Origin of the sequence: Aquimarina latercula DSM 2041 (genome assembly GCF_000430645.1) — a bacterium.
In the GTDB taxonomy this organism is placed as follows: domain Bacteria; phylum Bacteroidota; class Bacteroidia; order Flavobacteriales; family Flavobacteriaceae; genus Aquimarina; species Aquimarina latercula.
Genome location: NZ_AUMK01000011.1, coordinates 1 through 57,671, shown reverse-complemented (window position 1 = coordinate 57,671; position 57,671 = coordinate 1). Strand labels below are relative to the sequence as shown.

Genomic DNA, 57,671 nt, shown 5'->3' with positions numbered 1-57,671 from the left:
TAAGAGGAACCTCTGATAATGTAAACGCCTGGTATATAACCGCTCCAAAAATTGAGCCCGTTACTGATGGAGATTGGATTGGTAAAGTTTCTGAAGGTGCTTCTACAAATTTTAATAATATCCATTTTAACCCACACGGACACGGAACGCACACCGAATGTGTTGGCCATATAACAACAGAGTTCTATAGTATCAATGACACCTTAAAACAATTCTTTTTTACCGCAGAACTTATTAGTATAAATCCAGAAAAAAAAGGTGAAGATTCTGTGATTACGAAAAGTCTGCTGCAAGAATTAATTCATTATAATACGGAAGCTCTAGTTATCAGAACGCTTCCTAATTCGGATGAAAAAATTAGCAAACAACATTCTCATACTAATTGGCCCTATTTATCAGAAGATGCAGCAATATATATCCGAGAACTAGGAATAAAACACCTTTTAATCGATGTACCGTCTGTGGATAAAGAAAAAGATGATGGCAAATTATTAGCTCATAAAGCTTTTTGGAACTATCCAAAAGGAACAATATTTGATGCTACCATTACCGAAATGGTATTTGTGAAAAATGTTATTAAAGATGGAGATTATATGTTAAACCTTCAGATTGCCTCTTTTGAAAACGATGCTTCTCCTAGTAAACCAATTTTGTATAAAATATTAGAATCCTCATGAAATCGACTTTACAGTTAGAAGAGCTAGCTATGCTTGGGCTAGGAATTTATCTATTTAGCCTATTATCCTTTTCTTGGTGGTTATTCTTGGCTTTATTTTTGATTCCAGATATTGGAATGCTAGGATATGCGATTAATAATAAAATAGGCGCCTTTTCATATAATCTATTTCATCACAAGGGCCTCGCTATTTTGATTTACCTCGTTGGAATATACTATTCAAACGAATTTGTACAACTCTGTGGAATTATTTTATTTTCGCATGCTTGTTTCGACAGAATTCTAGGATATGGTCTTAAATATGAAAAAGGTTTTAAATTTACACACCTTGGTGAGATAGGTAAAAAGAATTAGTATGGAATTATTATTTATTGGATTGTTAATAGGTTCTGTTTTGGCATATTTTATTTTTGCCAGATTTAATATCGTAAAAAAAAGAGCCGGCATACAAACACAATCTACTATCTTAATGGAAAAAATCAGAAGTGTTTGTAAGCTTGTTACTGTAGAAGGTGATTTTGCAGAAATCTATCACTACGAAAGTGTAAAAGAAAAATTCTTTAAAACCATTAGAGGAAAGAAAAAAGCTTTAATTCTAATTGATGCAAAAGCACATGTGGGTTTTGACCTTTCTAAAATAAAAATGGAGAGTGATACTAAAAACAAACAGATCATACTAACACAGTTCCCTAAACCAAAACTTCTTACGATAGAAACTGATTTTAAGTATTATGACAAAAAAGAAGGTTGGTTAAATCCTATGACATCTAATGACCTAACAGATATAAATCAAGAAGCTAAACAGTTTATTATTGATAAAATCCCAGAAAGTGGATTAATAGAATCTGCAGGAAAAGAACTACTTACCGTTATCTCACTTATGGAAACTGTTGCAGAATCTATAGGATGGACATTAGACTACTCTGCCTTAGAACTCAATAATGATGCTGATCAAAAACTCCTAAACTAAAAAAGATGGAGCTTATTATCTCTACAGAAAAATCAAAATTAGACATTGATTTTATTCATCAATTTCTTACCAATACTTATTGGGCAAAAGGAAGAACAAAACAAGAAGTAATAACTAGTATAGAACATTGTCTTAATTTTGGCGTTTATATAAACGACGAGCAAATTGGTTTTGCAAGAGTGCTCACTGATTATACCGTATTTGGATATCTAATGGATGTTTTTATAATCGAAAAACATAGAGGAAATGGGTATTCGAAAATACTAATCAAAACAATTATGGAATATCCTGACTTACAAAAAGTTCATCGCTGGATGCTAGCTACAGCAGATGCTCACGGATTATATAAGCAATTTGGGTTTGATTCATTACCCAATCCAGATCTGGTTATGGGTAAAATGATAGATAACAATATTACACGATGAATATAGAAGGGTTTAGAGATTATTGTTTGTCAAAGAAGGGAGTAACCGAAGAGTTTCCATTTGATAAAACTACTTTAGTTTTTAAGGTAATGGGAAAAATGTTTGCGCTAACTGGATTAGAAAGACATCCTTTTAGTGTAAATCTAAAATGTGATCCTGATAAAGCTATTGAACTAAGAGAATATCACTCAGAAATCGAACCGGGATACCATATGAGTAAAAAACATTGGAATACTGTTAACTTTTCTGGCAGTTTAGCTACTAATATGTTATGCGAATTAATAGATCACTCTTATGCGTTAGTAGTAAGTGGTTTAACAAAAAAAGTAAAGCAAGAATTAGAAAATCTTTAATATTAAAACTAAAATAGAGTACGATAAAAAACACTCATTTTTTTATCAATATCTCTATTTCTATAACATACAATGAATAATCCTCAACAATTCTATAACACACAAATAAACACTTATAGCCTATCTCTAAAAAAGGTAAAAAAACAACTAACTCTTTCTAGTACAATTAGACTTTTTGTCTTCTTAGGTATCATAGCCGGTATCTATTTTGGGTACCCAAATACGCAGATTATTGTTGGAAGTATCGTAATAGGAATTGCTCTTTTTATTGTAATGGTTAATCGCCATACCAATTTATCTTACACAAAAAATAAACTACAGAAGTTAATCGATCTTAACACATTAGAAATTGATGTTTTTGGTGGAGATTACAGTAAATTATCTAAAGGAAAAGAATTCATAGACCCTTCTCATAAATATAGCCATGATATTGATTTATTTGGAGATAGATCTTTCTTTCAATATACAAATAGAACAGCCACTGCAGCAGGAAAGAACAAATTAGCACATTTATTAAGAAGTAATAACATAAATAACATCAATGACAAACAAGAAGCTATAAAAAACTTGGGGAATCTAGCAACTTGGCGACAGGAATTTAGTGCTATTGCCTCACTTGTTGATGTTTCTGCTTCAGTATCTACAATTCGACAGTGGTTACAAAACTATGTCCCATTTGTTCCTAAAATAATGAAGGTTCTTCCTACTATTATTTCATCTATTTCTGTAGTGTTACTGGTATTATTATTCTTGGAAATTATTACTTTCCAAATGTTCTTAATTTGGTTTTTTATTGGTTTAGGAATAACAGGATCTCAACTAAAAAAAATCAATAGCTTATACAATGAAGCAAATAAAGTAAAAGATACTTTCGAACAATATTATAAACTAGTAGATAAAATTGAAAGTAGCAGTTTTGATTCAACCTTGCTTCAGGAAAGACAGCAGAACGTAATTAACGAAAAAGAAAAGGCATCACTCATACTAAAACAATTTGCAAGTATTCTTAATGCTTTAGACCAAAGAAACAATATGATGTTTGGTGTTTTTGCTAATGGTCTTCTTCTCTGGGATATTATGCAATGCTATCGTATAGAAAAATGGATTGCCACGCATCATCACAAAGTAGATCAATGGTTTGAGGTTATTGCCTTTTTTGACGCCTATAACTCATTAGGGAATTTTGCTTTTAACAATCCTAGTTATACATATCCAGAATTAATTAAAGAAGGTACCATCATTAACGCTAAAGAACTTGGACACCCAATGCTAAAAACAGCAAAACGGGTTGATAATGATATTATAATCAACAAAGAGGAATTTTTTATCATAACCGGAGCTAATATGGCAGGTAAGAGTACATTTCTTAGAACTGTAGCGTTACAAATTGTAATGTCTAATATTGGATTACCTGTTTGTGCTCAATCCTGTGTATATCGACCTATTAAGTTAATCACTAGTATGAGAACCTCGGATTCTCTAAGTGATGATGCTTCTTATTTCTTTTCTGAGTTAACACAACTTAAAAAAATTGTGGATGCACTACAAGACGATGAGTACTTTATTATTTTAGATGAAATTCTGAAAGGAACAAATAGTAAAGATAAAGCAGCTGGATCTCGAAAATTTGTAGAAAAACTAGTCAATGCTCAAGCTACCGGAATAATAGCAACACACGATTTAAGTCTATGCGAAATCGCGACAGAATTAGATAAGGTGAAAAACAGATTTTTTGATGCGCAAATCATAAATGATGAGTTATATTTTGATTATAAATTCAAAGATGGTGTTTGTCAAAATATGAATGCTTCTTTTTTACTAAACAAAATGGGAATCGTGTAATCTCTTTTTGTATGTAGACGGAGTAACTCCCTTTATTTCTTTAAACTTTCTATTAAAATTAGATAGATTCTTAAAACCACTATTATACGATGCTTCCGATATCGTAATTTCAGTTCCTTTGGATAAAAGTCTACAGACATTTTCAATTCGAACCTCTATCAAAAATTGAAAAAATGTTTTATTTGTGCGTTGTTTAAAATATCGGCAAAAAGCATTTGGTGTCATATTAGCAAGGCTTGCCACTTCTTTTAATGAAAAATCTCTGTTAAACTCATTCATTACAACTTGAAAAACAGTAGCCATTCTTTTTCCTTCATTATCTGTATATGCTCTTTTAGAAATAAATGAAGATATTGTTTCTACTTTAACCGTTTTTAAAAGTTTTAATATTTTCAGAAAAACCATAAAACGATCTAGTCTATCTTCTTTTCCTAAAATTTTGAGAAACTGTTTTTTTAGCTTTTGTTTTTGTGAAAGCACTTTAATCCCATATACAGAGCTTTTAAAAAAGTGATTTAAACCCTCAAACTCTGGCAAGCCAAAAAACATTTTACCAAAGGATTCTTTAGTAAAAAAGAGAGAAATCATATAAGATTTCTCAACAGATTCTGAACTTTGTAATACATGCGGAACATTACTCCCAAAAACCAAAATATCATTTGGTTTGTAATCAGTAATGGTATCACCAACAATTAAGTTACCTTCTCCAGAAATAATAATAGAAATTTGTATTTCTTCGTGCTGATGAAATTTATCATATAAGACAATTTCCTTATCTTCTTGAACAATTAAAGTATCCGTGGAAGATTTGGGTATTTTAAAGGGTAAGACTTTCATTTATAGCAGTATCTACATCAATATTAATCATAATTAAGCAAATTATTACAATATGCGATAATATAGTATCATAATGAGATAATTTCGAAATATACACTTGATGAAATTGACAATATATTTGAACCAAAATTATAAGCAATGACTATAGATTGGAAAGGCGTTATGCCAGCAGTTACTACAAAGTTTACAGACGAAGACACTTTGGATTTATCAATGTTTACTACTAATATCGAAGCACAATTAAATGCTGGTGTTCATGGAATTATTTTGGGCGGAACATTGGGAGAAGCAAGTACATTAAACAATATGGAAAAAAGTACTCTCGTAAAAACTACTGTAGAAATTGTTAAAGACAAAGTCCCTGTTATTATCAATATTGCAGAACAAAGCACAAAAGGTGCTATTGAAGCTGCTCAAAAAGCAGAAGAAGATGGCGCTAATGGTCTTATGATGCTCCCTCCGATGCGATATAAAGCTGGAGATAGAGAAACAGTTGTTTATTTTAAAGAAGTAGCTAAAAACACTGATTTACCCATTATGATCTATAATAATCCTGTAGATTATAAAATTGAAGTTACGTTAGATATGTTCGAAGAACTTATCAAATTTGACAACATACAAGCAGTAAAAGAATCCACCAGAGATATTTCTAATGTTACACGTATAAAAAATAGATTTGGAGATCGATTAAAAATCCTAAGTGGTGTAGATACTCTGGCTCTAGAAAGCTTACTAATGGGCGCAGATGGATGGGTTGCTGGATTAGTTTGTGCATTTCCAAAAGAAACAGTAGCGATCTACGAACTACAAAAAGCAGGACGAATTAAAGAAGCAGTAGAAATTTATCGTTGGTTTTTACCATTGCTAGAGTTAGATATAAATCCTAAATTAGTACAAAACATTAAGCTAGCAGAGGTTGCTACCGGAATTGGAACAGAAAACGTAAGAGCTCCAAGACTTCCATTAATTGGAGAAGAACGTCAAAATGTTTTACAGGTCATTGAAAATGGATTAAAAACAAGACCAGTACTACCAAATTACAAATCTTTGGTTTCTTAACAGAACACAAACAATTCTAGGAGAATAAAATCCTCCTATTATAGATTAAATTATTATAACACTAACTCACTAATTTGTCATTAATGATAAGCGGTAAAAACTACATTGGTAATCAACTTTCAGCAGAAAGTACCAAAACATATAAAACTTTTAATCCTAAACTAAATCTAGAAAATGAAACTATTTTTCATGAAGCTTCTTCAGAGGAAATAGAAAAATCAATATCTCTAGCTGCAGATGCGTTTGAATCATTTAAAAAAGTGTCTGGTCTAAAAAAATCGGAGTTTCTTAATACTATCGCAGACGAAATCTTGAAACTAGACCAAACACTTATTAACACATATATGTCCGAAACTGGACTGCCAGAAGGAAGAGCAAAAGGAGAACGCGGCAGAACAATCGGTCAGTTAAGAATGTTTGCGGAGTTAGTTGCTAATGGTTCTTGGGTAGAAGCTACAATTGATACAGCAAATCTAGAACGCAAACCGATCCCCAAACAAGATATTCGTAAAATGCTAGTTCCTCTGGGGCCAGTAGTTGTTTTTGGAGCTAGTAATTTTCCTTTAGCTTATTCTACAGCTGGTGGAGATACTGCTGCTGCATTAGCAGCTGGATGTCCGGTCATTGTAAAATCGCACCCTATGCATGCGGGAACTGGAGAACTAGTAGCTTCGGCTATTATAAACGCCGCTAAAAAAACAGGTATGCCTAATGGAGTATTCTCTAATCTTAATAGCTCTGGAATCGAGGTTGGTACTAAACTGGTTAAGCATCCAAAAGTAAAAGCTGTAGGATTTACTGGAAGTATAAAAGGAGGAAGAGCTCTTTTTGACTTAGCATCACAACGGTCAGAACCAATACCTGTATTTGCAGAAATGGGAAGTGTAAACCCTGTTATTCTTTTACCAAAAGCAACAACTTCTAAAGGAGCAGACCTTGCGAAAACCTATGCACAATCAATTACACTAGGAACTGGACAGTTTTGTACAAACCCAGGTTTACTCCTAGGAATAAAAGGTGAATCACTTGATAATTTTATAAATACTTTATCTGATGAAATTATAAAAATTGAACCATCTTGTATGCTACATCCAAATATCATTGGTAACTATGAAAAAAACAAAACTAATGCGATACAACAAAAAGGCCTAATTATAACTGCTAATTACGAAAGTGACGTAGCCGTTAATCACGCAAAACAAACTATAACTACCGTAGAAGGAAAAACATTTTTAGAAAACACTACATTACATCAAGAAGTATTTGGTCCATTTTCTATGGTTGTACAATGTGAGGATATAAAAGAATTAGAAACTGTAATTACTAATCTAGAAGGGCAACTTACAGGAACTATCCTTGGTGAGGATGATGAAATTGAAATGTATTCTCCCATAATAAACGCATTACAAAATCGTGTGGGAAGAATAATTTTTAATGGCGTGCCTACAGGTGTAGAAGTGTGTCCTTCTATGCTCCATGGTGGTCCATATCCAGCTTCCACGGATAGTAGATTTACAGCAGTTGGTATTCATTCTATTAAACGTTGGGTGCGACCATTTAGTTATCAAAGCTGGCCAAATAACTTACTGCCAAATGAACTTAAAAACGAGAACCCTTTACATATTTCTCGATTAGTAGATGGAAAACAAACTCATGATCAGATTTAATCATGTCTAAAACTGTTTATAAATGTATAGATGCTCATACCTGCGGAAATCCAGTTAGGGTAGTTACTACAGGACATCCAAATCTTAAAGGAAATTCAATGAGCGAAAAACGCCAACATTTCCTAAAAGAATATGATTGGATAAGAACAGGGTTAATGTTTGAACCCCGTGGGCACGATATGATGAGCGGTAGTTTTTTATTTAAACCCAGCGATTCTTCAAATGATTTTGCAATATTATTTATTGAAACATCTGGTTGTTTACCTATGTGCGGTCATGGAACCATTGGTACTATTACCATTGCTATCGAAGAAGGGTTAATACAACCCAGAACCCCAGGAAAAATACGAATGGAAGCCCCTGCAGGTTTAGTTGAGATTACCTATAAGCAGTCTGGAAAAAAAGTAGAATGGGTTCGCCTGAAAAATGTAAAATCCTATCTTGCTAATCAGGATTTAACTATAGATTGTCCAGAACTTGGAGAAATTATTTTTGATGTGGCTTACGGAGGTAATTACTATGCAATTGTAGACCCTCAGAAAAACTTTGGTGGAATACATAATTTTACAGCTTCTAAGTTGATTCAATATTCACAGGTTTTGCGTGGTCGAATTAATAAAAAATACCCAAACTATTTTGTTCATCCAGAGAACGAAACCATTAGAAATGTAAGTCATATTCTTTGGACGGGAGATCCTTTAGACCCTAACTCTTCAGGGAGAAATGCTGTTTTTTATGGTGACAAGGCCATAGATCGCTCTCCTTGTGGCACAGGAACCTCAGCAAGAATGGCCCAATTATATGCAAAAGGAAAACTAAAAAAGGGAGATGATTTTATACACGAAAGTTATATCGGTTCTAAATTTATTGGAAGAATAGAAGAAGAAACTGAGCTTGCTAATCAAAAAGCTATTATTCCTAGTATACAAGGATGGGCAAAAATTTATGGATACAACACCATCATTATCGATGATCAAGATGACCCATATGCTCACGGTTTTCAAGTAATTTAAATTTATGATTCAAAAATGAAGGAAGTAATTGTTATAGGAGGAGGAATAATCGGTCTTTGTTCTGCATATTATCTGCATAAGGAAGGTCATAAAGTAACAGTGATAGATCAGTCATCTATGGATTTTGGAGCTTCTTATGTAAATGCTGGATATCTAACTCCTAGCCATATCATACCTTTGGCAGCTCCTGGAGTAATGAAGAAAGGAATTAAGTGGATGTTTAATCCAGCCAGTCCTTTATACATAAAACCTCGACTTAATAAAGAATTTTTAAAATGGTCTTGGGCTTTTAATAAATCTTGTTCTTCAAAAAATGTAGCTCGTAGCATTTCTGCCATTAAAGATATAAATCTACTAAGCAGAGATCTTTATTCTGAAATAAGAGAACAAGAACAGTTTAAATTCCATTTAGAACGAAAAGGGTTATTAATGCTTTGTCAGACAGATTCTATGCTAGAAGAAGAGATCCGTGTAGGAGAACTTGCGCAAAAAGAAGGATTACCCGTTAAAAACCTCTCATTTTCCGAATTAAAGCAAATTGAACCTAATGTACAATTCAAGGCTAAAGGTGCTATTTTGTATGAATGTGATGGACATACAACACCTCATCTATTTATGGAAGAAATAAAAGAATACCTTTTAAAACAAGGTGTGATCTTTTCGAAAAATGAAAAAATTTCTGACCTAATAATAGAAAATGGAAAAATTACTGCCATTAAAAGCACAACTACGGCATATTCTGCTGATGAATTTGTATTAGCAGCCGGTTCTTGGTCGAAAATACTAAGTAAAAAACTTGGAATTAAATTATTGTTAGAAGCTGGTAAAGGATATCGGATCAATTCTAATAGAAATTTAGGTATTACTATGCCGACAATCTTAGCAGAGGCTAAAGTTGCTATTACTCCAATGAAAGGATTTACTCGATTCGCAGGAACTATGGAAATTGCTGGAATTAATCATAATATTAACAAAGTAAGGGTTGAGGCTATTGCCAAAGCTGCTCATACATACTATCCTGATATTGTTCTTACTGATAACGAAAAGAACGACGCTGCCAGTGGTTTACGACCTGTATCTCCAGATGGCATGGCTTATATTGGCAAATCCAACAAATGTAGAAATCTAACCATTGCCACCGGACATGCAATGATGGGTTGGAGTATGGGCCCAGCAACAGGAAAACTAGTTTCTGAAATTATTTCGGATAAAAAACCATCGTTAAATCTAAACGTATTTCATCCAGATCGACGGTTTTAAAAATCAAGTATTCGACCTGAAAGGTATAACCTACCCCTCAGGTCTTTGATTTATACTATTTTATAATATATCAGTTTGCTTTTTATAGAAGGCATCTTGTTGTTTCTGCATCAACTCTCTTGCAATTTTCTTTTTATATTGATACAATTCGTCCTCTTCGGCAATATCGCCATAGACTCTATCATTAACTGTATGATCCGTTGCTAATAAAATTTTACGCTGATCTGCTTTTTGCGCTGTCCAGGTTTTTACTTCGCCTTCTACATCTTCAATTTTAAAATCATATTCGCCTCTAGGAGAAAGTAACTTTGCAAAAATTGGAGAAGTTTCGATAGCTAAAAACAATAAAAATATAAAAAATGAAGGTAGCCAAGGCAATTCATTAAGTGCATTTACTCGAGCCATTAATCCATCAAAATTATCAATTATTGGTTGAGAGTCTTGTACTTGCTTTTCATACTCCAATGCTAACTCCGTTTTTTGCAATTCTAAATTTGCAATTTTATCTGTATTCGTTTTCTTAAGTGTTACCAATTCCGCTAATTGCGCATCGTGTTTTTCTCTTTTTTCTTTGTAAACAGGGCCTTTGCCAACTAGCTCTGTTCCTTTTCGACCTTCTGCTTCTGCAATATAAGTTTCGTACAAGCTATTTACCTTTGTTTCCTTGTCAATAATATCTTGTTTCAGTTCTGCAATTTCAGTATCTAAACCTTCTAATATCGGAGTGTACTGTGTCGCTATTTGTTCTTGATTTGCTAAGGTTAAATCATTCTTTTGCTCTAACAGAACTTGATCAATTTCCTTTTCAAAAATCTTTAATTCTAAAGGTTTTGAAATCACTACCGCAATAATCACCGCTAAAATAATTCTAGGAGATGCCTGTAGAAATTCATCTAGAAAACTATCTTTTTTCTTAATAGTAGATACTATAAATCGATCAAGATTAAAAATTAATAAACCCCATACCAATCCAAAGAAAACAGCAGTGAAATAATTATCAAATACTGTATATAATGCATAACTGGCCGCTAAAAATGCCATCAGCGCTGTAAAAAATACCGTTGCACCAATACCTGCGTATTTGTTTTGTTCTCCATTAGAGCTATCCGCCAATATATTAGCATCTGCACCGGAGCACATAATAAAAAATCTTTTTAACATAATCTAAGGGTGTATTTTGATTGACAATAGACTTATAACGCTGATTTCTAACCAAATGTTGCACAAAAACCTCACCAAGGTGAGGTTTTAATTAATTTATTATGATTTCTAATAACTAAAGTTTATGATCAATCTTTAAGTTTAACTTTTGATTTACCATTTTTTGTAGATGCATCAATTGAAATCTTGTTATTAGAACCCTCTACTAGTTTAAGAGCTTCTTTAGCAGAAATTTGTTTCCCGTTATAATAGAAATCAGCATCATTTTTCGCCATTCTTTCTATAAGTTTATCAGGCGTATTGTTCTCTGCCATCCTCGCTGCTCTCTGCTCTGCTCTCATAGCGTTCATTTCTGCCCTACGCATTTTTTTTTCTGCTTCCATTTCTGCTTTGCGAGCATTCATTTCTGCTTTACGAATTACTTTTCGCGCTTCCAGTTCTGCTTTTTGAGCATTTTTTCGTGCTTTCATTTCTTCCATCCGTATTTCCTTCTCAGCTTTTCGAGCTTGTACTTCAGCCTTTCGCATTGATTTTTCTGATCGCTCTCTTGATTCTTCTGCAGCTTCTCTAGCCATAGCTCTTGCTTTCTCAGCAGCTTCTCTACTTATCATAGCATTCTCGCGAGCATTTTCTGCTGCTTGTCTAGCTTCTTCTTGACTAAGCATTGCTATTTCTTGTCCCATTCTAGACTCCTCTACTCTTACCATTGCTTCTTCTCTTCTAATTTCCGCTTTTTCTCTTGCAAGTTCCGCTCGCTCTCTAGCCAATTCTCTTTGTACTTCTGCCTTTAAAACCGATTTTTTGGATTTGTTATTGTCATATTCTTTCCCCTTAGGAGCAGGAGGAGGTGGTGGAGGTATATCACTCTTCTCCCCTTTCTTTACTTCTGGAGCTGGCGGAGGTGGTGGAGGTATATCACTCTTCTCCCCTTTCTTTACTTCTGGAGCTGGCGGAGGTGGTGGTGGCGGAATATTGCTTTTTTCTCCCTTCATTACTTTTGGTGATTCTGGAACTGGAGGTGGCGGTGGAATATCTGGAAACTGTTCCACTCCTTTTCGCTGCTCAGCAGTCATTTTCCTATAAATATCTATCATACGATAAATCTCACTCTGCTTGATGTTAATCGGTTTGTTACCTTTGATTTTAGCATTTATATTTTTTGCCCACACATCATATTCTTTTACCATTTCCTTAGTAACTCCGTCCTGAACGTCTTTCTTTTCCCAATTTTTAGAAATGGTCATAGTTCTTTTTTCAGAGGTATCTGTAGTCGTTGATGGCTCGAAAGATTGAGGTTCCTCAACAAAATTTTCATTTTTAAACTTAATATCATCCATACCAAGATCTTTAAGCTCATTTAATAATGGAAGTATAAATAAATCCTTATTAGCTTCTTGATGAAAAGTTATACTAGCATTCGTAGTTTTTTTTGTAGCATTAAGCTTTACATATTCTTTTGCTAAGTTTCTTACTTCATCAATGTTAATTTTCTTTTCTTCATGATAAAGATTGTTACTGGCATCAATTGTTAATTCAAAATCATCTTCAATTAACCGCTCTGGCACTTCTTTGATAATTTCCTTGGCTACAATATCATTATTAAATGATAGTAGACCAATTGCCAGCAACGGTAACACGGCTAGCATCTTTAAGATTGTCTTCTTACGGGAAAAATTTTTAGTCATCATCTGTAATCGTTTTTTTGTTAATGAATAATTAATAGGACTCGATAATCCAGCTTGATTAGAGCTGTTTTTGTAATTAAGAAGTAAGTCAACATAACTCTGTATGGAAAATTGTTGTTTCAATACATTCTGATCGGCTAAGAATTCATGATTTAATCTAATTGATTTTTTAATGAAAATAAATACCGGATTAAACCAAAAAATTACTTGTAATAATTCTACAAACAGTATATCTAAGGTATGCTTCTGAAGCACATGCGTTTTCTCATGAACAAGGATTTCTTTAGGAATAGCCTTTTCCTGAAATTCCTTTTTGGGAACAAAAATAAAGTCTAGAAAAGTATGAGGAACAATCGAGTTGCCCACTAAAACGTTTACATGTGATGTCTCTTTTAAACGTTCATTTCTTCTTACTTTTTTTCCAATATCGATAAGATTTTTAATGAATCTAATCCCGAAAATCAATACCCCAATTCCGTATAAACTCCATACTATAATTGATATATAATTGATCGGTTCTTTTACTTCATTTACCTCAGATACATTCATCACCATCGGAACTGCCGTGTCCAAAATTATTTCTGGTTGTGGAACAACTTCTACTTCATAGGTAAGGGTAACAAACGGAACACTAAAAGCAAACACCAAACTAAAAAGAAGATAAAACCTCTTTACAAAATGAATATTTTCTTTTTCTAAAAACAACTTATAGAATCCCCATAAGAGTATTAAACAAAGTGATGATTTAATTATATATGCTATCATTTTTGTTTCTTTAAAAGTTCTTTATCTACAATCTTTTTAAGTTCTTCTAGTTCTGAGGTTGATAAATTCGTCTCAGAAGTAAAAAAAGATGCAAACTGGGATGCAGAATCGTTAAAAAAATTCTTTATCAAACCGTTTACATGCTTCGAAAAATAATCTGTCTTTTTTACCAGTGGATAATACTCTCTAGATTTTCCGTATAAAGTATAATCTATAAATCCTTTGTCGGTCATTCTTTTTAATAAAGTAGCGACTGTGGTAGTTGCCGGTTTTGGTTCTGGGAAAGCATCTAGTAAATCTTTCATGAAAGCTTTTTCTAGTTTCCAGAGGTACTTCATTAATTGTTCTTCGGCTTTAGATAACTGCATTACTCTACATTATTAGAATTAACTCTACAAATGTAGAATAAAAATTTGTATTTCCAAATATTTTTTTATTTAGAACAAAAAAACCACTCTAAATGAGTGGTTTAATTAAAAGATAAGCTTAAAAAATTCTTTGTTATTTATATAATTCTGTAAAATATTTATAAAACAACGGGATGGTTTCTATACCCTTTAGATAATTCCAAACACCAAAGTGTTCATTAGGGGAATGGATTGCATCACTATCTAATCCAAATCCCATAAGAATTGTCTTACTCTTTAATTCTTTTTCGAATAAAGAAACGATTGGAATACTTCCTCCACTTCTTTGCGGAATAGGAGTTTTACCAAATGTATCTTGGTATGCTTTGCTCGCTGCTTGATATCCAATGCTATCTATTGGAGTTACATATCCTTGTCCTCCGTGATGCGGAGTAACTTTTACAGTTACTGCCTCTGGCGCAATACTTTCGAAATGATTCTTAAAGAGTTCTGTTATTTCTTTCCAATCTTGATTAGGCACTAAACGCATCGAGATCTTAGCGTATGCTTTACTTGCGATAACCGTTTTAGCTCCTTCTCCTGTATATCCGCCCCAAATTCCGTTCACATCTAATGTTGGACGAATTGAATTACGTTCGTTAGTTGTATATCCTTCTTCTCCGTATACAGCATTGATATCTAATGATTTTTTATAAGTATCCAAAGAAAATGGAGCTTTTGCCATTTCTGCACGCTCTTCTGTAGAAAGGTTTTCTACCTTATCATAGAATCCCGGAATTGTTATATGATTATCCTCATCGTGTAATGAAGCTATCATTTTAGTCAAAATGTTAATTGGATTTGCTACCGCTCCTCCATATAATCCGCTATGCAAATCTCTGTTGGGTCCTGTAACCTCTACCTCTACATAACTTAACCCTCTTAATCCTGTTGTAATCGAAGGAACATCTTTTGCAATCATCCCAGTGTCACTAATAAGAATTACATTGTTCGATAATTTTTCTTGATTTCTTTCTACAAACCAACCAAGGCTATTACTTCCAACTTCTTCTTCTCCTTCGATCATAAACTTAACATTACAAGGAAGTTGATCTGTCTTAGTCATTAATTCCATTGCCTTAACATGCATATACATTTGCCCTTTATCGTCACAAGAACCTCTTGCAAAGATTGCGCCTTCTGGATGTAATTCGGTTTTTTTAATTACTGGTTCAAAAGGTGGACTATCCCAAAGGTCAATTGGATCAGGTGGTTGTACATCATAGTGACCATATACTAAAACAGTAGGAAGATCAGGGTTTATTATCTTTTCGCCATAAACTATAGGATATCCAGGAGTTTCACATATCTCTACAAGATCACAACCTGCATTTTCTAGACTCTTCTTAATTTCATCAGCAGTCTTAATAACATCATTCTTATATGCAGAATCTGCACTAATAGATGGTATTTTTAGTAATTCAAGAAGCTCGTTGATGAAACGCTCTTTATGTTCCTGAACGTAAGATTTAATATTTTGCATTGGATTGAATTAATTTTGTCTAAAAGTACTAAAAAAATTTACTGAGACTTTTTATTTTAAAAGTATTGTTTATATTTGCACTCGCTTTTATAAATAGTCCTAAGTTTTATAAAGGTATTAATGCGGGCGTGGTGGAATTGGTAGACACGCTAGACTTAGGATCTAGTGCCGCGAGGTGTGGGAGTTCGAGTCTCCCCGCCCGCACTGTAAAGGAAAACCCAGATCAGCTGATCTGGGTTTTTTGTTTGGGGTCATACATAGGTCATACTTTTCACAAACTTCTCAATACTAAAATTCATACCAGAATTCAATTCGCACACAACTTTTAGCAATAGTTCAATATCCTTATTAGTCTAAATAGAAAGAATTATACATTTTTGCCCCCCTGAATTGAGCTCTAAAAAAAGTTTAATAATACTGCAAACACAAGAAATAAAAATACACATAAAAAATGCATCATAATGATTATGTGTATTTATTATTGCGTAATTAATAAAGTATGCGTATATTTGCATCATAGTGATTATGTATTTTAAAATATGCGAAGTAAAATAATTAATTTAAAATCAATTTTATCTTACCAGGGACTGTCCTCTGGGTACTCTTTTAGGGGAAAAATTAAACACGTCCATAATGGAGGTGTTCGTATAATACAACTAAAAGATTTTGAAGATAATTATACATCTATAGGAAATGATTGTTTTCTTATTGATAGCGAAAAAATAAAAAGCAAATACTATTTAAAAACTGGTAATGTTCTTTTTATAGCAAAGGGTACTAACAATTTTGCAATAGTATTTAAAGGTTTAGATGATATTCCAACTATTGCTTCATCAGCTATATTTGTACTTAAAGTAAATAAGGATATAGCTAATCCAGACTTTATAGCCTGGTATATAAATCAATCCAAAGTTCAAAACTACTTTAAAACAAATGAAGCAGGAACTTATGTTACCAGTATTAATAAGACAACACTAGAGAACACACCTATTGCACTTCCTTCATTAGAGCTACAAGCCAAAATTGCCAAAATTGCAAACCTTCATAATAAAGAATTAGCAATAAACAGTAAAATATCAGACTTGAAAAACAAATTAACTACCACTCAACTTTTTAACGTATTGTAAAATGTCAAACAAAATAAAACCTACACAAGATCAAATAAATATCGCATTATGGAATGCGTGTGACACTTTTAGAGGTGCATTTGATTCATCAGAATACAAGAATTACATTCTTGTTTTTATGTTTATTAAGTATTTAAGTGATGTATGGAAAGATCATTATAACGAACTTAAAGAACGTTATGGTGATGATGAAGAGCTAATCCAAAGAAAGTTGAAGCGCGAGCGTTTTGTACTACCCGATAACTGTTCTTTTGATTATATTTATGAGCATAGAAACGATACAGATATAGGTGAAAAAATTGACAAGATATTTGCGCAAATAGAAGAGCGTAATATCGAAAAATTAGATGGTGTTTTTAGAAATATTAGTTTCAACTCTGATAAATTAGGGCAGACCAAAGACAGAAACCGTCGTCTTAAAAACTTGATTAATGACTTTGCAAAGCCAGAGTTAGATTTTCGTCCATCACTTTGGGAAGGGAAACAGGATATCCTTGGAGAAGCTTATATGTATCTTTTGGAAAAATTCGCATCAGGTGCTGGTAAAAAAGGTGGGGAATTTTTTACACCAAAAGAGGTGTCTAGTCTATTAGCAAAACTAGTTTCACCAAAAGAAGGTTATCGCATTTTTGACCCAACTTGTGGATCGGGTTCTTTATTGATAAAGGTAGCAGAAGAAACCAAAGATGCTAAAGACAATCCTACAAATAATTTTGCTATATATGGTCAAGAATCTAATGGTGATACCTGGGCATTGAGTAAAATGAACTGCTTTTTGCACAGTATGGACTCTGCACAGATTGAATGGTGTGACACCATAAATAATCCAAAGCTAAAAGAAGGCGATGTATTAATGAAGTTTGACATTGTGGTAGCAAATCCACCGTTTAGCCTTGATAAGTGGGGTCACGAAAATGCGGAAGCAGATCGTTATAAACGTTTTCTTCGCGGTGTGCCGCCTAAGTCTAAAGGAGATTATGCCTTTATTCTGCATATGATAGAAACAACATTACCAACTGGTAAAGTAGGTGTTATTGTACCTCATGGCGTACTCTTCCGGGGAAGTGCAGAACAAAAAATAAGACAAAAACTTATTGAAGAAAATTTGCTAGAAGCTGTGATAGGCTTGCCAACCAATCTATTTTATGGCACTGGTATTCCTGCAGCAATTCTAATTTTCAACAAGGCAAAAACGACTAAAGATATTCTATTTATAGATGCCAGTAAAGAGTTTGACGACGGAAAGAAGCAGAATGTCTTACGTCCACAAAATATAGATAAAATTGTGACTACTTATAAAGAGTTCACTACAAAAGAAAAATATAGTTCTGTAATAAAACCTGAAGAAGTAGCCGAGAATGACTTCAACCTTAACATACCACGTTATGTTGACACCTTTGAAGAAGAAGAACCAGTAGATATTGCAGAAGTGCAAAAAAATATTGAGCAATTAGAAACAGAACTGGTAGAAGTGCGAGCCGAAATGGACAAACATTTAAAAGAGTTGGGCTATTAATACTGAAATGCAAAAGATTAAGAATATGGAGGATAACGAACAAAACAATATTATTATTTACACCAGTACCGATGGTAAAGCGTCTGTGGCACTATTTGAGCGTGACGGTAGCGTCTGGCTTAATCAAAAACAGTTGGCCGAAATTTTTGACACCTCTGTTCCTAACATTAGTATGCATATTAAAAGTATTCTAAAAGACAAGGAGTTAACTCCTAATTCAGTTGTTAAGGATTACTTAACAACTGCCTCTGATGGTAAAGAATATAAAGTAACTTTTTATGCGTTAGAAATGATACTCGCCATTGGCTATCGAGTGCGTAGCCATCGTGGTGTACAGTTTAGACAATGGGCTACGCGTAATCTAGCAGAGTATATGCGTAAAGGTTTTATAATGGATGATGAACGACTCAAAAATCCCGATGGCCGTCCAGATTATTTTGATGAATTACTAGATCGTATTCGCGATATACGAGCTTCTGAAAAACGTTTTTATCAAAAAGTACGTGACCTTTTTAGTTTAAGTAGTGATTACGACCCAACCGATAAAGCCACACAAATGTTTTTTGCGGCGGCACAAAACAAATTACTTTTTGCAGTTACTCGAAAAACTGCAGCAGAGCTAATAGTCTCTAGAGCAGATGCACGCAAACCTAACATGGGATTAACAAATTGGAAAGGCAATATAGTACGCAAACAAGACATCACTACAGCAAAGAATTATCTCAATGCAGATGAACTGGACAGCCTGAATAGATTGGTAGTCATATTTTTAGAACAAGCAGAACTAAGGGTAAAAAACCAACAGGATCTAACGATGTCCTACTGGCAAAATAATTTAGATAAACTTATTGCCTTTAATGAGTTTCCTGTGCTTAATACATCGGGGAAAATAGCACATAAGGTGATGGAAAAAAAAGTAATTGCTCATTATGTAGCTTATGATAAGTTACGCAAAAAAGAAGAAGCACTAGAAGCAGATCGAAAAGAATTGGAAGAACTTAAAGTACTTGCTAAAAAAATAAAAAAGAAGAAATAAATGACTATATATGCTACCATCAATCGCAGTCTATTACTCGTAAAGCCAAAACAACTTTTTTACGACTTGAGCAATGCCTTAACTCTCGATCTTGAACCTGTACGCGCCAGCGATATTAACGACTACAATAGTTACCTGTTGGAGGACGAAATCTTTCTGGACAACCCAAAAAAGGAATTAAAAAAGTATTGGAAACTCATTTTTTTAAATGAACTCTTTGGCCAATGGACTGATGAGCGTGCTTATCCCAAGCTAAGTTGGGAACTCTTTACTCAGTGGTTTGACTTTTACAAATCGTCTATGGTGAGTGACCTTACCGATGCACCACTATATACAGAGCATTAAATAGTATGAGTGTAAAATCTATTATACAAGAAGTGAAAACAAATATCTGTGATGAATGCAGGACTTGCACAGTATATGCAACAGACGAGCAAGGTGAAAAATTCAGAATAGATGCTGGGTTTTGTGATGACGGATCAGGTTACATTTCTATAGACTTGTATAATGAAGATGGTCAGTGGATAGAAAATTGTAAACTTAAAGATTGGACAGATAGCTGTACACTTCCCTTTAATTTAATTCCAGAGCCAGAGCCAGATTGTGGTTGTGTATAATTATGAAAAAAGTACTAAGACTAGAAACAGAATTTAAAAACTTCATCCGTAAAGCAGATGAAATATGCATTGCGGTGGCGATGTTAACAGATTATGGCCTACAGTTATTTGATAATAGAGATGAAGATTGTGCTTTCGAAATTCTAGTGGGTTATGATTTACCTACTCAGCCTTCAGCATTACAAAAACTAATCGATAAAAATGTAGCAACTAAAATCTATGATATAAAAAAACAATTCTTTCATCCAAAACTATATTTATTCAGAATAGATGAAGACTGGACAGCCTTTTTGGGTTCTGGTAATTGTACTAAAGGAGGCCTTCTTACTAATATAGAACTTAGTTTAAAAATAGAAGATACTGATGCTGTTCAAGAATTATTGGACTGGTTTGAAACTTATTATAAGTTAGGAACGACTTTAGAACAACAGTGGTTAAATGAGTATAGCCTGTTCTATGCAGAAAGAAGCGATAAAGAAAAAGAATTACAATCCATTACCAAACAATTTAAAAAAGCAACAGGTGTCACTAAAGACAAAGTAGCATTAAACGATTATAATTTCACAGGTCAGTTTTTCACTTTTGAGCATTACGATGCCTTCACAGCACCTAAACCTATTTTGGATGAACCTGGTCCAATAAGCGAAAGACTAGAAGTACGTAGCAAGCTAGAAGAACTACACAGTCGTGTTTACCCTTTAATGAATAAGAAAGGTTGGGAAGTATATGCACATCACCAGTCGCAACATTTAACCTCTTCTTTCAGGCATAACGAACGTGCATCCAGCAGCTTGAATGCAATATGGTTACATTACGGACGTAGTGAAGAAGAATTAGAGCAATACAAAAATGCTTTTGGAGAAAATATGACATCGCTCTATCATATGCGACTAGAGATACTAGTTTTAAAAGATTATTTATGGGTAGAATTACGTGTAGGTAAAAACGATGGCAGCTATTTAGATAGAAAATATATACGTGAACAACTTAAAACAAATAAAGTATTTGCAGATACCTATTATAAACTTGTCCAAAAGCTAGATAATGAATTTACCGTCACTGTTGCGAATGAAGAAGTTCCTGTGGATGATTTTAAAGATGCTGCCGATCTTAAAGATTTTACTCTAAAAGACAATCCTAAGTTTTATTATTTCAGAATTGGGCGTTTATACAAACCTGACGATAAAGCTATTTCAGATAGTAATATAGTAACTACGGTGATGAATGATTTTGAAAAACTATATCCATTATACCAACTATTTAAGCATAGATTTTAATGACAGAGACAGATATAAATAATAATACGGCTTTAGCAAAGGAAGGATATAAACAAACCAAGTTAGGATGGATTCCTAAAGGTTGGTCTACACCAACTATAGCTGAAGTTTTTGAGTTTTTAAAAACAACTTCGTTTTCAAGGAATCAACTTAACTATGATGATGAAAACAACACTTATTATATACACTACGGAGATATTCACGCTACATATAAAACTCCCATTCTTGATTTAGAAGAAGTACAAAATGTCCCAAAGTTAAATAGTAATGTAATACTACCATCTTCAGTACAATATTTAAAGAATGGAGATGTAATCATTGCAGATGCTTCTGAAGATTATGATGGAGTCGGAACAGCTATAGAATTACAAAATATAGCAGAAAAGAGCGTAATTAGTGGTTTGCACACATTCGCGCTTAGAGATAAAGCAGGATTAACTGTAGAAGGATTTAGAACATACATTTTTAAAAATCCAATTGTAAAAAAAGCTTTAAAAACTATAGCTACAGGAAGTAAGGTTTTTGGGATATCCAAAGGTAATGTTCAAAAATTTAAAATTGTTTTGCCTACACTTCCAGAACAACAAAAAATAGCCAGTATCCTAAACACTTGGGATAAAGCCATAGCTGCTCAAGAAAAACTTATTGTACAAAAACAAGAACTTAAAAATGGGTTGATGCAACAGTTGCTAACTGGAAAGAAACGGTTTTTTGGGTATACGGAGGAGTGGGAAGAAGTGAAGCTTGAAGATGTTTGTATTGTTAAGGGGAAATATGGTATTGGTGCAGCAGCTGTACAATTTTCAAATGATTTACCAAGGTATTTAAGAATTACTGATATTGATGATGATGGAAATTATTCACCAGAAAAAGAAGTAAGTGTTTCAGCAAAAGATTGGAAAGAATATGTTTTAGAGGATGGTGATATCGTTTTTGCAAGAACAGGAAACACTACAGGCAAAACTTACCTCTACCAAAAGGTGGATGGTGTATTAGTTTATGCAGGGTTTTTAATAAAATTCAAACCAATACCAGGCAAATTAAATGCTAACTATTTGAAATTTTTCACGCAAACTAAACCTTATTGGGATTGGGTGAAAACTATGTCTGTTAGAAGTGGACAACCCGGAATAAACAGTAAAGAGTATGGTCGGTTAAAATTAAATCTACCATCAATTAAGGAACAAAGCAAAGTTGTAGAAATCTTGTCAAGCTATGACACAGAGATTAGAAATATAGTTGAATACAAAAATGCCTTAATGGAGCAAAAACAAGGCTTAATGCAGCAGTTATTAACTGGACAGAAAAGAGTTGAAATTTAATTTTCTAAAAAAGTGCACTTTTAACTTTTATAGACTATTTATTGTAAAATAGAGATTATGAAAAAGGAATTATTAGACAGAGCGACAGCAATACATACTGTAAAAGTTGCGGTAAAGACACTTAGTGATGAGGTAGTACAATCATCATTAAACCAAATAGGAACTTTTAGAAGAAAGATCAAGGAGGCAAGCCCAGAACAGTTTAATGAAATTTTAAATGAAATAAACAACTGGGCAGCTACTTCGCCTATCGTAACTGAAGGTGATATTTTAGAATTAAGACCAAAGTTAAGATGAGAATAAATAGAAAACTGGTAGATGCGGCATATAGAAAATTAAAGAGTTATCTCTATTATGATAATTTCTCTTTGCTTATTAGGCGGCAATTAGCTCATTTTGAGTCAGCTACTGAATCAAAAGATACACTAAGTTTTGACCAAAGACTAGAAAAGCTAACTCGATTTTTAAGGAATCCAAATATGGAATCCAAATATTTTAAAGATTTAGTAAGTCAAATTGATTGTTGGACAGGACCAAAATCTTTTGAACAATTGTCTAATTTTCAAGATGAAGGACTAGTAATAAGCAATAACTTTTCTGACTCTCAATACAGTCTTAAAAAAGTAAATTATTTTATTAATTGCCCAATAGAGATACACATTGTATCCATTCTATGGATTATAAACGAAGGGTATGCTTTGCAAAATTTATATAAAAAAAACAACTATGCTTATCAGTTAGAACTGAATGAAGAAAGTGGTGAAGTCGTTGATGGCCTAAGGTTATTCAAACCTTATTTTATGCAATACCCAAAGTGGAGAGATAATGGTATTGAAACAGCAAAAAGCGTAACTGAAAAAAACACAGATGTTGTTATTATATCCTTAGACATAAAGGAGTACTATTATAATATTAAAATAGATGAGAAAATTCAAAAAGACCTCAAATCTGTAATATCTAAAAACAATAAAAATAAAGGAACAGAACTTACAGATGTTCTTTTTGAAATAATGCGTGTTTACGCTAAAAAGTGTCCTAAGAATAACGAAAATATCCTACCAATAGGTTTACTCTCATCAGGTATTTTAGCTAATTGGTATTTACACGCTTTTGATGAACTTATTAAAAAAGAGCTTGCACCTGCATATTATGGTCGTTACGTGGATGACATTCAGATTGTTCTTGCTAATTCCAAATTGGATAAAAAATTTGACTCAAAATATTCATCTTCAGTAGAAGCTTTTTTTGAAAAATACTTTGTCGGGCGTAAAATTTTTAAACAACCCGAAAAAGTTGCTTTCAAGGATAAAAAATATAAATTTATAAGTGACCCAAACATAGAAATACAGGGAGAGAAGATACTTTTTTACGCTTTTGAGAGTAAAGAGTCGCAAGCAGTGTTAGATATGTTCAAGAAAAAAATTGAACAAAACTCAAGTGCTTTTTGGTTTCTACCTGCTAACGGTGATATAAATGAAGACTTTGATCAAAGTGTGTATGAGCTAACGTATTCAGACACTATTAACAAGTTAAGAAGTGTAACTGACATTAAACAAAGTAAATATGGTGCAGCAGTTTTTTTAGCAAAAAAGATAAAAGTAACATTACTGTCTGGTAAAAAGAAAGATGAAAAAACGGCAGATCAAATCCTAACCTTTTTTAAAGGCTTAATCAGCTTAGAGTTTTCATCAATCTGGGAAAAGGCATTAACATATTTTGTAATTACAAATGACCAAGATTCATTTTGGAAATTCTTTAGCGAAGTATCTCGCAATATTGAAAAAATTGTTCCAAGTGGTGATTTGACAAATGAAAATGTAGAACAGACACAATTCTATTTAACACAATATTTGATGAATTGTAGTGCGTTAGCAACATCTTTAAATTCAGAGTTTTTAACTAAGCAATGGTGGGAGAATAAAAAGGAAAAAATTACAGGTAATACTTTAAGAAAATCATTTGATGGTGAAGTAAATGCAATTAGACGTGCTTATGTAAGTTCAAATTTATTCAGAAATGGATTTATTGCTATTCCATTATTAAACTATACAAAACTCATAAGTGAAAATAACAATAATATTAATTTTATTAATCATCAGTTTTTACGCATAAATAAAATTGATGTAACAAGTTTAGAACTAGATCCAAACAAATTAAAATATGCACCAAGGTATATTTACTTCTACGAGTTTAATTTACTTGAGAATCTAAAATATTTAATATCAAACGCATATAGTGATGATATATCTGCTGTGGATAGTGATAGTAGTATTCTAAGTAATTCTTTTAAAAGTTTCTTTGAGACTAATTATACAATAAGATTAATAAAAAATAAAAAAGAGATTGCAGATTTTGAAGAAAGTCTAAGAGACTATTATTTTAAAATTGAAGATGAAGTTTCTGATCCTATTAAGACAATCGCAACACGAAAAATTGTTATTCCGCAATCTAATAGAAACCTTAAAGATTTTAAAGTCGCAGTTGCAAATACTGTTGTTAAAGAGGAGAATATTATCAAATCACTTTTTCTAAAACCAAACGAATCAACAGATAGACGCGACGATTTAATAGATATACTAAATGCAGCAGAAAAATCAAAAGCTGACGCATTAATATTACCAGAAGTAAGTGTACCATATCCTTGGTTACCTCAATTAACTGATGAAGCTAGACGTAAGCAAAGAATGTTAATTATGGGCTTAGAGCATATGACAGTAAACAATAAAGCCTTTAATTACTTGGTGACTTGTCTACCTATAAAGCATAATGGTATTAAAGATTGTATTGTAAGTTTAAGGTTGAAAAATCATTACTCACCAGGTGAGCAAAGTCTAATTCTAAGTAAAGGAAGAGAAATTCCAGAGGCAACACCTTATTATTATGAGCATTTCGTGTGGCGTGGTGTACATTTTAGTTGTTATAATTGCTATGAGTTAGCAGATATTGAGCATAGAGCACTTTTTAAAGGGAAGATTGACATATTGTTTGCATCTGAATATAATCGTGATGTTAATTACTTTTCAAACATAGCCGAAAGTGTTTCTAGAGATGTCCATTGTGCATTTATTCAATCTAATAGTTCTCAATTTGGAGACTCAAGAATTACAATTCCAAAGAAAACCGCTCTAAAAGATATACTCAGGTTAAAAGGCGGTATTAATAGTATAGTACTTGTTGGGAAAATAAACATAGCTGATTTGAGAGAATTTCAATCGACCTTAGTTCAATTTCAGGATACTAATAAATATAAAAATACACCGCCTAATTTCAATCACAGAGGCGCTGAAGAAAGATAAGATGGCAAATTATAGCGAATACAACGACTCACAAAAACCAGCTTTAGCCTTACTTCAAAAAATGGGCTGGCACTACTTGTCACCAGAAGAAGTTTTTACCGCCCGTGGTGAATTATTTACTAATGTGTTGCTAGATACTGTGTTAACCAAACAACTATCAAAGATTAATACCTTTGATTATAAAGGAGAGTCGTATCAATTCTCTACAGGAAGTATTCAAGGCGCTATTAATGCACTTAAAAACGTACCTAACGAAGGATTAGTACAAACCAATGAACGTGTATATGATTTGATTACATTAGGCAAAAGCTTTAATGAAACTGTACAAGGGGATCGTAAGGCATATACCGTGAATTATATTGATTGGGAACATCCAGAAAATAATGTTTTCCACGTTACAGAAGAGTTTGAGGTAGAAGGTGGTAAAGGAAAACGTCGTCCTGATATTGTGCTTTTTGTAAACGGTATTCCTTTTGTAGTTATAGAAAATAAACGCAGAGATAAAAACAATTCCCTAGAAGAAGCTATCTCTCAAAATATCCGTAATCAAAAAGAAAAAGAAGGAATACCTAAACTATTCTATTATACACAACTTTTGTTAGCCGTGCATCCTAACAAAGTAAAATATGGAGCGACAGGCACTGCAGCTAAGTTTTGGTCTGTTTGGAAAGAGAATGTAGAGAAAGAAATTTCAAAACTTTTAAAAAAGAAAACAAATACAACACCTGCTGAAGACCGTTTGGTAACAGAACAGGATAAGGGCATATATGCGTTATGTAGCACAAAGCGACTATTAGATTTGACCTATAAATATATCGTGTTTGATGGCTCAGAAAAAAAAATATGTCGTTACCAGCAGTACTTTGCAGTGCAAGAAACTATACAACGTGTAAAAACTAAAAATAAAGAAGGAAACCGTCACGGAGGTGTCATTTGGCACACTACAGGTAGCGGTAAATCATTGACAATGGTGATGCTTTCAAAAGCATTAGCATTAGATCCGTCCATAGAATCACCTAGAGTGATCATTGTAACAGATAGAATAAGTCTAGACAAACAAATCTTTAAAACCTTTGTCAACTGCGGTAAGTACGTTAAAAAAGCAAAAAGCGGGAATGATTTGGTAGAGCTTCTACAAGATAAAGGCAATGAAATCATAACCACTATAATTGATAAATTTGAAATTGCTACTAAAAGAGCATCTTTTAAAGATGAGTCTCAAAATATTTTTGTTCTGGTAGATGAGAGTCATCGTAGTCAATATGGTTCAGCACACGCTAATATGAAACGTATTGTTCCTAATGCCTCGTACATAGGTTTTACAGGAACACCTTTAATGAAATCTCAAAAAAGCACCTCTAAAAAGTTTGGTGGTTTCATTCACAAATACACCATAGATCAGGCAGTAAAAGATGGCGCAGTTCTACCTTTATTGTATGAAGGAAGATCTGCAAAATTAACCATCAATAAAAAGCAAATCGACAAAGGCTTTGAACGTTTGGCAGCGCCTTTAAGTGAAGAAGCTCAAAAGGATTTAAAAAAGAAGTTTGCTACCATTGGTAAGATATACGAGTCTGACCATGTCATTGAAGAAATTGCGTATGATATTTCGAAGCACTTTCGCGAAAACTGGAAAGGGACTGGGTTTAAAGCACAATTAGCAGTTCCAAAAATTGACACTGCCATTAAATACCAAAAGTACTTTGAGTCGCAGACTGATCATGATGTTAAGATAAACACTAGAGTCGTTTTTACACCGCCAGATAGCAGACAAAACAATGATGATGTTTGGTCTGAAACGACGAGTGAATCACAAAAATATTGGAAACAAATTCTAGAACGTTTTAACGATCAAGAAGCCTATGAAAATTGGGTAATTAACCGATTCAAAGAAGAAAGTAATGAGGTCGAACTGATCATTGTAGTAAGTAAATTACTAACAGGATTTGATGCGCCTAGAAACACTGTACTTTATTTAGCCAAGCCACTTGTAGCTCATAATCTATTGCAAGCAATTGCACGTGTAAATAGATTGTTTAATGGTAAAGAATATGGTCATATTATAGATTATGTAGGGGTTTTAGGAAAACTAGACGAGGCATTAACAGAGTACAGTGCTTTAGAAGATTTTGATAAGGAAGACTTGAAAAATACGGTAGTAGATGTTAAAGATGAAATAAGGAAAGTACCCATACGTCACGCCGAGGTGTGGGATGTTTTTAAAGGAGTCTATAATAAAAATGACATAGAAGCTTTAGAAAGGCATATTGCAGAAAAGAATTTACGGGATCAATTCTATGACCAAGTATCTGCATTTGCAAGAATATTACAAACTGCATTAGCTTCAGATGATTTCTATACAGAATTTAATACAGAACAAATAGGGTTTTATAAAAGTGAATTAAAGAAGTTTCAAAGCCTACGTTTATCAGTACAATTTAGATATGCTGAAAAGGTTTCCTATAAAGAATATGAGCCTAGAGTGCGCAAACTTCTAGATACGTATATAGATGCAGATGAAGTGCAGATACTTACTAGAGATGTAAACATATTTGATAAAAATATGGTTGAGGAAGCATTGGAAACCTATGGCAAATCACCCGCTTCAAAGGCAGATTTCATAGCAAACCAAATGAAAAAGGTGATTACCGAGAATATGGAGAAAGATGAGGCTTTCTATAAGAAGCTCTCTCAACTCATAGAAGAAACGATAAAGAATTTTTACGATGGAAGGCTTACGGAGAAAGAATACCTAGAAGCGATGCAAAAAACTCGGGATGATTTGGCTAATGGTTATCAAGATGGTATACCGGATGGTCTGCAAAACAATCCACGTGCACGCGCTTTTTATGGTGTCTTAAACGAAGTCCTCAATAAAAAACTAGATAAGGAAATTAGTAAAAAGAAAGTGGCAGAAGCGAGTCTTGAAATTGAAGTAATAGTAAATAATTTGATTATAACAGATTGGAAAAAAAATGTTGATATCCAAAATAGAATGGAAAACGAAATTGAAGACTACCTTATTGGCAAAAGAACTCAATTTGGTATAGAAATAAGCTTCGATGAAATAGATACTATTTTAATCAAGTGTTTAAGAGTAGCAAAAAATAATTTTTGATGTATAAGATAGCATACGGTAGCCAAGAGATTTTTTTTGAATTGAAAAGATCCAGTCGCAAAACACTGGGCATAGAGGTACATCCAGATAGCTCAGTACATATTATTGCACCAATAGAAAGTTCGTTTAAAGACATTGAACGGAAAGTAGAAAAACGAGCCAAATGGATTGTAAAGCAACAAGAATACTTTGAACAGTTTTTACCTCGCACACCAGAGAGAGAATATGTTTCTGGCGAGACCCATTACTACTTAGGTAAATCCTATATGCTACAGGTAAGCTTAGGATCTGTTAACCAAGTAAAGCTAAAAGCTGGAAAATTAGAGGTGATATGTAAAGATGAAGTCAACCCTACTAAAGTTAAAAAGTTGTTAGCACATTGGTATTACCAACATGCAGAAAGAAAGTTCAATACACTTGCTCAAGAAGCCTATTTAAAATTTAAGGAGTATGATTTCAAAATGCCAAAGATTGAAATTAGAAGAATGGCAAAACGCTGGGGAAGCTGTAATACCGTAGATAAGTTAACTATTAATCCAGAAGTAATAAAAGCACCAGCTAAATGTATTGAGTACGTTTTAATTCACGAGATGTGCCACTTTATAGTGCTCAACCATAATAAAGAGTTTTATAATACATTGCATACAGTAATGCCTACTTGGGAAAAATGGAAAAATCGACTAGAGCAGAATTTAGCTTAAAATCAAACAGAAATTAGATTATGAATTTATATAATAGCCAATCAAATATTTTAAAAAGTGTTAAGGAGAAGCCTTTCAAACTGGAAAGAAACATACAATCGGTTTTTGAAAAAAACTTGGAAATGATAATGGGTATCCAGTTTGTCAAATCTGAATTTACAATCAAAAATAAGAGAATTGATACACTCGCTTATGATGTTCAGTCCAATGCCTTTATTATAATAGAGTATAAACGCAGTAAGAACATAAGTGTAGTTGATCAAGGCTTCACTTACTTGAGTTTGATGCTTGAAAATAAAGCAGACTTTATTATTGAATATAACGAAACGCTTAAACAATCATTAAAACGCACGGATGTAGATTGGAGTCAAACACGAGTAGCTTTTGTTTCAACAGGGTTTACAGAAAACCAAAGAACAGCAACAAACTTTAAAGATATCGCCATAGAATTATGGGAAGTTAAACGTTACGAAAACAATTTGATAAGCATTAACCAGGTTAAGAAAAGTAAGTCTGCTGAAAGTATCAAGCCTTTGTCTTCCAGAAACACACAAATTGAAGCTGTAACCAAGGAAATTAAAGTATATACCGAAGAGGATCACATAAATGACAAATCCGATTACATCCAAGAATTGTATGAAGTATATAGAGATGCTATAGTTTCTCTCGCAGACGATTTAGATATTGTCTATAAAAAATTATATGTTGCTTTTAAGAAGGATAATCGTAACGTAGTCTATTTACACTTACAGAAGAAAAATATAAAGTTATGGATAAATGCAAAATGGGGAGAAATCGATGAACCAAAAAAAATCGCATTTGATGTATCAGGCAAAGGTCATTATGGTTATGGAGATTATGAAATAGATTTAAAAGATGATGAGAACCTTGAATACATTATGAGTTTAATAAAACAAGCTTTATAAATTATTACTTATTTGCCTCCAAATGGTAACAAATTAGATATGAAAAACATTTATAGTCATTTACAAATTGCATCAGATAAAACTTTGATTTTCAATACTCCATATCTTCGGTTTTTACATTACTCACCTATACTTAGTCTTTTCTTTACAATTATTGTTTCTTGGGTTGCTTACGCTTGGTGTTTTGGATTAAAAGATATCAGTCTAATATTCGTAATTTCATCAATCGTTCTAAGCATATTGACCTTACTGACAACCAATCTGCTAATTGTGAATCCAATAGGCAAAAAACTAATTCTTAAAATTGCTTTTAAAGAACGTAAAAAAGAATTACTGCCTTCTAAAAGATTTTTTAAACCTTGGTGGACTACTGCATATTTCGATTATAAGGTTACCTTATTTTATAATTCTTTAATAACCTCAGGTCTATTGAATAAAAATAGAAACGACCTAGATCTTATTGACTCATTTATAGAATCAATAAAGCTCAAAATAAATGAAACTGAAAAGTCCTTTGTTTATTGGAGTGGGGCTATAACAATTTTCCCAGGTTTAGTGGCAGCTATATGGCAGTTATTTTTAAAAAAATTAACCATTAAAGATTTACTTTCAGAAGAAAGTATAGTACTCTATTTTACTTTACTCCTGTTTACATTCTCAATTTTTATGCTATTCTCTTTTATCAGATTTCTCATAAAAGACTATAATAGGTACAAATGGAAAACTGAAAGAGAAATTATTAATAAGCTGGAGGTTTTAAAGCAAAATTTGGCAATACAGTATTCAAAATCAACTAATATTAATTGTTAAGTATTAACACTATTTAACCCCCAACCAACCCCATTTGACGTTTTTACGCACAAACCGGCCTCTTCAAACACTCAAAAACCTCCAAAAAAGCACTCTTAAAAAGTTATTTTTTTGTTAAAAATTAGTGTTGCGCTCGATTTTACAACCGAAAAGTCACTTACATATAATTACATTTGGAAACATTAAAAAACATATCTCCGCATACAATAGCATTAAAAAATGTACTCCTAACCTTTATGGTTTCTACTCCTCTCTAACCCTATTGTTTTTCACAATTATATATCTAACATTTACAACAGATATCTATCAATATAATTGACTTTGCAAAGTACAATGACTTAAAAGAGTATTCATTAAAATCAAAAACAAGATGAAAGGGAAATTCATTGTATTCGAAACAAAAGCTTTTTATAAGCTAGTAGAAGAGGTAATCCAAAGGGTTAAGAAAACTGAAAAACCTGTTAAAGATCCAAAAGCTTCTGATTGGGTAAACGCTATAGAAGCAAAACAATTACTCGGCATAAAGAGTAATGGAAAATTAAGAAAGCTTCTATATGAAAATCACATTACTGCTTCTCAACATGGGCGTACCATATTGTACTCTAGGAAGAGCATTCTAGCTTTTCTAGAAAAAAACAAGATCTAACGCTAAAATGATAAACAGATATGAAAACATTTATCAGAACAGAGACAGAGCTTATTAATCCTGATGCCGAATATTATAGTCTCAATGAAATTAGGAAATTGTTTAATCCACCAGTTTCATATACAACTATATGGAGGTGGAGAGAAAATGGAATTCTAAAATTGACTCCCTACACATATGGCAATAAAATGTATTTCCATATAGATGAAGTCAATGCGGAATTAAAAAGGCATAAACAATTAGGGAAATAACAATATGGGGTGTCTTAGTTCTATTCAGAATTAAGCTCTGAATATCATAAGGCATCCTAAAAATTTCAAAACAAAAGAAAATGAAAACAGATATATTAACAAAAGAAAATATCCTGAACAAAATAGACCTACAGGATACTTTTAACCATTATTTACAGTCGTATCATAATAAAGGTATTTTAGAACACGGAAAGCTTATTTCTAACCCCTTCTTGGCTAGAAAACAAAAATCTCCTTCTTTTAATATTTATAAAACCAAAAACGGAGATTGGAGATATAAGGATTTTGCTACAAATGATGAAGGAGATATTTTTGATTTGGTCATGCGGTTAAAGCGATGTGACTTTAGAGAAACTCTTATTGTGATCAATCAAGATTTTAGTTTAAACCTCTCCTATAACAACACTAAAATTGACTTTGAAATACAGCATAAAAAAGCGTGGCAACCTGAAGATTTAGAATATTGGTTACCGTATGGAATCAAAGCTTCAATACTTAAACATTTTAGCGTATCTGCCTTACAAAATTATACTAGAATTAACACACAAGGAAAGCGTATTTCTTTTAACGCTACTTCGCAAAATCCCATCTATGGGTATAAGATTTCCAGTGACTGTTACAAAATCTACTGTCCGCTTAATACTCGCTTTCGTTTTGCGTGGTTAGGCAACAAACCTGAAGCTTATATCTTTGGATACTCGCAACTTCCAAAAACAGGAAATCGTATTTTTATAACGGGTGGAGAAAAAGACGTACTCTCGCTTTATGCTCGCAACGAAGCTGCAATTTGTTTTAATAGTGAAACAGCTAACCCACCACTAAAAATTATTGATAATCTAAAAGCCAGATTTAAAGAAGTAATCGTTTTATACGATATCGATCATACCGGTATTACTCAATCTATAAAACTATCTAATAATTATGGGTTGCAACGAATGATACTTCCTGAAAAACCGATGAAAGATAAAGGAAAAGATATCTCAGATTTCTTTGCGTTTGGCAACTCATTAGATAACCCTGAAGTTGTTATAGAAGCTCCAGAACCACTAGAGGAGATACAATTACTATCTACAAAAACACTTGCAAAAGAAAACGACTATATGCCACTATTATTAGAAACTCAAAAAGTACTTACTGAACGTAAAGCAAAACTAATTCATAAAACACCTCCCTTACTCTTCCATAATGATGTAGGAATTTTATACCCAAGAACAATCAACGTAATACAGGGAAAAGCAGGTGTGCATAAAAGCAGATTAGCAGAAACTATTTGCAGTGCTTTGATCAAAAAAGAGTATTGTGATAGTGACTTATTAAACTTTAGAAGAAATAAGCCGCAAGCTGTAACTGTTTGCTATGTCGATACCGAACGAAACCTTACCGAGCAATTTCCGTATGCTTTGCAGCAAATATTAACAAAAGCAGGGCATCAAAGAGAAGATACTCCAGAAGATTTTGATTACATTTCCCTATTACAAGTTCCTAGAAAAGATCGGTTTTCTGCACTTACCTCTTATATAAAACGAGTAAAACAGTTATATTCAGGTCACGTGATTATCATACTAGACGTCATTACAGATTGTATCCCAGATTTTAACCGATCAAGCGATAGTATGCAACTGATAGATTTAATGAACGATAGTATTAATTCTGAAGATGTTACTTTTCTAGCACTGATTCACGAAAATCCTGGCAGTACAGATAAAGCTAGGGGGCATCTTGGTACAGAACTACTTAACAAAGCAACTACTGCTATTCAAATAGGTTTTGAAAAAGATAGTAATAGACGACCTACAGATTTAATTGTATTGAATATACTAAAGTTTCGAGGTGGTAAACGTCCTGAACCTTTTCACATAAAGTATTGTGAACAAACCAATGGGCTTATAGAAGCGGATGCTGATCTTATCGATGAATCTGCAAGATCAAGAAGAACAAAAGCTGATCTATTTGAAATTCAACAACAGATATCTAAGATGTTAAGAAGCTCCATTCAAAGTCGAACTTTAGTTGAAGAACTTGCATCATTCTTTGATTGTAGTGAACGAACGATTCGCGAACGCTTGCAAGAATGCATTGATAAAAGAATTCCTATAGCCAATGGAAAAGGTGTTCCTTCTGTATTACAAAAGAAAAAAGAAGGAAAAGAAGTCTTTTATAACCTCGCGCCTATTCAGAGAGGTCAGAAACAAAAGACTATGGAATTATGATATATAAACAGTGGAAGTTAGAAACGCGCACATATATAGTATTTCTGGCTTCCATTGTTTCTAATCTACTGAAATTCAGATATTAGAAATTCTTATCAATCAAATCACATTTTTCCTCTTTCCAACGTGATATTTTTCCATAATAAAATATGTTATAGACAAATTGAATTAGAATAACATAGATTAACATACATTGAATCTAGATTACAAGTAATAAAACTTGTGTTGTCATAGATTTAATGTAGAATAATGTAGGTTAATTTATATTAAAACGGACTTTTTTATTATAAAACCTTATAAACAAGCACTTTAAATATTCTTATACTTGATTAAACAGTACATTGGAAGGTAGAAATCATAACTCACTTTTAATCGATTTGCACTTTTCTGATTTTCAACATCTTATATGTTATGGAAATTGGAAACGCTATATATGCGTACATTTCTAACTTCCACCATATACTTTTCTTATAGAAATACCCCAAAATATGATAAGCAATATTAACTTAGGTTAATTTGGTTTCATCTACAAAAATTCAATGTCTTACATCCATATTTTTACATAAAAAATATAGGGATATGGAACAAATAAAAGATCTATTAACAGGAGTAGAATTTACTCCTACTCGCAGTGATCAACGTTTTGCTACTAGAGAAAATCAAATCCGATATAACAATCTTAAAGCACGACAAAAGCGTAAAGCGAAATCCGAAATAGACAGAGCCTTAGATGTGAATCGGAATATTCTTAAAAAGATATTGGGCAATCATAAAGAAATTATCAAATCTAGAGATTATTTATTAGGTGCCGGATTTCATTTTGGAATTACTACCCATAAAATTAAAAGAGAAGGTAAACTGTGGAGTTGTGTTTATGAATATGCACTGATCAACATTAAAGATGAACAATTTTTGATAACAAAAACATAAGCCGTCTCATTATGAAAAACCAGAATATCATAGATTGTTATAAGTTAGATTTTATCAGAGATATCCCTGAAGAACTCGAATTAATTACAGATCACAGGAATGACCTCACAATTGAAAATCAAAAATTAAAAAAGGTAATATGGGCAACTAGTCTAAGTTTTGCGTGCTTACTTGCCTATATCATCATTAAAAATTATGGAAAGAAACAGAAAAAACATCCAGAGAAATCCCTCAAAAGAGAGAATGCAGCAGAATATCGATACTATTAAAAAATTGACTAAGGAAAGTCAACCCTTTTTCAAAAAACCAATTGTAAAAACAGTAACAAATACTATAGTAATAGGCGGAACTGTTTTTGGAATGCTATATCTCTCTAAATACTTTTTTAGTGCTACGGCAAAAATGATCCGATCTTTTAAAGAGGTTAGAGATGCTTGTAAAGAATAAACAAACAGTTTATTAATAATGAATCAATTCAAAATGAATAAAATCTTAGGTAATACTTCCGAAAAAGATACTATCACAACTGTACTCAAAATTGTATCCGCTGTTTATCTTGTCATGAATACCATTAGATTGGGGATGGAATTACAGGAAAAAATTAAAAAAAGGCAGCACATTAAGAGAAGAAAGAACACGGAACTTTAGACATTAGTATTATAGCTGTCTAAGCTAAAAATCATTTCTTCTGTCCAATACTCGATGCTCCAATGTTTAGAATCGACTTCATAACTACGAACTGTAACACTGGTGTCAATTAGAGTATTTTTATCAATACCTTCTCCCTTTTTTACCATATCAAAAATAGTAATAACTGCCTTTTGATAAGCTACTCTATTTAAAACCTCATCGGCAAAATTAATTTGGCTCATATAAAAACGATTATTATCCGCTAACAAATCTGGGGTAGTAGCACAATAAAAATATCTAAAGAATTTTTCTTTTTGATTAAATGGATATAACAATAGCCTGGATTGTTATAACTAAACCATTATTTAGAAAACATATTTAACCACCTAAATACTCCGTAAACTCTTTACCTTCTTTTGTTTTTCCTTTAAACTCAATTACTATAAATGCAACTTGTATTGATGCATCTAAATCCTCTAATGTTTCAAAATCATTCATCTCTTTTGACAAGAATTGTTCCATTGAATTTCGATAATACTCATCTTTATAATAAATTGAAGATTTATCATTAATTAGATCTATATATAGTTCCTTTTTATTTTTATAAATATTCTTTCGTATTTCTTTAAAATGTTTATTCTTAATCAAAAGTTCTAATCCTTTTTCACTTTTAGTAATCAAACTATTTATCGAAGACAGATCTAAAAAAACAGAATCTTTAACCTCATATGAATACTCATTGATTTTGGGAGGCATATCTTCTCCAAGTTTATCGAAACCATAACTTACACCTATAATATAAGTAACGTTAGCTTTTAAATCTTGTGTTATATTAAAAGACAGTTTTTTATTACTCAAATTAGAAATACCAGTCATTTCTGAATACTCACTATTTACAATAACAGTATCCCTTTTCTCATATATATTTCTAGCCTCATGTTTATCGTAACTTATCAATTTATCATATTCAATCGAAAAATCTTCTTTTTCATCTTTGTTCAAACTGATAATTACCTCTAAGCTATTTAATTTAACTAAGATTGTATCTTTAGCTTGAACTGGTTTTTCTTTTGATTCAGAAATGGAGTCTAATGGCTGATTTTTAGTAGTTATTTTTAGGTCAACTTGACTATTTAAGGCTTTTTCGGAAGTATCCTTACATTGTATAAATAAAAAAGAAGCCAAAATTAGTAAAACGATATTAGTCATAACAAAATAATTTAATCTACTCAACTTTATTAACATTAATTGTATCTATTTTTATAGCGCCAAAACTAGTATTGAGCCCTAAATGTCCATGATCATCATGATGACTAGAATGTCTAGTTCCTTCAACTACAGTTAAATCTACCGAATTGGTTTTGGTTGTATAATTTCTTCCAAAATTATACTTTTTTGCAACTTCAAAGATCTTTTTATTTTTGTCAAAATTAAACCAAGACTCTGTGAATTTACCTCTAACACTTTTTTTATCAGAATTAACATATCTAAAATCAACATCTAATCCGATTCTTTTTCCCAAGTGACCGTGACCACTATGATGACTCCCAGGTTTGCCGGGATCACTTCCATTTTCTGATGACATATCCCCTAAATCTACTGTGTATCCTAAATCTTCTAATTCACTCGCCATGCCAAACAAACAAGCAGCAGTTTTAGGTAATAAGTATCTATCTCCTTTGCCTTGATGCTCTGTTGTTGTATATATTGTTTGTCCGCTTTTTCTTTTCTTTGCATTTGAATCAATACCACCTACATCTCTTGTAGGGGTGCTATAACTGCCAAATCCATCTCCAGTTTCGGGAAATTTTACCATACCATATCCATTTTTAGTCAATGTGGCAACTTTTTTAAAAGTGTTACTTCCTTCCTCCGTTTCTACATAATAGTCAATCTCTTTTCCTCCAGTTATGTGTTTTATTGTACCATCTTTAAACACATAATAACCTGCATCCTCGGGTGGAGTATAATTTATAATTGTACAATCACTGCTTTCTCGTACCTGATTAAGAGCTGCAACAAAATTCTCGTATCGAACTAATTTTTTAGCAGCACTTTCACCACTGTTAATAACGTTACTAATTCTAAGCACATCGGTTTCTTTTTCTCCCATATCTGCTTTCAAATTCATATTGTTTTTATCCCAAAAATAAATTGCTGATAGCGCAACTATAAGTGAATCTTCTGTTACCTTTCCTGGATTCGTTTCAAAATTATAATTTGGCCAGCTGTACTTATTCTTTTTCTTATCATACCATTTCTGAAAAGCTTTATAATTAGACTTTCCTGTCAATTGTACGAGGCCGCGACCTCTATATTTATAACCATCATGGCTTTCATTACCCCAATCACCATCAGTTACTTCATCATTACCAAGCTCTGTTGCTTTGCTACCTTTAGCGTATGCCCAGTTAGCTATTTTCACTTCATCTGCATTCTTACTAGAAGTTTTTCCCCAATCATCCGCTTTTTGATTACCTTCAGTTGTTTTAAAATTACCAAAAGTAGATTTCAGTTTACTAGCGCTATAAACAAAATCTTCATTATAGCTCCAAAATCCAGTTTCTTTTGCAACCTGACCAAGAAAATGCCCTCTCCTTCTGCAATTATCATTGATCCCAAATTCTTTCATGTATTTATTTAAATCGGGTAAATAATCAAATACTCTTTTTCCATATTTATTGCTTAGAGGCAAATCTCCATCATGAGCATCTAATACTTTTTCCAAATCTAATGTAATTAAATCCGTTTCGCATCTAACACACTTGGTGTTTTTTTTCTTGAAAGTACTTTGCTCTACCACCACAGGATTTACTTGATTCTGTAGTTTGTCTTTTTTAGTATATCCTATAATAACTCCCTGACTTCGTATTGCTTTACTATACCATGCTACTTCTTCTACTTCAATGTAAAAAGTTTCTCTGGTACCTACCCAACCATTCCAACCTTTTTCGATATCAAAATCAAAAGATGCTTTTCCTTCTTTATCTACTATAGCCGTAAAACTACTGACTTTGTCATCGGGATTGAGATTATCAAACCCTAATGCCCTATCATATCTATATAAATTAATTGTTACCGTTTTATCAATTAGGTTATAGCTCTTAATATGGCAGCTAATCGTATCATCAAAAAGTACATTACGTACCCGTTTATCAGATTTTTCAAAAAAGATTCCCGAAATAGCAGCTTTTGATTTCACATTGATTTTCATTCCATGTTCAAAATGTGACATTCCTGCTTTGGCATGCTTTATGACTTCTTTATCATCATCGGGTAATACCTCATACACCACATATCCTGCTCCTTTTTGCGAACCATTGGTCAGTTTTTCTTTGTAGGTGTTTTTATCAAACTTGATTTTATAATGTACCTCACCTTTATTGTCTACTTTTATAGCCCTTGTTTCTGCAATAGTGGTTTTACTGCTGTCTTTTTGGATGTTATAAAACTTTAGTTTAATCTTTTGGTCATTAAACGCTTCTAGTTTAAGTTTCACATATACTTCTTCATCAAAGCCGCAGGTTGTTTTGTATCTTCCTTTGCTATCTGTCCACTCCATTCTTTTTACGCTAGGAGTGGTCACCGTTACTTTTTTGATACAGCTAGAGGTTTTTCCTTTTTTAATACGACCAATCTCACTAGTGTTCATATAAGCTTCTACATAATAATCTCCTTCTGTTGTATGATCAGAAAGCTCAAATATTTCTCCTGTAGCACCACTTAATGCTGTTACTTCATTAAAAGCACTATCATATACCACCCATTTTATGGCTTGCTTTTCTTCTGCCGTAGGAGGTTTGATACTGTAGGCATTATCAGGTACTTTCAATTTGATAGTGTCATTATGGGTACGCATAGAGGTTTTATCCAGTTGTATCATGGTGACCCCATTTAATCCTACTCGTAAGGTAGTTTCTATCGTTTTCTCTTCTCTGGTAGCTTTAATTTTATAATATCCTTTTTCGGCAAATGTTACGGTTTCCTTATATGTATTTCCTGCGACTGCATTTTCTACGGTTTCCGTATACGTTCTTCCTTTGTTGGTAGATTTGTAAACAGCCCACTGCACATCTTCTACTGTTGCGACATCTAATACTTCAGGCATATCAACAGCTAGTATAAAAGTAGCTTGTTCTCCTGGGCGTATTTTTGCTGCTACATTTTTATCAACACGGTTTAATTCTGGTTTTTTGATAGTTACTGTATAGGTAGCTGCCTTTGTACCTCCAGCACTACCACCGTAGGCTTCTATTTTGTATGTGCCATCTTCTGAAAAACGAACATCCAATAGCTCTCCTTTGTCTTGATAAGTATGTATCGTTTCTCCTGCATCATCATATACTACCCAGTTTACCTTATCCTTATCCGCAGCATTTTCATTATACCATTTTGAAACTTTAAAACTGATCCATTGATCTTTTATATATTTTGTTTTGCTGTCTATTGTCGTAATTTTTTTTACAGAAGCTCCTTTGTCGTCGGTTGTATCTCCATCAAATCCACCTCCAGCAAGTATTTCTAAATCTGCTTCGGTAATCATAGGATTTAATAGCGTTGTTACTGCCAATGTCCCATTTTGTATCTGGGCTTCATTTACTTGGGCAGGATCCTGACCGTGATCTTCTATTTTTATCATCCCTCCAATGGCGCACATCGCTGTAGAGTCTTCGGTAAGAATTTTTCCTCCATTAACAAGTTCTACATTCTCATAAGGTTTTTGCCATTGAGTAATAGCAGGCTGACAGGGTAGAAAAGAGCTTCCGCTGGGTTGCAGTTTACATTTGCCAAAGAATGGTGCATCAAAGGGTTGCCCAAGCTCCATGGTACTAGCGATCAATTTATCACTACCATTTTCATCATTGATATAAAATTTTGACTGGGTAGTAACTTTTAAAGGAATCTGAGTAGGCGTCTCACTTTGATTGCAACTACATTTCCCGCCTTGGCAAACAATTGTTTTTGCTGCTGATGTATTGGATGTATCCTCATTATTTTCATCGTCTGTGCCTTCAGGAGTATCACTAGATGAAGCACCATCAGCTGCATTGTTATTTGTTTCATTATTTGGGTCTGTAAATATTTTTTTTAGGGCTGAAAACATACTTATTCCTTTTCTATGGTGGTTATTGATGTTTTTACGTTTTGAGATGCTATTACTAGCAGTTGCTCGGTAGTACAATGTTTAATTTGTCCTGTTATGGCATCAAGAGTTACCTTATTTTGTAATGTTGCAACTGTTTTTTTGTTTTGTGTATCCTTAGATAACCAACCTCTTTTTAATAGGTCATCAAAAAGAGCTTGCTGCTGTGCTGCCGTGATTACCCCATTGCCTTTTCCTTTTACTAGTAAAAGGCCATCGGTTTCTTTGTATTGTTTCTGCTGAAGTAGATATCGGATAGTATGCCCCGCAAAATAATCCTGAGCGATGAGTTGTCGTTCAGTATTACTGATATCATTGTAATAAGGCCCAAAATAACTCATCAAAAAAGGATCTTTTTTAAGTCGAATGGGCAATATTTCTTCTGTAATGGATGCATCTGTCAGTGCTATATATTGTTGCACTGTCTTGCCTTGAAATTCTTTCAAAAGCTTTTTTTTCTCAACCTCCCATTTTTGCTTGACTTCAGAAAAGTTTAATAACTGATTTAAGGCTCCCGAATGTCCTACTTGGTATTCTAACGTATTAAAAACGTTTGCTATCCGAATGGTAATTTGATCGAATATAGCATTTGGTTCGGTATGATTGATCTGCATACCTTGTTTTTCTAATCTATAGGTATAAAATGATCTTTCTTCATCTTTATGACAATGCACTTTTATCCTATACGTTATTACATTTACTTTTTTAGAAGGAAAATAAACCGTGTCTTTTACAGTAACTTTATACCATGCAGGTTCACCCCAATGACTGGGTGAGATTTGATACAATTGTTCTTCATCATTTAAAAAAGATAAGCGCATAGGAGTAGGTTAAAAAAGTTTTACTTTTTCATTACTCTGCACATCTACCTGTTTACCACTTGCAAGCTCAAGGTTTTCATCAGTACTATCTACTCTTACTCTCTCAGCATTGGCTTCAATACTTCTGGATTCTATTGAAATATCTTCTTCTGCCTGTTGAATAATATTTTGAGAAGATAACGAGTATTCTTCTCCTGCTGAGACACTCATATTTTCTGATGCCGCCATCGTAAGACTCTCACTGGCAGAAATATCAATATTTTTTGCAGCAATGCTTATATTTTCTGGAGCTGAAATCAAAATACTCTCTCCTACAGTATCGATTTGGATGATATTTTGATTTTTATCAGTAATGGTAATCATTTCTGCACCTTGTGTATCATCAAGCTTAATAGTATGTCCTGCTCTTGTTTTAATCGCTTTAATATTATTACTATCACTTTGCCAACTACTAGGCTGTGCTGAACCATTATATAAAGCTCCCATAACGAAAGGTTTTTCTGCATTACCACCATCGAAAGAAACAATAACCTGTTCCTCAAGTTCTGGTATAAAGTGAAAACCTTTGTCTGATCCTGCATGAGGAGTCATCATACGTAACCAAGGTGTTGTTGATCCTGATGCTTTTTGCCAAGGGAACTGTACTTTAATCCTACCCATCCCATCTGGATCATTATTTTCTTTAACAATAGCGGTTTGTACATTGCTTATTGGGTATTTATTGATATCCATTTTCGGGTAGGCTGTAAAATTAGCATCTACAGCTTCGAAGGTGTTTTTATAGGAACCACCTTCAATATTGGTATGCGTTATTTTTATGATTCTATAACTACCTTTTCCTTTGACCGTTATGATTTCGCCTAAGTTTACACCTGGATTATCAGATGAACCTTTGGCGATCACTTGTTGCATAGCGCGTGCCTTGGTGTACTGATCTACCTGAGTGTCTAATCTTGCTTTTGTAGAAGCATCATCATATGTATTATGAAAGACCTGTGTCTGCTTATTAAATAACTCTTTTGATTTATTATCCATAAATCCATGATAGCCTTCTGAAGGGATAGAAATTTCAGCGCTTGATTTCCTGTGAGTTTCATCAGCTATGTAATCATTTGTAAAATAATCGAATGAATTAGAAACAGTATTTAGTTCTACCGAGAAATTTTGTAAATCTACTCCATATTGTAGCTCTGTCTCTTCATTACTTGGAGTACCAAAAACAAGTTTTTGTCCATCATAATAGAACCACTCATTATAATAAGCAGCTAGTCTACTAGCATAACTAAAAGCACTTTGGTTATGTTGTACCGAATAGTGGATAGTATTAGAAGATACTGGAGAAAAGCTAGTTTCTAGTTTCCCTTTGTCATACCCCTGGAATGTTTGATCCAAAATATCTGAAAGACTTACATCATTAAACGAAGCATAGTGAATCCCATCATCGGATAAAATAGAAGCGCTTTTAGCTTCTATAGTTACTAAATCCCCACTAGATTGATGAAACCCTTTTGTTGCCATAACTTTAGTGACAATTCCTTTGAATTCTAATTCTTTATACCCTCCAAAGTCAGTTACAGAACTTATTTTGACAGCAATAACACCTCCCAAATATTCTTTACTATCACCTATTAATTCTTCTGAAAACTGTTCTACAACATCTGCTCTGCATATTAATTGCAACGTATGATGATCATCAATTGCTTGTCCTAATTTTAAACTCACATAGGACTGAATGGGTGTTCCAGATATAAATATTTGAGTAGTGGTTTGTAGCGCCATAGGGATTCAATATTTTGGGTTCTATATATTAGTTTATCGATTTGGTTATTTGTTACTTACGTATATCAAAAATCTTACCACAAACATACGGCTATATGCATTTGTTTGCAACAGGAATGACAGGGGCTTTTCCCCCTGTCAATGGGGTTTCTTAGTTTTTTCGATAGGATGCCATCTTTTATCGGTAGCATACATAAATTCTTTTATTTTGTAACTGTTTTTTATTCATTTGTTTTTAGAAAATTATCTTTCTGGATCAACTTCATCTAATAACTCTAGTAATAGGAGTCTGTTTGTTTTAGAGTTTTTCTTTTGCACCCGATTATCCTTTAGGAAATGATGGATCACATACCTAAGATGAGTGTTTTTAAACGTTTCTATAATGTTTTTATTTGTTAACTGCTTCATTTTGTAATCATGATACAGCGTATAATAAAAGCTATTTCTTGTCGTAAAGGGAAAAAATGCAGACTTGAATTTGTAAATTTTGATAAAATGACAGTAATCCACTAAGTAGCAGTAACCACTTTTACCAATAGTAATCATTTCATTTTTAAAAAATTGTTTGTCCAATTCTTTTCTTATCGAGCGGTATTCAATAGGGGATTTTTGTCCTTGCAACAGTATTTCCACTTTTTGTAAGAGATCATAAGCATCGATTTTTGCTAACCCATCAAATTGCTTCAGTACTTTTTGTAAAATTTCATCCTCATAGGTTATCATATATTTGTTAGGTTTTATTGTCGATCGTTTTATAAAAGATAATCGGGCACTTTTAGTGAATGGGGCAATGTTTTAACCATATACTAATTACTACATAAAAGCACCCGATATCTCCGGTTGGGGTTATCAACACAAACTATCATCGTTGTTTTACTATTATTTATTTGATCTATTCTGCCAATACTCCGTAAGGTTCCATTTTCTGATAGCATTCATGATTCTATTGACAGTTACCTTGATAAACAATACTTGGTTCTTCTGTTTATTAACAGATACGTTAGGGTTTATCTTCTCAAGCACTTGTTCTATTGCTTCGATTCTAGCATTATGATTAAACATTTCCATTATTTTATTCTGAACAATACGCTTTGTCTCTGAATCCAGTTTATTATAATTAGAGTGTTCGTTCATTGTAGTAAATAATTTCTCCAGTGTTAGACTCGTTGTATATCTATTTTGATGATATGTTTTAGTAATTAATACTAGTCTTCTTGCTTTGTGGATTACTCGGATAGCATAATCTGTTGATGTTCCCTTTTCATAAAGTTGAATAGCCCATTTGTATATTTGTGATTCATAACACTCTTCATTTGCTACACGCCACATAAAATCATCCATTTCTATTTGCATGGATTTGATAATCGCAAGAATAAATTTATTCTGTTCATTATCTAGTTCTATCCTGTCTGTCATAATGTTTTGGATTTTCTACCGATCGTTAATCTCTGATAAAAAAGATTTATATAATTGCTGAACTCTATCATTTTTGGAATTATGAGCATTCAATAAGCTTTCTACTGCCCGAAGTAATTCCTTGTGATTTGTATCAATAGATTTTATTTTTTGAGTGAAATAGAAATAGGTTAGTCCATACTCTTTTGCTGCTATTTTGATGTCATTGACACTTAATTCTTTTCTTATAGAATTTGCTAATTCTGGTAGCCCCATTTAATTAATGTATTTTTTGTAATTTTACTTAGTATTTTCATTTGTTGATTTATAAAATGTTTATAAACATTTCTAAATATACAAAACATTTTAAAACTTATCAAAACATATTATAAAAATTGATTAATTCTTCTAATAATATTAGTACTGAAATGGGTGCAGGAAAAAGAATTCTTGAAATAATTGACTACCTGAAAGTTTCTAAGAACAAGTTTTCTACAAAATACTTGGGTCTTTCTGCAAGTACAAAAGTAGATCATGTAATAAATGGAAGAAATGACTTAACTCCGGAGTTTGCAAAAGAAATATGTGATGTAGTACCTGAAATCAGATATGATTGGCTTTACAAAAATGAAGGAGACATGCTCAATGATGCTATTGAAAGTAATAGCACTAATGAACATATAGACAATACGGAATTAAATAACCTTGCTAACGCTGTAATCGAACATGAGGATGCATTAATTAAAATTCCTAAAATTCAAAAAGTTATAGAAAGACATGCGCTAATTATGTTAAATGATAAAATGCCTGATCTAATAGAAAAAATATATTCAACCATAATGACTAAAAAATCATAACATATGCTTTTTCAAGAATTGATAATTAATTTCTGAATAAATAACATTCTCTAAAATTTTTCTATCTATTTTATTTATTTCAACTAATTTTCTAATAATAGAAAGGTTTTTATTTAGTTTTTCCTCTTCTTCTAGTATTTTACTATTCAATATCTCTTCAAAATCTTGTTCAAAAAATTCTATCTCATCTAAAAGAAAGTTTTCAAATTCCGAATCATTAATGTCACCATTTTTGAATTTCGAAACAACACTTTGATGTTTTTTAATTCTATTTAGGATGTGATTTAACATACCTTTATCTTATTTATTTCTATTAAGCTTCGATTTTAGATATGTTAGCCCATTATTTAGAACCGTTTCTTTATGCTTGTTTACAAGCTTTAAAGTTTCTATATATTTATAAATCCTGTAAAAAATTAAAACAGAAATACTACAAATAAAAAGGGTTAAGAAAATATATGCCAAAAGATCATAGTTCACATTAGGAATAAACACCCAAGTATTATAAAAAACTGCAGAAACAAAAGGAGATATTAGCGTATACCTCAGGTGGCTTTGAATAGTTTTGTATTTTGATGCACTTGAAGCGACAGAGATCGAACAGAGCACACCGATCACAAGAAAAAGAATACTTAGGTGTACTCCAAACGAGTATAAAAATGATTGAACACTGGTAAAACCAAAGAGTTTTTCCTCTAGAGTTTCGTGTTTTATAAATGAATGTAAAAAAGGTAGTATTCCGCTTATTAAAACAAGAAAATACCCTAGCCTTTCTATAAAGAAAAGATTAACCCTCTTATCATTTTCTAATTCACTAATTTCATCCTTGTCCCCCTGGTGGCTCAACGTCTTCCTTGTCAATTTTTTGGAGAATCGTTCCTTCTGATGTAGCTCCAGATTGTCCTCCTGGAGATTCAACGTTTTCTTTATCAATGGCAAATTCAATTCCTGTTTCATCTTCTAAATCTGTATTTACACAACTAGTCGGAACAAGGAAAAATACTACACCGAGTACATAAATAATCTTTTTCATCTGTAAACTCTATTATGGTTATTATTTAAAAATACCGATAATAGGTTACTCTTTATTCCTTTTTTTAAAAGAAATTATTTTCTAAACATGGCGCTAAAATGAACGTAACCTTGTTAAGTCAATCATATTAGTTAATTACACAAAGAAAGCAAAAAGAGGGAAAATTTCTTTACGGTTTTTCCTCGTATTTTTTTCTAAACATGTAGATACATGTCTAAAAAATAAAAACATATGAAAACATTTAAAACTATTTAATCTTAGGTTTCCGGTCATATTTTATCTGTTATTATTTTTACAAACATTCATTTTATTGTTTTAAAAAAACCAAAATTCTTGATGATTTTGAATCTTTAATAGTTCTAAGTAGTTTTTAGAATGCATAAAAACTACTTAGATCATTTTTTAAGACATTTTTTATGTTATCCTAGTCTTAATTAAGACTTTTTATAGATATTTAATCATATTTCAAGACAATTAGTGTTATTTTTAAATAGTAATCAATATATTTGTATGTATTCAAAGACAAATAAGGACATTTAAAGATTATTCAAATGGCACAACACATTACAACCAGGCGTATTTTAAGAATCATGGAGCTACTACAAAGGGAAGAACGGTTCAAATCTTGGAGCGCAATGGCTAGGAGTCTCGAATATTCTTCAGCTTCTTTCGATAAAGTACGAAACGATGATAGAAATCTCCCTGTAGAAGTAATTCATAAATTCTTTGAAGTATACAATATCAACCCTATTGTCGTTTTTGATGATAGACGCTGGAAAGAAGAATATGATTCTAATGATATTGAAGCATTTAATTTCCTCTATGAAATGAGCAATTTTAAAGGAAATTCCGTCCCATTGGACAATGACCATATTGCAAAAATTATACTAATCCCAAATAATGAAAAGGAAAATTACATAGGTAGTATTAGAGATAACCAAGGTCAAAATGATATGACTCGTGAAAATGAAGAAAATTTCCTTTATAACGAAAGAGCTCTACTTCCTGGATTAAAATCTAATGGAGTTTATAGGGGATTTCAAGTTTTTGGGGATGAAATGGAAAACAATTTATATCACGGAGATTGGGTTATAGCAAGGAAATTGGAAAATTTTAGTGATGCATTTTGGGGTAAAATACACGTTGTAGTAACTGATATTGGTATTTTTATTTGCAGAGTTCTTAATATTGATCAAGAAAAACAGGACGTATACATCACTTACGACAATGTAGATTATCAAGAGCATATTCACACCATTAAAACATACTTTCTTCAAGAAATATGGACAGTTGAACAAAGTATTAACAGAAGATTTCCTAAACCTATAAAACAACATATTGGAGCGGTACAAATTCTCAAAACATCGAAACTTGTCGAATCTGAAAAATAATTATTTAAAAACGTTTCCTATAACTCAGAATCAACATAAACCTCTATACTTGATCGCCAATAAATTGCAAGTATAGCAATACATATAAAAATGCTTGACGACAAAAAAGACAATAAATTAATATCATTAGGAGATGTCTGCAAAAGACTCAAAATTAATGACAAGCGTACAGCTGAAAAATGGTGTAACCATAATGATATCCCTATCATTACAGAAGGAAGAACAAAACTAACTTACAGAATTCTTGTCGATGCTAAGTTAGATAGCAAAATAGTAAAACTTCTAAAATCCAAATACCCAAAACGTTGGGAAGAAATGTATACTTCATATTTAAATGATGATCGTAAAAATTTTGTTATTGCCAATTTTAGAAACTTATCGGAAATTAAATCGAAAGGAGGAAACAGATAAGTCAATTAATCATTAACACATGAAAATTTCACCTCAATTCAAAAAAAAGGTATTGATTTTTACGAAAAATTTCATTTTTTAAAAATTTAAAATCTTATCTAAAGCATCGTCTGTATCTTTATGAATAAAATTACCTTGATACCCAATAGTTGTGGTTAAATGCCCATGTCGATATAACTTTTGTAGCATCTGCGGTGGCACTTTATCTCCTGCAATATTTCCAAAACTATGACGAGCAATATGATTAGTCAGCTTTTTATCTATTTCTGCTAATTCAGCAATTTCAGATAGATTATTGTTAAACTTTTTAGTGGCTGTCTTTATTTTAGCATACACATCTTTAGCATCCTTATTATTCGCCAATTTTAGTTCAGGAAAAATAAAATCATTCATCTTTTTCTTATCTTTCCTGTAAACCTCTAATATAGCAATAACTCTTTCTGGTAATTTAATTGAAACTACTTTATTATTCTTCCCCATTGTATAATACAACCTATTTTGTTTTATATCACTCCACTTCATTTTCAAAACATCAGCTATTCTTATTCCAGCAAGATAAAATGAAAAAAGAAACACATTTCTAGTGTGTGCTATGGTAGTACCTTCTTTTAGCTCTAGGTTTTCAATTCTCTTTAACTCTAATTCATCTAATCCAATTTTTATTGTTTCGGGAAGTTTTATTCTAATTTTATTAGTGCCAAAAGGATAATGTCTGCTATCAATAACCCCCATTTTTATAGCTCGATTATAAAGCAACCTAATTAGGATCAAAATATTCATTATTGATCTTTCGCTAACGGTACCTTTGGCTTGAAGATAATATTTGAATTTATTCAACAATGTTTCATCAATATCACTAAAAGTAAGATTCTTATTATCTGTAAATTCAAGAAAACTATTTATTTTACTATTGTCAGAAATCGCTCGATTATGTTTTTTTGCCCTTCTTAAGTTCTTAACATGCTCATCAGCTAGCTGAAAAAAAGTCTCTTTTTCTTCAGAACCCTTGATTTCATCAATAACCTGCCTAGCAGTAAATGATTTTTTAGTCGCTTCATACTCCAATATAAGATCCTCTATTGCATCATATTTCTTCCTGATAAGCCTATTCAACTTAGCGTGTTTAGGGTTCACACTAGTGACCACTCTTGCTTGACCATCCCACTCACTCAAACTACGAAGATTGGTTAAATACAGATAATTCTGTTTTCGATCTTTAGTAACTCTAATTGCTACTCTATATATCTTACCTCCCGAGCCGTCACTTTTGGGATGTAGTAGTACTTTTATTGTTGCCATACTATAATTATTGAGCTCAAATATAACGAATAAACACAAACAAAAGGTCATACATAGGTCATACTTTTTGTGTTTTTCATTGATTTTAAACATGTTCAAAAAATAAAATATTTCTTTATTTACAATGCCTATAAGAGCATTTGGATTCATTGAAGATCATTAGAAATCACAAATTAATAGACTTAGGATCTAGTGCCTCGAGGTGTGAGAGTTCGAGTCTCTCCGCCCGCACTGCAAAAGAGCCGAATCATATGATTCGGCTCTTTTTATTTTATTTGTTTTTCACCATTGTAATATTAGATCAAATCACATTTTAGTGATAATAAATTCTGACCTTCTATTAAGTTGATGATCTGCTTCTGAACAAGGATTTTCATTACCACAATTATTAATCAATTGTGTTTCTCCATAACCTATCGCACTTTCGATTCTACTAGATTCAATTCCTTGTGAAATAATATATTCTCTTGTTGATTTAGCTCTTCGATCTGATAAGGCAAGATTATAATCATCAGGAGACCTAGAATCTGTATGTGATTCAATTTTGATAACCATATTAGGGTACTGGGTCATTAACAAAACAATTTTATTAAGTTCTATGGCTGCATCATTTCTTATAAAAGATTTATCTAAATCAAAATAGATTATTCCTATCTTAATTTTGAGTAAACCATTTTCTTCTACAATTAGTTCACTTACAGTATCAAGACCCAACGGCACTTCTGTTTTACCAGTCTGTCTAGCTGTTTTAAATTCTTTATCATTTGGGCTATACCCTTGTTTTTGGGCAATGACCTTATATTTTTCATCACAATCAATTGGTGTAACGAAATTATAATCTCCATTTACGTCTGTGATAGTTTCTTGTATTTGTTCTCCACCGTTAGAAAACAATACTACCTTAACATTCGTAATTCGCTCACCGGTTTTATTATTGGAAACATATCCATAGACGTTTTGAGCACATTTTTCTACAGGAATCCTTTCAAATGAATAAATATCATCATCTCCTTTTCCTTGTTTTCTATTAGAACAAACAAATCCAGTATTCTTATCTTCTCTTATTATGAATCCAAAATCATCTAATTTACTATTAAGTGGAGATCCCAAATTTACAGGAGTTTCAAAATAATTATTGACCACATAATTAGATTCAAAAACATCTAATCCTCCAAGTCCTAAATGTCCATCTGAAGCAAAATACAACCTCTCTTCCGTTATATAAGGGAACATTTCTCTACCATATGTATTAATCTGATTCCCTAGATTTCTAGGTTTAGAATATTCATCATTATCCAATATATCAACTACGAATACATCGGTAGCTCCAATCGAACCAGGCATATCTGACACGAAATATAATTGTTTTCCATCTGGGCTAACTGCTGGATGTCCTACTGAGTAATCTTCTCCATTAAACGGTAATTCTTTTATATCAGTCCATATTTGATTTCCTTTTCTATCTTCTTCTAAAACAGCACTGTAGAGCTTAAGATGATTAATCCCCTCTTCATCTCTTCCTAAATCTCCATTGAAGTTGTTACGAGTAAAATAAACCTTGTTATTATCTACAGAAAAAGAAACAGTTGCTTCATGATATTTTGTATTTATCGTTTCAGAGAAATTCTCTGATTTTATAACATCATTTTCTAATGTATTCATTTTACCTAAGTACAAATTAAGAAAAGGCTGCTCATTCCATCTATATTTTCTTTCGTGATAATATGACGAATCTATTGCAGAAGCATACACTAAACTATCTCTGTAATACATTGGCCCAAAATCTGAATACTCCGTATTTATCGAAAGGTTTCTAAGAACGAACTGTGGCTCTATATCTAGAATATCTTCTATAGTAACTTCTTCTTGTGCATATTTGGTAGCACGAGGATCATTGGTTTTCGTTTTTTTAGCAAATTTTTTCATCCACTTCTTTGCTAATTTATATTCGCCTAAACCTTCTAATGAATGCGCATATCTGAAAATATATTCTGGATTAACTTCATTAGGATACTCTGATATCAATTTATCATACCATTTAAAAGCATTCTCCATATCAGTATTAAAGTAATAAGCATCTCCTGCTTTTTGTAATACTTCGATCGAATTATCTCCTTCATCAATAACTGCTTCATATTCCTTAGCGGCCTGTATATACCACATTTTAGAAAATAAATCATCTGCTCGTTTATATTTTTTCTGAGCCGAAATTGTAATTGAAAAAATCAATAAAATATGTATAGTAATAATTCTTTTCATTATTGAGTACTTTTTAGAAGAATCTAGGTGACTTTAATCTCTTTTCTGCTGATATCAATTCAAAACGTATCATAATTTCGTGACTACCTGTTGTAAACTGTTGTAACTCGGTAGTAGTGTAATCATAAGCATATCCTATTAACAATCCTGGGGAAACTTGAAATCCCGCGAGACCACTGAATGAATCATCCCAACGATAAGATGCTCCCAATCTAAATTTATCGTAAAACATAAAATTAGCTGATAAATCGACTATTAAAGGAGCTCCCACAACATGTTTTAACAGAAACGCAGGTTTAAATTTGGTATTTGCATTGATATCGAATACCAATCCTCCTATTAAGAAAAAATGTAATCGTTCTGAGGCTAGTGATTGTTCAATATCATCATAATGTTGATCTGTAAAGAAGTTTGGAATAGATATTCCTAAATAACTTTTTTCACCATGCAGATATAATCCGGCTCCAACAGTGGGCAAAAACCTATTGTCGATGTTTTGTTGAAACAATACATCTGGGTTTTGAGATTGACCTCTTGTCCAATCTAGACTAAAGAGCCTTCCTCCACCTTTAACTCCAAAAGATAATTTATGAGTTTGAGAAGCTTGAATTGTATAGGAAAAATTTAAATCAACATAAAACTCATCAGAAGGACCTATTTGGTCGTTTACAATCGACAATCCTAGACCTACCTTTTTTCCTATAGGAGAATCGACTGTTAAGGTTTGTGTTCTTGGCGCCCCATCAATTCCTACCCATTGAGAACGATGAATTCCTGTAACACTAAGATTTCCTCGAGATCCTGCGTAAGCGGAGTTTACACTCATCGTATTATACATATACTGTGTAAATTGCGGATCTTGCTGAGCATACATTCCAAAGGATATAAATACTATTAGAATCCCTATATTTTTTCTGATATCAATATTCATTGTCTTTATCAAATTTTTCGAAAGTAGATTTTCTATTTTACTGTTCTTTTTCATCGGTAGGTTTTTTATCTATTGATATATAACCATCCAGCTTTTGGCTCATTACCGTCTCCTAAATCTAGAATGTAGTAATAAGTTCCTACTGGAAGTTTATCCTCCGTATATAAAACGGCTCTACCGTTTGATGTTCCATCAAATGTGTTATCATATCCATCTTTTTGATATACGATATTTCCCCATCTGTTATATATGGTCAGTTTATTGTTTGGATATCTATCTATACAATCGATATAGAATTGATCATTTACACCATCATTATTTGGTGAAAACTCATTAAACACAGTCAAACAAATAGTTTCAATTGTAACCTGATCTTCATCATTATCAGAATTTCCATCAATTTGATCTAATGACGTTAAAGAAGCAATATTCAGATAATCATCAATATCCAATACCTCTACAGTAATTTCTAATACTTCGGAAGTATTACCTGCTACTAGTGGAACAGACCATATACCAGATACAGCACTATAATCTCCAGATGTAGCAGTAAATGATTCAAACTCATATCCAGTAGGTAACTGATCTAATATTTCTACTGTAGTAGCATCCAAAGAACCTAGATTATTAGCGGTAATTGTAAAAGTTATGATATCACCTATTGCAGGGTTTCCATTACTAACCGTTTTGATAACTTGTATATCTGCTACAGGTGTCTCAATAAATGCATTGTCTTCATCATCCTCGCTTTGATCTCCATCATCATTATTAGGATCACTATTAGGATCAAACTGATCACTCGCAGTAATCTGAGCGATATTAATATACTCTCCATCTTCTAATGTTGGCATATTAACGGTTGCCTCGTATGTTAATGTTAATCCAGCAGTTGTTATAGTTAAACCTGACCAATCAATAATATTACCTGTTAATAAACCTCCGTTACTAATATTAGAAATATTACTATAACCAATAGGTAATATATCCTGAGCACCGACTCCTGTTGCTGTATCAGGTCCTATATTATCTATTTGTAATGTAAACGTAACAACCTCACCAACATTGGCGTTTACATTACTAACTGACTTGGTAAGACTCAGATCTGCTTGCTCTACAAATACCTGAATATTATCTTGGTCATCCTCTGTAATATCATCATTACCTGGCACACTATTAGGGTCCAATTGATCACTCGCAGTAATCTCTGCCTCATTAATATATTCATCAGAAGTTCCAGAAGGAGTATTTACCAATACATCTATAAATAATGTTTGTGTACTTCCATTCGGCACTGTACCAACATTCCAGATTCCTGTAACTTCATCATATGTCCCAGACGTCGCACTGAAAAGTATAAAATCAAATCCAGGTGGTAATTGATCTACTACTTCAACATTCGTAGCTACATCGGGACCATTATTAGTTACAGTTATTTGGAAAGTGATCTCATCACCAACATTTGGTGTAATATCATCGTCTACGACTGTTTTTTCTAATGACAAATCAGCAATCGCATCTACAGGAGTAATTAATTGATTATCCTCATCATCTTCGCTCTGATCTCCATCATCGTTACCTGGTCCAGAATCAGGATCTGTTACATCTGATGCAGAAACTTCTGCTACATTTAAATAATCTCCTGTGGCATTCACTAATACATCAATTAACAATGTTTCGGATGTTCCACTAGCGATATTACCTACATTCCAAATTCCTGTATTCTCATCATAACTTCCGGTTGAAGAACTAAAGAGTACAAAATCAAATCCTGAAGGTAGTAAATCTAATATTTCAACACCTGTTGCATCTTGTGGACCATCATTCGTTACCGTTATTTGGAACGTAATTTCTGTTCCAACCAACGGCATTGTATCTCCATCAACAACAGTTTTTGCTAAAGATAAATCAGCTATAGACTCTACTGGAATAACAATCTCACTGTCTTCATCATCTTCACTTTGATCTCCATCATCATTATTAGGACTCGAATCTAGATCTAAAATATCTGATGCGGTAACTTGCGCTATATTTAGATAATCTCCTGTAGCATTTACCAATACATCTATTAATAATGTTTCGGATGTTCCACTAGCAATATTACCTACTGTCCAAATTCCAGTACTTTGATCATATCCTCCTACTGTAGAACTAAACAAGACAAAATCATATCCAGAAGGAAGCAAATCTGTCACTTCTACACCTGTTGCATCCTGTGGACCATCATTAGTAACCGTTATTTGGAACGTAATCTCAGAACCAATTAATGGTGTTGTATCTCCATCAACTACGGCTTTAGTAAGCGATAAATCAGAAACTGATTCTATTGGAGTAACAATTGCATTATCTTCATCATCTTCATCTTGATCACCATCATCATTATTCGGAACAGAGTCCATATCAAAAACATCTGAAGCAGTAACTTCGGTAACATTTAGATAATCTCCTGTAGCATTAACTAACACATCTATCAATAATGTTTCGGATGTTCCACTAGCAATGTTACCCACTGTCCAAACTCCGGTATTTTCGTCATAATCACCTACTGTGGAACTGAATAATATAAAGTCATATCCGGATGGTAGTAAATCTGTTACTTCTACCCCAGTAGCGTCTTGTGGACCATCATTAAATACTCTAATTTGGAAAGTAATCTCAGAACCTATTAATGGAGTTGTATCTCCATCAACTACTACTTTGGTCAAGGATAAATCTGCCTGAGCTGGTGGAATCGTAATACTGTCCTCATCATCATCAGCAATTCCATCTCCATTATCATCAACTGTATCATCTGAGTTAGGATCACTATCTGGATCAAACTGATCACTTGCCGTAATCTGTGCAGCATTCGTATATTCTCCTGCAGCTCCGGTTGGAGCTTCAACAGTTGCTGTATAGGTTAAGGTAATACTACCATTATTAGAAGGGATACTTAAGCCACTCCAATTCGCAGTGTTATTTGGAATGTCTGCTGTACCTCCATTATTAACAGCTACTAGAGTAAACCCAATTGGTAATACATCTTCTACCGATACACCCGTAGCAGCATCTGGACCAGCATTGCTAATCTCTAAAGTAAATACAACTACATCTCCCACATTTGGACTAGAATCACTAATACTCTTTATAATACTTAAATCTGAACTCTGTGGCACAACTACAGCCGTATCTTCATCATCATCTGCAATACCATCACCATTATCATCAACTGTACTATCCGAGCTAGGATCACTATCTGGATCAAACTGATCACTTGCAGTGATCTCTGCTTGATTTAGATACTCATCAACAGCTCCTGTTGGAGCATCTACAATAGCTTCGAATGTAAGTATTAAAGGTACAGTAGTTGTTACTGATAGACCTGTCCAATCTATTGTGCTACCTGTAACAATACCTCCAGAACTAATACTAGTAATACCACTATATCCTCCAGGCACAATATCTGCAACGGATACTCCTGTAGCATCACTTGGCCCATCATTAGTAATAGTTAAAGTGAAAGTAACTGTATCTCCCACATTTGGAGTAGGATCACTTACTACCTTATTGATACTTAAATCTGATGTCTGCGGAGTAACTTCAAAATTATCCTCATCATCCTCGCTCTGATTACCATCATCATTGTCAGGGGTACTATCGGGATCAAATTGATCACTCGCTGTTACTTCTACAACATTATTGTATTCTCCTGCAACACCGGTTGGCGCCAATACTTCAACATCATAGGTTAAAGTAAGTGTACCTGCAGCGGCTGTTAATGATAAACCACTCCAGTTAATCATATTACCTGTCAATCCACCGCCATTACTAATGTTAGTAATATTGGTGTATCCAGAAGGTATAATGTCTTCTACAGCAATACCTGTAGCATCATCTGTACCATTATTAGTCAATGTAATTTCAAATGTAATTACATCTCCAACATTTGGAGGTAATACGGTTCCTGCATTCTGAACTCCTTTAGCAATCTCTAAATCTGCCTGAGCTGGAACTACGGTCTCTGTATCCTCATCATCATCTGCAATCGTATCACCTAGATCATCTACTGTCTCATCACTATCTGGATCACTATCTGGATCAAACTGATCACTACCAGTGATCTGAGCTAAATTCGTGTACTCACCGGCTGCGCCTGTTGGTGCATTAACCGTAACATCGTAGGTCAAAGTTGTCGTGCTATTGCCTGCTATGGACAAAATATCCCAATTAATCGTCGTAGCTCCTGCATTATAAACTCCGCCATCGCTAATACTGCCTGGTACAATACTATATCCTATAGGTAATACATCTTCGATACTTACATTAGTTGCTGTATCCGAACCAACACTATTGTTAATCG

53 protein-coding genes and 1 tRNA gene (1 of these 54 running past the window's edge) are annotated in these 57,671 nt (G+C 32.8%); 34 read left to right on the top strand and 20 right to left on the bottom strand.

The genetic code is table 11. The features are described from left to right. The 6 genes from H526_RS0110670 to H526_RS0110645 form a co-directional block, all read left to right on the top strand. A protein-coding gene (locus H526_RS0110670; protein ID WP_027392997.1) for a cyclase family protein crosses the window boundary here: on the top strand, positions 1-677 show its 3' portion. 76 nt of this gene lie to the left of the window's left edge; 677 of the gene's 753 nt are visible here — the last part of the coding sequence; its start codon lies beyond the left edge, outside the window; its stop codon occupies positions 675-677. Then, entirely contained in the window at positions 674-1,030 is a 357-nt protein-coding gene (locus tag H526_RS0110665; RefSeq protein ID WP_027392996.1) for a DUF4260 domain-containing protein, read from the top strand. Before H526_RS0110670 ends, H526_RS0110665 begins: the two co-directional genes overlap by 4 nt. 1 nt (position 1,031) lies before the next feature. Next, positions 1,032-1,646 carry a DUF4230 domain-containing protein gene (locus tag H526_RS0110660; RefSeq protein WP_027392995.1) on the top strand — a complete coding sequence of 205 codons (615 nt, stop codon included), beginning with the start codon at positions 1,032-1,034 and terminating at the stop codon, positions 1,644-1,646. A gap of 5 nt (positions 1,647-1,651) precedes the next feature. Beyond that, on the top strand, positions 1,652-2,071 hold the full coding sequence (locus H526_RS0110655; RefSeq protein WP_027392994.1) for a GNAT family N-acetyltransferase: 420 nt from the start codon (positions 1,652-1,654) through the stop codon (positions 2,069-2,071). After that, positions 2,068-2,424, top strand: a complete 357-nt coding sequence (locus tag H526_RS0110650) for an MmcQ/YjbR family DNA-binding protein (RefSeq protein WP_027392993.1) — start codon at positions 2,068-2,070, stop codon at positions 2,422-2,424. The genes H526_RS0110655 and H526_RS0110650 overlap by 4 nt, the downstream gene beginning before the upstream one ends. 72 nt (positions 2,425-2,496) lie before the next feature. Continuing rightward, positions 2,497-4,266: a MutS-related protein gene (locus tag H526_RS0110645; protein ID WP_027392992.1), complete on the top strand. Its 1,770-nt coding sequence runs from the start codon at positions 2,497-2,499 to the stop codon at positions 4,264-4,266. Here H526_RS0110645 and H526_RS0110640 read toward each other — a convergent pair. Next, positions 4,243-5,103, bottom strand: coding sequence for an AraC family transcriptional regulator (locus H526_RS0110640; RefSeq protein ID WP_027392991.1), 861 nt, complete (start codon positions 5,101-5,103; stop codon positions 4,243-4,245). The genes H526_RS0110645 and H526_RS0110640 overlap by 24 nt on opposite strands. Before the next feature lie 138 nt (positions 5,104-5,241). Between H526_RS0110640 and H526_RS0110635 the strand changes: the two genes are divergently transcribed. The 4 genes from H526_RS0110635 to H526_RS0110620 all read left to right on the top strand — a co-directional run bounded on the left by H526_RS0110635 (position 5,242) and on the right by H526_RS0110620 (position 10,102). Next, positions 5,242-6,162, top strand: coding sequence for a dihydrodipicolinate synthase family protein (locus H526_RS0110635; protein ID WP_027392990.1), 921 nt, complete (start codon positions 5,242-5,244; stop codon positions 6,160-6,162). Positions 6,163-6,245: 83 nt separating this feature from the next. Beyond that, on the top strand, positions 6,246-7,829 hold the full coding sequence (locus tag H526_RS0110630; RefSeq protein ID WP_027392989.1) for an aldehyde dehydrogenase (NADP(+)): 1,584 nt from the start codon (positions 6,246-6,248) through the stop codon (positions 7,827-7,829). Positions 7,830-7,831: 2 nt separating this feature from the next. Further along, positions 7,832-8,842, top strand: coding sequence for a 4-hydroxyproline epimerase (locus tag H526_RS0110625; protein WP_027392988.1), 1,011 nt, complete (start codon positions 7,832-7,834; stop codon positions 8,840-8,842). A 15-nt stretch (positions 8,843-8,857) separates the two neighbouring features. Continuing rightward, positions 8,858-10,102, top strand: coding sequence for an NAD(P)/FAD-dependent oxidoreductase (locus H526_RS0110620; RefSeq protein ID WP_035085234.1), 1,245 nt, complete (start codon positions 8,858-8,860; stop codon positions 10,100-10,102). A gap of 60 nt (positions 10,103-10,162) precedes the next feature. Here the strand turns inward: H526_RS0110620 and H526_RS0110615 are convergent, their stop codons facing one another. The 4 genes from H526_RS0110615 to H526_RS0110600 form a co-directional block, all read right to left on the bottom strand. Further along, positions 10,163-11,263, bottom strand: a complete 1,101-nt coding sequence (locus H526_RS0110615) for a DUF4407 domain-containing protein (protein WP_027392986.1) — start codon at positions 11,261-11,263, stop codon at positions 10,163-10,165. A gap of 128 nt (positions 11,264-11,391) precedes the next feature. Then, entirely contained in the window at positions 11,392-13,713 is a 2,322-nt protein-coding gene (locus H526_RS30790) for a M56 family metallopeptidase (protein ID WP_027392985.1), read from the bottom strand. Next, complete coding sequence (locus tag H526_RS0110605; RefSeq protein WP_027392984.1) at positions 13,710-14,081, bottom strand: BlaI/MecI/CopY family transcriptional regulator; 372 nt, start codon at positions 14,079-14,081, stop codon at positions 13,710-13,712. Before H526_RS0110605 ends, H526_RS30790 begins: the two co-directional genes overlap by 4 nt. Before the next feature lie 133 nt (positions 14,082-14,214). After that, positions 14,215-15,603: a dipeptidase gene (locus H526_RS0110600; RefSeq protein ID WP_027392983.1), complete on the bottom strand. Its 1,389-nt coding sequence runs from the start codon at positions 15,601-15,603 to the stop codon at positions 14,215-14,217. Between the two features lie 122 nt (positions 15,604-15,725). Between H526_RS0110600 and H526_RS0110595 the strand changes: the two genes are divergently transcribed. The 21 genes from H526_RS0110595 (at position 15,726) to H526_RS32225 (ending at position 36,034) form a co-directional block, all read left to right on the top strand. After that, a tRNA-Leu gene (locus H526_RS0110595) sits at positions 15,726-15,807 on the top strand. 335 nt (positions 15,808-16,142) lie between these two features. Beyond that, complete coding sequence (locus H526_RS0110590; protein WP_027392982.1) at positions 16,143-16,730, top strand: restriction endonuclease subunit S; 588 nt, start codon at positions 16,143-16,145, stop codon at positions 16,728-16,730. Between the two features lies 1 nt (position 16,731). Then, positions 16,732-18,246 (top strand): type I restriction-modification system subunit M, encoded by a 1,515-nt coding sequence (locus H526_RS0110585; protein ID WP_027392981.1) that lies wholly within the window; start codon positions 16,732-16,734, stop codon positions 18,244-18,246. Positions 18,247-18,271: 25 nt separating this feature from the next. Next, entirely contained in the window at positions 18,272-19,282 is a 1,011-nt protein-coding gene (locus H526_RS0110580; protein ID WP_027392980.1) for a virulence RhuM family protein, read from the top strand. Positions 19,283-19,420: 138 nt separating this feature from the next. After that, positions 19,421-19,627: a hypothetical protein gene (locus H526_RS31750; RefSeq protein WP_155839663.1), complete on the top strand. Its 207-nt coding sequence runs from the start codon at positions 19,421-19,423 to the stop codon at positions 19,625-19,627. 5 nt (positions 19,628-19,632) lie between these two features. Then, complete coding sequence (locus H526_RS0110570) at positions 19,633-19,899, top strand: hypothetical protein (protein ID WP_027392978.1); 267 nt, start codon at positions 19,633-19,635, stop codon at positions 19,897-19,899. Between the two features lie 2 nt (positions 19,900-19,901). Continuing rightward, positions 19,902-21,176, top strand: coding sequence for a phospholipase D-like domain-containing protein (locus H526_RS0110565; protein ID WP_027392977.1), 1,275 nt, complete (start codon positions 19,902-19,904; stop codon positions 21,174-21,176). Then, entirely contained in the window at positions 21,176-22,498 is a 1,323-nt protein-coding gene (locus tag H526_RS30785) for a restriction endonuclease subunit S (RefSeq protein WP_027392976.1), read from the top strand. The genes H526_RS0110565 and H526_RS30785 overlap by 1 nt, the downstream gene beginning before the upstream one ends. Before the next feature lie 57 nt (positions 22,499-22,555). After that, on the top strand, positions 22,556-22,795 hold the full coding sequence (locus H526_RS0110555; RefSeq protein WP_027392975.1) for a hypothetical protein: 240 nt from the start codon (positions 22,556-22,558) through the stop codon (positions 22,793-22,795). Further along, positions 22,792-25,794, top strand: a complete 3,003-nt coding sequence (locus H526_RS0110550) for an RNA-directed DNA polymerase (protein WP_027392974.1) — start codon at positions 22,792-22,794, stop codon at positions 25,792-25,794. Before H526_RS0110555 ends, H526_RS0110550 begins: the two co-directional genes overlap by 4 nt. A 1-nt stretch (position 25,795) precedes the next feature. Further along, entirely contained in the window at positions 25,796-28,912 is a 3,117-nt protein-coding gene (locus H526_RS0110545; protein WP_035085232.1) for a type I restriction endonuclease subunit R, read from the top strand. Further along, positions 28,912-29,613, top strand: a complete 702-nt coding sequence (locus tag H526_RS0110540; RefSeq protein WP_035085230.1) for a M48 family metallopeptidase — start codon at positions 28,912-28,914, stop codon at positions 29,611-29,613. The genes H526_RS0110545 and H526_RS0110540 overlap by 1 nt, the downstream gene beginning before the upstream one ends. A gap of 20 nt (positions 29,614-29,633) precedes the next feature. Further along, positions 29,634-30,539, top strand: coding sequence for a DUF5655 domain-containing protein (locus H526_RS0110535; RefSeq protein ID WP_027392971.1), 906 nt, complete (start codon positions 29,634-29,636; stop codon positions 30,537-30,539). 39 nt (positions 30,540-30,578) lie between these two features. Further along, positions 30,579-31,349: a hypothetical protein gene (locus H526_RS0110530; protein ID WP_027392970.1), complete on the top strand. Its 771-nt coding sequence runs from the start codon at positions 30,579-30,581 to the stop codon at positions 31,347-31,349. A 370-nt stretch (positions 31,350-31,719) separates the two neighbouring features. After that, complete coding sequence (locus H526_RS0110525) at positions 31,720-31,995, top strand: helix-turn-helix domain-containing protein (protein WP_035085226.1); 276 nt, start codon at positions 31,720-31,722, stop codon at positions 31,993-31,995. Positions 31,996-32,015: 20 nt separating this feature from the next. Beyond that, entirely contained in the window at positions 32,016-32,246 is a 231-nt protein-coding gene (locus tag H526_RS0110520; protein ID WP_027392968.1) for a helix-turn-helix domain-containing protein, read from the top strand. Positions 32,247-32,326: 80 nt separating this feature from the next. Further along, a complete protein-coding gene (locus tag H526_RS0110515; RefSeq protein WP_027392967.1) occupies positions 32,327-34,456 on the top strand; it encodes a toprim domain-containing protein in 2,130 nt (709 codons plus the stop codon). A 579-nt stretch (positions 34,457-35,035) separates the two neighbouring features. Continuing rightward, positions 35,036-35,386: a hypothetical protein gene (locus tag H526_RS0110510; RefSeq protein WP_027392966.1), complete on the top strand. Its 351-nt coding sequence runs from the start codon at positions 35,036-35,038 to the stop codon at positions 35,384-35,386. Between the two features lie 11 nt (positions 35,387-35,397). Further along, positions 35,398-35,655: a hypothetical protein gene (locus tag H526_RS28860; protein WP_035085223.1), complete on the top strand. Its 258-nt coding sequence runs from the start codon at positions 35,398-35,400 to the stop codon at positions 35,653-35,655. Further along, complete coding sequence (locus H526_RS0110505; RefSeq protein ID WP_035085220.1) at positions 35,630-35,833, top strand: hypothetical protein; 204 nt, start codon at positions 35,630-35,632, stop codon at positions 35,831-35,833. The genes H526_RS28860 and H526_RS0110505 overlap by 26 nt, the downstream gene beginning before the upstream one ends. 18 nt (positions 35,834-35,851) lie before the next feature. Continuing rightward, positions 35,852-36,034: a hypothetical protein gene (locus H526_RS32225; RefSeq protein WP_027392964.1), complete on the top strand. Its 183-nt coding sequence runs from the start codon at positions 35,852-35,854 to the stop codon at positions 36,032-36,034. On the opposite strand, the gene H526_RS0110495 is transcribed toward H526_RS32225, so the two are convergent. From H526_RS0110495 to H526_RS0110460, 8 genes are all read right to left on the bottom strand, one after another. Further along, positions 36,031-36,258 (bottom strand): hypothetical protein, encoded by a 228-nt coding sequence (locus H526_RS0110495; protein WP_155839661.1) that lies wholly within the window; start codon positions 36,256-36,258, stop codon positions 36,031-36,033. The two genes, H526_RS32225 and H526_RS0110495, sit on opposite strands and share 4 nt — an antisense overlap. Before the next feature lie 136 nt (positions 36,259-36,394). After that, a complete protein-coding gene (locus tag H526_RS0110490) occupies positions 36,395-37,225 on the bottom strand; it encodes a hypothetical protein (RefSeq protein ID WP_155839660.1) in 831 nt (276 codons plus the stop codon). 16 nt (positions 37,226-37,241) lie between these two features. Beyond that, on the bottom strand, positions 37,242-41,120 hold the full coding sequence (locus H526_RS30780; protein WP_051336098.1) for a PAAR-like protein: 3,879 nt from the start codon (positions 41,118-41,120) through the stop codon (positions 37,242-37,244). A 2-nt stretch (positions 41,121-41,122) separates the two neighbouring features. Further along, a complete protein-coding gene (locus H526_RS0110480) occupies positions 41,123-41,980 on the bottom strand; it encodes a hypothetical protein (RefSeq protein ID WP_027392961.1) in 858 nt (285 codons plus the stop codon). 9 nt (positions 41,981-41,989) lie between these two features. Beyond that, positions 41,990-43,759, bottom strand: coding sequence for a type VI secretion system Vgr family protein (locus H526_RS0110475; protein ID WP_027392960.1), 1,770 nt, complete (start codon positions 43,757-43,759; stop codon positions 41,990-41,992). A 243-nt stretch (positions 43,760-44,002) separates the two neighbouring features. Next, positions 44,003-44,482, bottom strand: a complete 480-nt coding sequence (locus H526_RS0110470) for a hypothetical protein (RefSeq protein WP_027392959.1) — start codon at positions 44,480-44,482, stop codon at positions 44,003-44,005. A gap of 156 nt (positions 44,483-44,638) precedes the next feature. Next, complete coding sequence (locus H526_RS0110465) at positions 44,639-45,175, bottom strand: hypothetical protein (protein WP_027392958.1); 537 nt, start codon at positions 45,173-45,175, stop codon at positions 44,639-44,641. A gap of 15 nt (positions 45,176-45,190) precedes the next feature. Continuing rightward, on the bottom strand, positions 45,191-45,430 hold the full coding sequence (locus tag H526_RS0110460) for a hypothetical protein (protein ID WP_027392957.1): 240 nt from the start codon (positions 45,428-45,430) through the stop codon (positions 45,191-45,193). A gap of 152 nt (positions 45,431-45,582) precedes the next feature. Here H526_RS0110460 and H526_RS0110455 point away from each other — a divergent pair, with 152 nt between their 5' ends. Then, entirely contained in the window at positions 45,583-46,011 is a 429-nt protein-coding gene (locus tag H526_RS0110455; protein ID WP_155839659.1) for a hypothetical protein, read from the top strand. On the opposite strand, the gene H526_RS0110450 is transcribed toward H526_RS0110455, so the two are convergent. Genes H526_RS0110450 through H526_RS0110445 form a run of 3 tightly spaced genes read right to left on the bottom strand, consistent with a single transcriptional unit; the run spans position 46,006 to position 47,044 of the window. Next, the gene (locus H526_RS0110450; protein ID WP_027392955.1) at positions 46,006-46,302 is read right to left on the bottom strand and encodes a hypothetical protein; all 297 of its coding nucleotides are present in this window, start codon (positions 46,300-46,302) and stop codon (positions 46,006-46,008) included. The genes H526_RS0110455 and H526_RS0110450 overlap by 6 nt on opposite strands. A 9-nt stretch (positions 46,303-46,311) precedes the next feature. Next, the gene (locus tag H526_RS32090; RefSeq protein WP_162144488.1) at positions 46,312-46,857 is read right to left on the bottom strand and encodes a hypothetical protein; all 546 of its coding nucleotides are present in this window, start codon (positions 46,855-46,857) and stop codon (positions 46,312-46,314) included. Beyond that, positions 46,832-47,044: a hypothetical protein gene (locus H526_RS0110445; RefSeq protein ID WP_027392954.1), complete on the bottom strand. Its 213-nt coding sequence runs from the start codon at positions 47,042-47,044 to the stop codon at positions 46,832-46,834. The genes H526_RS32090 and H526_RS0110445 overlap by 26 nt, the downstream gene beginning before the upstream one ends. Before the next feature lie 551 nt (positions 47,045-47,595). Between H526_RS0110445 and H526_RS0110440 the strand changes: the two genes are divergently transcribed. Further along, positions 47,596-48,435 carry a S24/S26 family peptidase gene (locus H526_RS0110440; protein WP_155839658.1) on the top strand — a complete coding sequence of 280 codons (840 nt, stop codon included), beginning with the start codon at positions 47,596-47,598 and terminating at the stop codon, positions 48,433-48,435. Between the two features lie 90 nt (positions 48,436-48,525). Continuing rightward, positions 48,526-48,846, top strand: a complete 321-nt coding sequence (locus tag H526_RS0110435) for a hypothetical protein (RefSeq protein ID WP_027392952.1) — start codon at positions 48,526-48,528, stop codon at positions 48,844-48,846. 78 nt (positions 48,847-48,924) lie between these two features. Here the strand turns inward: H526_RS0110435 and H526_RS0110430 are convergent, their stop codons facing one another. The 4 genes from H526_RS0110430 to H526_RS0110415 all read right to left on the bottom strand — a co-directional run. Continuing rightward, the gene (locus H526_RS0110430; RefSeq protein ID WP_027392951.1) at positions 48,925-50,145 is read right to left on the bottom strand and encodes a tyrosine-type recombinase/integrase; all 1,221 of its coding nucleotides are present in this window, start codon (positions 50,143-50,145) and stop codon (positions 48,925-48,927) included. Positions 50,146-50,451: 306 nt separating this feature from the next. Then, a complete protein-coding gene (locus H526_RS0110425; protein WP_027392950.1) occupies positions 50,452-52,404 on the bottom strand; it encodes an OmpA family protein in 1,953 nt (650 codons plus the stop codon). Positions 52,405-52,417: 13 nt separating this feature from the next. Then, complete coding sequence (locus tag H526_RS0110420) at positions 52,418-53,335, bottom strand: PorP/SprF family type IX secretion system membrane protein (RefSeq protein WP_027392949.1); 918 nt, start codon at positions 53,333-53,335, stop codon at positions 52,418-52,420. Positions 53,336-53,400: 65 nt separating this feature from the next. Further along, positions 53,401-57,671: T9SS C-terminal target domain-containing protein (locus H526_RS0110415; RefSeq protein ID WP_027392948.1), on the bottom strand; the 4,271-nt coding region annotated here is incomplete at its 5' end.

Excerpts from the sequence above, each read along its gene's own strand:
- H526_RS0110600 (WP_027392983.1), bottom strand. The coding sequence starts at position 15,603 with ATGCAAAATATTAAATCTTACGTTCAGGAACATAAAGAGCGTTTCATC.
- H526_RS0110655 (WP_027392994.1), top strand. The coding sequence starts at position 1,652 with ATGGAGCTTATTATCTCTACAGAAAAATCAAAATTAGACATTGATTTT.
- H526_RS0110630 (WP_027392989.1), top strand. The coding sequence starts at position 6,246 with ATGATAAGCGGTAAAAACTACATTGGTAATCAACTTTCAGCAGAAAGT.
- H526_RS0110490 (WP_155839660.1), bottom strand. The coding sequence starts at position 37,225 with ATGACTAATATCGTTTTACTAATTTTGGCTTCTTTTTTATTTATACAA.
- H526_RS0110450 (WP_027392955.1), bottom strand. The coding sequence starts at position 46,302 with ATGTTAAATCACATCCTAAATAGAATTAAAAAACATCAAAGTGTTGTT.
- H526_RS30780 (WP_051336098.1), bottom strand. The coding sequence starts at position 41,120 with ATGTTTTCAGCCCTAAAAAAAATATTTACAGACCCAAATAATGAAACA.
- H526_RS0110650 (WP_027392993.1), top strand. The coding sequence starts at position 2,068 with ATGAATATAGAAGGGTTTAGAGATTATTGTTTGTCAAAGAAGGGAGTA.
- H526_RS0110440 (WP_155839658.1), top strand. The coding sequence starts at position 47,596 with ATGGCACAACACATTACAACCAGGCGTATTTTAAGAATCATGGAGCTA.
- H526_RS0110455 (WP_155839659.1), top strand. The coding sequence starts at position 45,583 with ATGGGTGCAGGAAAAAGAATTCTTGAAATAATTGACTACCTGAAAGTT.
- H526_RS28860 (WP_035085223.1), top strand. The coding sequence starts at position 35,398 with ATGAAAAACCAGAATATCATAGATTGTTATAAGTTAGATTTTATCAGA.
- H526_RS0110495 (WP_155839661.1), bottom strand. The coding sequence starts at position 36,258 with ATGAGCCAAATTAATTTTGCCGATGAGGTTTTAAATAGAGTAGCTTAT.
- H526_RS0110525 (WP_035085226.1), top strand. The coding sequence starts at position 31,720 with ATGAAAGGGAAATTCATTGTATTCGAAACAAAAGCTTTTTATAAGCTA.
- H526_RS0110540 (WP_035085230.1), top strand. The coding sequence starts at position 28,912 with ATGTATAAGATAGCATACGGTAGCCAAGAGATTTTTTTTGAATTGAAA.
- H526_RS0110425 (WP_027392950.1), bottom strand. The coding sequence starts at position 52,404 with ATGAAAAGAATTATTACTATACATATTTTATTGATTTTTTCAATTACA.
- H526_RS0110435 (WP_027392952.1), top strand. The coding sequence starts at position 48,526 with ATGCTTGACGACAAAAAAGACAATAAATTAATATCATTAGGAGATGTC.
- H526_RS0110660 (WP_027392995.1), top strand. The coding sequence starts at position 1,032 with ATGGAATTATTATTTATTGGATTGTTAATAGGTTCTGTTTTGGCATAT.
- H526_RS0110665 (WP_027392996.1), top strand. The coding sequence starts at position 674 with ATGAAATCGACTTTACAGTTAGAAGAGCTAGCTATGCTTGGGCTAGGA.
- H526_RS0110590 (WP_027392982.1), top strand. The coding sequence starts at position 16,143 with ATGCGAAGTAAAATAATTAATTTAAAATCAATTTTATCTTACCAGGGA.
- H526_RS0110580 (WP_027392980.1), top strand. The coding sequence starts at position 18,272 with ATGGAGGATAACGAACAAAACAATATTATTATTTACACCAGTACCGAT.
- H526_RS0110445 (WP_027392954.1), bottom strand. The coding sequence starts at position 47,044 with ATGAAAAAGATTATTTATGTACTCGGTGTAGTATTTTTCCTTGTTCCG.
- H526_RS0110465 (WP_027392958.1), bottom strand. The coding sequence starts at position 45,175 with ATGACAGACAGGATAGAACTAGATAATGAACAGAATAAATTTATTCTT.
- H526_RS0110545 (WP_035085232.1), top strand. The coding sequence starts at position 25,796 with ATGGCAAATTATAGCGAATACAACGACTCACAAAAACCAGCTTTAGCC.
- H526_RS0110535 (WP_027392971.1), top strand. The coding sequence starts at position 29,634 with ATGAATTTATATAATAGCCAATCAAATATTTTAAAAAGTGTTAAGGAG.
- H526_RS0110620 (WP_035085234.1), top strand. The coding sequence starts at position 8,858 with ATGAAGGAAGTAATTGTTATAGGAGGAGGAATAATCGGTCTTTGTTCT.
- H526_RS0110570 (WP_027392978.1), top strand. The coding sequence starts at position 19,633 with ATGAGTGTAAAATCTATTATACAAGAAGTGAAAACAAATATCTGTGAT.
- H526_RS30785 (WP_027392976.1), top strand. The coding sequence starts at position 21,176 with ATGACAGAGACAGATATAAATAATAATACGGCTTTAGCAAAGGAAGGA.
- H526_RS0110520 (WP_027392968.1), top strand. The coding sequence starts at position 32,016 with ATGAAAACATTTATCAGAACAGAGACAGAGCTTATTAATCCTGATGCC.
- H526_RS0110565 (WP_027392977.1), top strand. The coding sequence starts at position 19,902 with ATGAAAAAAGTACTAAGACTAGAAACAGAATTTAAAAACTTCATCCGT.
- H526_RS0110550 (WP_027392974.1), top strand. The coding sequence starts at position 22,792 with ATGAGAATAAATAGAAAACTGGTAGATGCGGCATATAGAAAATTAAAG.
- H526_RS0110645 (WP_027392992.1), top strand. The coding sequence starts at position 2,497 with ATGAATAATCCTCAACAATTCTATAACACACAAATAAACACTTATAGC.
- H526_RS0110555 (WP_027392975.1), top strand. The coding sequence starts at position 22,556 with ATGAAAAAGGAATTATTAGACAGAGCGACAGCAATACATACTGTAAAA.
- H526_RS0110460 (WP_027392957.1), bottom strand. The coding sequence starts at position 45,430 with ATGGGGCTACCAGAATTAGCAAATTCTATAAGAAAAGAATTAAGTGTC.
- H526_RS0110640 (WP_027392991.1), bottom strand. The coding sequence starts at position 5,103 with ATGAAAGTCTTACCCTTTAAAATACCCAAATCTTCCACGGATACTTTA.
- H526_RS0110530 (WP_027392970.1), top strand. The coding sequence starts at position 30,579 with ATGAAAAACATTTATAGTCATTTACAAATTGCATCAGATAAAACTTTG.
- H526_RS32225 (WP_027392964.1), top strand. The coding sequence starts at position 35,852 with ATGAATCAATTCAAAATGAATAAAATCTTAGGTAATACTTCCGAAAAA.
- H526_RS0110430 (WP_027392951.1), bottom strand. The coding sequence starts at position 50,145 with ATGGCAACAATAAAAGTACTACTACATCCCAAAAGTGACGGCTCGGGA.
- H526_RS0110625 (WP_027392988.1), top strand. The coding sequence starts at position 7,832 with ATGTCTAAAACTGTTTATAAATGTATAGATGCTCATACCTGCGGAAAT.
- H526_RS0110475 (WP_027392960.1), bottom strand. The coding sequence starts at position 43,759 with ATGGCGCTACAAACCACTACTCAAATATTTATATCTGGAACACCCATT.
- H526_RS0110480 (WP_027392961.1), bottom strand. The coding sequence starts at position 41,980 with ATGCGCTTATCTTTTTTAAATGATGAAGAACAATTGTATCAAATCTCA.
- H526_RS0110635 (WP_027392990.1), top strand. The coding sequence starts at position 5,242 with ATGACTATAGATTGGAAAGGCGTTATGCCAGCAGTTACTACAAAGTTT.
- H526_RS0110505 (WP_035085220.1), top strand. The coding sequence starts at position 35,630 with ATGCAGCAGAATATCGATACTATTAAAAAATTGACTAAGGAAAGTCAA.
- H526_RS0110510 (WP_027392966.1), top strand. The coding sequence starts at position 35,036 with ATGGAACAAATAAAAGATCTATTAACAGGAGTAGAATTTACTCCTACT.
- H526_RS0110585 (WP_027392981.1), top strand. The coding sequence starts at position 16,732 with ATGTCAAACAAAATAAAACCTACACAAGATCAAATAAATATCGCATTA.
- H526_RS0110420 (WP_027392949.1), bottom strand. The coding sequence starts at position 53,335 with ATGAATATTGATATCAGAAAAAATATAGGGATTCTAATAGTATTTATA.
- H526_RS0110470 (WP_027392959.1), bottom strand. The coding sequence starts at position 44,482 with ATGATAACCTATGAGGATGAAATTTTACAAAAAGTACTGAAGCAATTT.
- H526_RS0110615 (WP_027392986.1), bottom strand. The coding sequence starts at position 11,263 with ATGTTAAAAAGATTTTTTATTATGTGCTCCGGTGCAGATGCTAATATA.
- H526_RS0110515 (WP_027392967.1), top strand. The coding sequence starts at position 32,327 with ATGAAAACAGATATATTAACAAAAGAAAATATCCTGAACAAAATAGAC.
- H526_RS0110605 (WP_027392984.1), bottom strand. The coding sequence starts at position 14,081 with ATGCAGTTATCTAAAGCCGAAGAACAATTAATGAAGTACCTCTGGAAA.
- H526_RS30790 (WP_027392985.1), bottom strand. The coding sequence starts at position 13,713 with ATGATAGCATATATAATTAAATCATCACTTTGTTTAATACTCTTATGG.